Source organism: Pseudomonas sp. Pdm06 (assembly GCF_014851795.1).
In the GTDB taxonomy this organism is placed as follows: Bacteria; Pseudomonadota; Gammaproteobacteria; order Pseudomonadales; family Pseudomonadaceae; genus Aquipseudomonas; species Aquipseudomonas fluorescens_AA.
Genome location: NZ_JACVAH010000017.1, coordinates 57672 through 115148 on the forward strand (window position 1 = coordinate 57672; position 57477 = coordinate 115148).

General features: G+C 58.3%; 49 protein-coding genes and 2 pseudogenes (2 of these 51 running past the window's edge). 32 read left to right on the forward strand and 19 right to left on the reverse strand.

From position 1 onward, the window contains the following. The 5 genes in view from IB266_RS24400 to IB266_RS24420 are tightly spaced (at most 3 nt apart) and all read right to left on the reverse strand, a layout consistent with a single transcriptional unit that may run on beyond the window. Window positions 1-766: the 5' portion of an ABC transporter ATP-binding protein gene (locus IB266_RS24400; protein ID WP_192262926.1), read on the reverse strand. Its footprint begins 206 nt before the window's first position; 766 of the gene's 972 nt are visible here — the first part of the coding sequence; it begins with the start codon at window positions 764-766; its stop codon lies beyond the left edge, outside the window. Then, window positions 763-1749 carry an ABC transporter ATP-binding protein gene (locus IB266_RS24405; protein WP_192262928.1) on the reverse strand — a complete coding sequence of 329 codons (987 nt, stop codon included), beginning with the start codon at window positions 1747-1749 and terminating at the stop codon, window positions 763-765. The genes IB266_RS24400 and IB266_RS24405 overlap by 4 nt, the downstream gene beginning before the upstream one ends. After that, window positions 1746-2603, reverse strand: a complete 858-nt coding sequence (locus tag IB266_RS24410; protein ID WP_103308583.1) for an ABC transporter permease — start codon at window positions 2601-2603, stop codon at window positions 1746-1748. The genes IB266_RS24405 and IB266_RS24410 overlap by 4 nt, the downstream gene beginning before the upstream one ends. Next, window positions 2600-3547, reverse strand: coding sequence for an ABC transporter permease (locus tag IB266_RS24415; protein WP_060739260.1), 948 nt, complete (start codon window positions 3545-3547; stop codon window positions 2600-2602). The genes IB266_RS24410 and IB266_RS24415 overlap by 4 nt, the downstream gene beginning before the upstream one ends. A gap of 3 nt (window positions 3548-3550) precedes the next feature. Continuing rightward, window positions 3551-4438: a proline iminopeptidase-family hydrolase gene (locus IB266_RS24420; RefSeq protein ID WP_192262930.1), complete on the reverse strand. Its 888-nt coding sequence runs from the start codon at window positions 4436-4438 to the stop codon at window positions 3551-3553. A 165-nt stretch (window positions 4439-4603) separates the two neighbouring features. Here IB266_RS24420 and IB266_RS24425 point away from each other — a divergent pair, with 165 nt between their 5' ends. The 9 genes from IB266_RS24425 (at window position 4604) to IB266_RS24465 (ending at window position 19281) form a co-directional block, all read left to right on the forward strand. Next, on the forward strand, window positions 4604-5365 hold the full coding sequence (locus tag IB266_RS24425; protein ID WP_192262932.1) for a LuxR family transcriptional regulator: 762 nt from the start codon (window positions 4604-4606) through the stop codon (window positions 5363-5365). Window positions 5366-5455: 90 nt separating this feature from the next. Continuing rightward, entirely contained in the window at window positions 5456-6355 is a 900-nt protein-coding gene (locus IB266_RS24430; protein ID WP_103308582.1) for a proline iminopeptidase-family hydrolase, read from the forward strand. A 234-nt stretch (window positions 6356-6589) separates the two neighbouring features. After that, complete coding sequence (locus tag IB266_RS24435) at window positions 6590-8296, forward strand: ShlB/FhaC/HecB family hemolysin secretion/activation protein (RefSeq protein ID WP_192262934.1); 1707 nt, start codon at window positions 6590-6592, stop codon at window positions 8294-8296. Window positions 8297-8319: 23 nt separating this feature from the next. Next, a complete protein-coding gene (locus IB266_RS24440; protein ID WP_192262936.1) occupies window positions 8320-16059 on the forward strand; it encodes a DUF637 domain-containing protein in 7740 nt (2579 codons plus the stop codon). 8 nt (window positions 16060-16067) lie between these two features. Beyond that, the gene (locus IB266_RS24445) at window positions 16068-16706 is read left to right on the forward strand and encodes a hypothetical protein (RefSeq protein WP_192262938.1); all 639 of its coding nucleotides are present in this window, start codon (window positions 16068-16070) and stop codon (window positions 16704-16706) included. Window positions 16707-16833: 127 nt separating this feature from the next. Beyond that, window positions 16834-17304: a hypothetical protein gene (locus tag IB266_RS24450; protein WP_192262940.1), complete on the forward strand. Its 471-nt coding sequence runs from the start codon at window positions 16834-16836 to the stop codon at window positions 17302-17304. Window positions 17305-17673: 369 nt separating this feature from the next. After that, entirely contained in the window at window positions 17674-18066 is a 393-nt protein-coding gene (locus tag IB266_RS24455) for a hypothetical protein (RefSeq protein WP_025211708.1), read from the forward strand. A 321-nt stretch (window positions 18067-18387) separates the two neighbouring features. After that, window positions 18388-18711, forward strand: a complete 324-nt coding sequence (locus tag IB266_RS24460; RefSeq protein WP_225613641.1) for a hypothetical protein — start codon at window positions 18388-18390, stop codon at window positions 18709-18711. A 126-nt stretch (window positions 18712-18837) separates the two neighbouring features. Continuing rightward, window positions 18838-19281 (forward strand): hypothetical protein, encoded by a 444-nt coding sequence (locus tag IB266_RS24465; protein WP_192262942.1) that lies wholly within the window; start codon window positions 18838-18840, stop codon window positions 19279-19281. 138 nt (window positions 19282-19419) lie between these two features. On the opposite strand, the gene IB266_RS24470 is transcribed toward IB266_RS24465, so the two are convergent. After that, a complete protein-coding gene (locus IB266_RS24470; protein ID WP_192262944.1) occupies window positions 19420-19857 on the reverse strand; it encodes a hypothetical protein in 438 nt (145 codons plus the stop codon). A gap of 438 nt (window positions 19858-20295) precedes the next feature. Here IB266_RS24470 and IB266_RS24475 point away from each other — a divergent pair, with 438 nt between their 5' ends. The 3 genes from IB266_RS24475 (at window position 20296) to IB266_RS24485 (ending at window position 22832) form a co-directional block, all read left to right on the forward strand. After that, window positions 20296-20637 (forward strand): DUF6124 family protein, encoded by a 342-nt coding sequence (locus IB266_RS24475; RefSeq protein WP_192262945.1) that lies wholly within the window; start codon window positions 20296-20298, stop codon window positions 20635-20637. 413 nt (window positions 20638-21050) lie between these two features. After that, entirely contained in the window at window positions 21051-21743 is a 693-nt protein-coding gene (locus tag IB266_RS24480) for a hypothetical protein (protein WP_225613645.1), read from the forward strand. 144 nt (window positions 21744-21887) lie between these two features. Continuing rightward, window positions 21888-22832, forward strand: a complete 945-nt coding sequence (locus IB266_RS24485) for a tetratricopeptide repeat protein (protein ID WP_192262947.1) — start codon at window positions 21888-21890, stop codon at window positions 22830-22832. A gap of 372 nt (window positions 22833-23204) precedes the next feature. On the opposite strand, the gene IB266_RS24490 is transcribed toward IB266_RS24485, so the two are convergent. Beyond that, complete coding sequence (locus IB266_RS24490) at window positions 23205-23477, reverse strand: hypothetical protein (RefSeq protein ID WP_192262949.1); 273 nt, start codon at window positions 23475-23477, stop codon at window positions 23205-23207. 488 nt (window positions 23478-23965) lie between these two features. On the opposite strand from IB266_RS24490, the gene IB266_RS24495 reads away from it, so the two are divergent. Next, a complete protein-coding gene (locus IB266_RS24495) occupies window positions 23966-25447 on the forward strand; it encodes a leucine-rich repeat domain-containing protein (RefSeq protein ID WP_192262951.1) in 1482 nt (493 codons plus the stop codon). Window positions 25448-25567: 120 nt separating this feature from the next. Here the strand turns inward: IB266_RS24495 and IB266_RS24500 are convergent, their stop codons facing one another. From IB266_RS24500 to IB266_RS30910, 6 genes are all read right to left on the reverse strand, one after another. Further along, window positions 25568-25873 carry a HigA family addiction module antitoxin gene (locus IB266_RS24500; RefSeq protein ID WP_025211727.1) on the reverse strand — a complete coding sequence of 102 codons (306 nt, stop codon included), beginning with the start codon at window positions 25871-25873 and terminating at the stop codon, window positions 25568-25570. A gap of 8 nt (window positions 25874-25881) precedes the next feature. Then, a complete protein-coding gene (locus IB266_RS24505; protein WP_072340959.1) occupies window positions 25882-26160 on the reverse strand; it encodes a type II toxin-antitoxin system RelE/ParE family toxin in 279 nt (92 codons plus the stop codon). A 270-nt stretch (window positions 26161-26430) separates the two neighbouring features. Further along, window positions 26431-28803, reverse strand: a complete 2373-nt coding sequence (locus IB266_RS24510; RefSeq protein WP_192262953.1) for a TonB-dependent siderophore receptor — start codon at window positions 28801-28803, stop codon at window positions 26431-26433. A gap of 122 nt (window positions 28804-28925) precedes the next feature. Then, entirely contained in the window at window positions 28926-29909 is a 984-nt protein-coding gene (locus tag IB266_RS24515; RefSeq protein WP_192262955.1) for a DUF4880 domain-containing protein, read from the reverse strand. Next, the gene (locus IB266_RS24520; RefSeq protein ID WP_060743083.1) at window positions 29896-30411 is read right to left on the reverse strand and encodes a sigma-70 family RNA polymerase sigma factor; all 516 of its coding nucleotides are present in this window, start codon (window positions 30409-30411) and stop codon (window positions 29896-29898) included. Before IB266_RS24520 ends, IB266_RS24515 begins: the two co-directional genes overlap by 14 nt. Window positions 30412-30456: 45 nt before the next feature. Beyond that, window positions 30457-30588: a hypothetical protein gene (locus IB266_RS30910; RefSeq protein ID WP_263864938.1), complete on the reverse strand. Its 132-nt coding sequence runs from the start codon at window positions 30586-30588 to the stop codon at window positions 30457-30459. Between the two features lie 31 nt (window positions 30589-30619). Here IB266_RS30910 and IB266_RS30985 point away from each other — a divergent pair. The 13 genes and pseudogenes from IB266_RS30985 to IB266_RS24585 all read left to right on the forward strand — a co-directional run. Beyond that, window positions 30620-30760: pseudogene (locus IB266_RS30985) on the forward strand (short-chain dehydrogenase/reductase); the annotation flags it as partial. Beyond that, window positions 30740-30856 (forward strand): annotated as a pseudogene (locus IB266_RS24530) (AraC family transcriptional regulator); the annotation flags it as partial. The pseudogenes IB266_RS30985 and IB266_RS24530, both read left to right, overlap by 21 nt. Window positions 30857-31085: 229 nt before the next feature. Then, window positions 31086-31247, forward strand: coding sequence for a hypothetical protein (locus tag IB266_RS24535; protein WP_170842363.1), 162 nt, complete (start codon window positions 31086-31088; stop codon window positions 31245-31247). A gap of 89 nt (window positions 31248-31336) precedes the next feature. Then, window positions 31337-32809, forward strand: a complete 1473-nt coding sequence (locus IB266_RS24540) for an MBL fold metallo-hydrolase (RefSeq protein ID WP_192262957.1) — start codon at window positions 31337-31339, stop codon at window positions 32807-32809. Next, window positions 32806-34197: an MBL fold metallo-hydrolase gene (locus tag IB266_RS24545; RefSeq protein WP_192262959.1), complete on the forward strand. Its 1392-nt coding sequence runs from the start codon at window positions 32806-32808 to the stop codon at window positions 34195-34197. Before IB266_RS24540 ends, IB266_RS24545 begins: the two co-directional genes overlap by 4 nt. Next, on the forward strand, window positions 34194-34979 hold the full coding sequence (locus IB266_RS24550; RefSeq protein WP_192262961.1) for a hypothetical protein: 786 nt from the start codon (window positions 34194-34196) through the stop codon (window positions 34977-34979). Before IB266_RS24545 ends, IB266_RS24550 begins: the two co-directional genes overlap by 4 nt. After that, on the forward strand, window positions 34976-37792 hold the full coding sequence (locus IB266_RS24555) for a hypothetical protein (RefSeq protein ID WP_192262963.1): 2817 nt from the start codon (window positions 34976-34978) through the stop codon (window positions 37790-37792). Before IB266_RS24550 ends, IB266_RS24555 begins: the two co-directional genes overlap by 4 nt. A 23-nt stretch (window positions 37793-37815) precedes the next feature. After that, entirely contained in the window at window positions 37816-38610 is a 795-nt protein-coding gene (locus IB266_RS24560; protein ID WP_192262965.1) for a hypothetical protein, read from the forward strand. Beyond that, entirely contained in the window at window positions 38607-39167 is a 561-nt protein-coding gene (locus tag IB266_RS24565; RefSeq protein ID WP_192262967.1) for a hypothetical protein, read from the forward strand. The genes IB266_RS24560 and IB266_RS24565 overlap by 4 nt, the downstream gene beginning before the upstream one ends. A 61-nt stretch (window positions 39168-39228) precedes the next feature. After that, window positions 39229-39843: a class I SAM-dependent methyltransferase gene (locus IB266_RS24570; RefSeq protein WP_192262969.1), complete on the forward strand. Its 615-nt coding sequence runs from the start codon at window positions 39229-39231 to the stop codon at window positions 39841-39843. Window positions 39844-39937: 94 nt separating this feature from the next. Further along, on the forward strand, window positions 39938-40396 hold the full coding sequence (locus tag IB266_RS24575) for a hypothetical protein (RefSeq protein WP_192262971.1): 459 nt from the start codon (window positions 39938-39940) through the stop codon (window positions 40394-40396). Window positions 40397-40460: 64 nt separating this feature from the next. Then, entirely contained in the window at window positions 40461-41036 is a 576-nt protein-coding gene (locus IB266_RS24580) for a c-type cytochrome (protein ID WP_192262973.1), read from the forward strand. Further along, window positions 41027-42331: an FAD-dependent oxidoreductase gene (locus IB266_RS24585; RefSeq protein ID WP_192262975.1), complete on the forward strand. Its 1305-nt coding sequence runs from the start codon at window positions 41027-41029 to the stop codon at window positions 42329-42331. The genes IB266_RS24580 and IB266_RS24585 overlap by 10 nt, the downstream gene beginning before the upstream one ends. A gap of 84 nt (window positions 42332-42415) precedes the next feature. Here IB266_RS24585 and mgrA read toward each other — a convergent pair whose 3' ends face one another. From mgrA to IB266_RS24610, 5 genes are all read right to left on the reverse strand, one after another. Next, complete coding sequence (gene mgrA / locus IB266_RS24590; protein WP_192262977.1) at window positions 42416-43420, reverse strand: L-glyceraldehyde 3-phosphate reductase; 1005 nt, start codon at window positions 43418-43420, stop codon at window positions 42416-42418. Then, window positions 43417-44490 carry an ABC transporter substrate-binding protein gene (locus tag IB266_RS24595; RefSeq protein WP_192262979.1) on the reverse strand — a complete coding sequence of 358 codons (1074 nt, stop codon included), beginning with the start codon at window positions 44488-44490 and terminating at the stop codon, window positions 43417-43419. The genes mgrA and IB266_RS24595 overlap by 4 nt, the downstream gene beginning before the upstream one ends. Next, window positions 44487-45311: a TauD/TfdA family dioxygenase gene (locus tag IB266_RS24600; protein WP_192262987.1), complete on the reverse strand. Its 825-nt coding sequence runs from the start codon at window positions 45309-45311 to the stop codon at window positions 44487-44489. Before IB266_RS24600 ends, IB266_RS24595 begins: the two co-directional genes overlap by 4 nt. Before the next feature lie 25 nt (window positions 45312-45336). Beyond that, window positions 45337-47535 (reverse strand): TonB-dependent receptor, encoded by a 2199-nt coding sequence (locus tag IB266_RS24605; RefSeq protein WP_192262989.1) that lies wholly within the window; start codon window positions 47533-47535, stop codon window positions 45337-45339. 227 nt (window positions 47536-47762) lie between these two features. Next, the gene (locus IB266_RS24610) at window positions 47763-50351 is read right to left on the reverse strand and encodes a glycoside hydrolase family 3 C-terminal domain-containing protein (protein WP_192262991.1); all 2589 of its coding nucleotides are present in this window, start codon (window positions 50349-50351) and stop codon (window positions 47763-47765) included. Window positions 50352-50535: 184 nt separating this feature from the next. Here IB266_RS24610 and IB266_RS24615 point away from each other — a divergent pair, with 184 nt between their 5' ends. After that, complete coding sequence (locus IB266_RS24615; protein WP_192262993.1) at window positions 50536-51492, forward strand: LysR family transcriptional regulator; 957 nt, start codon at window positions 50536-50538, stop codon at window positions 51490-51492. 48 nt (window positions 51493-51540) lie between these two features. After that, window positions 51541-52710: an MFS transporter gene (locus IB266_RS24620; protein WP_192262995.1), complete on the forward strand. Its 1170-nt coding sequence runs from the start codon at window positions 51541-51543 to the stop codon at window positions 52708-52710. Window positions 52711-52975: 265 nt separating this feature from the next. On the opposite strand, the gene IB266_RS24625 is transcribed toward IB266_RS24620, so the two are convergent. Continuing rightward, window positions 52976-53635 (reverse strand): TetR/AcrR family transcriptional regulator, encoded by a 660-nt coding sequence (locus tag IB266_RS24625; RefSeq protein WP_192262997.1) that lies wholly within the window; start codon window positions 53633-53635, stop codon window positions 52976-52978. Between the two features lie 94 nt (window positions 53636-53729). On the opposite strand from IB266_RS24625, the gene IB266_RS24630 reads away from it, so the two are divergent. The 4 genes from IB266_RS24630 to IB266_RS24645 form a co-directional block, all read left to right on the forward strand. Then, a complete protein-coding gene (locus IB266_RS24630; protein WP_192262999.1) occupies window positions 53730-54458 on the forward strand; it encodes a nitroreductase family protein in 729 nt (242 codons plus the stop codon). Window positions 54459-54727: 269 nt separating this feature from the next. Further along, window positions 54728-56161, forward strand: a complete 1434-nt coding sequence (locus tag IB266_RS24635; RefSeq protein WP_192263001.1) for an efflux transporter outer membrane subunit — start codon at window positions 54728-54730, stop codon at window positions 56159-56161. Continuing rightward, the gene (locus IB266_RS24640) at window positions 56154-57248 is read left to right on the forward strand and encodes an efflux RND transporter periplasmic adaptor subunit (protein ID WP_192263003.1); all 1095 of its coding nucleotides are present in this window, start codon (window positions 56154-56156) and stop codon (window positions 57246-57248) included. The genes IB266_RS24635 and IB266_RS24640 overlap by 8 nt, the downstream gene beginning before the upstream one ends. A gap of 3 nt (window positions 57249-57251) precedes the next feature. Next, window positions 57252-57477, forward strand: partial view of an efflux RND transporter permease subunit gene (locus tag IB266_RS24645; protein ID WP_192263005.1) — the 5' end (the start) only. Its footprint extends 2858 nt past the window's final position; the window shows 226 of its 3084 coding nt (coding positions 1-226); the start codon lies at window positions 57252-57254; the stop codon falls past the right edge of the window.

Below are 57477 nucleotides of genomic sequence, written 5' to 3' on the forward strand. Positions count from 1 at the left end.
GGATCAGCGCGACGGTATAAGGATGCCGCGGGCTGCTGAACACGGCCTCCGTGGGGCCTTGCTCGACGATCTCGCCGAGGTACATCACGGCGACCCGATCACAGAGCCGCCGAACGATCGCCAGGTCGTGAGCGATGAACAGAATCGCCAGGTTCATGCGCTGTCGCAGCTCCAGCAGCAGGTTGATGATCTGTCCCTGGATGGAAACGTCCAGCGCGGCCACGCATTCATCGGCGATGATCAACCGTGGCTCGATGGCCAGTGCCCGAGCGATCCCCACACGTTGGCATTGACCGCCACTCAACGAACCCGGTTTGCGGTGGGCCAGCTCCGGTCGCAGGCCGACCAGGTTCAGCAGTTCATCGACCCGCTGGCGAATCAGCGATGCAGGAATCGCACAGCGCACTCGCAGCACTTCAGCCAGGGTGTCGCCAATGCTCATCCGTGGATTGAGGGCGGTATAAGGATCCTGGAAAATCATCGCGGTTTCGTGGCGCAGTCGCTCGATGTCGATCCGCTTGCCTTGAGCCATATCCACGCCATCGAACAGGATTTGTCCGGCGCTGACCTCAGTGAGGCGCAAGATGGCCCGACCCAGGGTGCTCTTGCCGCTGCCCGACTCCCCCACCAACCCAAGCACCTCTCCGGCGGCCAGACTCAGCGACACTCCGTTGACGGCTTTCACCCATTGCCTGTTGATTCCGAACGGACCACTGCCAGGGGCGGCGAAGCGCACCTGCAGATCTTTCACGTGCAACAGGGTCATGACGAAGCTCCCACAGGCAGCGGGTAATGGCAGGCGACTCGGTGTGCCTCTGTCGTGACTTGCATCTGTGGCAACAGCCGCGTGCACTGGCTGCCCTGTTGAAGGCAGCGAGGATTGAAGCGGCAACCGGTGGGCAGCGCATCCAGCAGAGGCGGCTGGCCGGCGATGGTTTTGAGCATGGCATGGCCGGCGCTGGTAGCCGGTTGGCAGTCGATCAGGGCCGCCGTATAGGGATGTCGTGGGTGAGCCAGCAGATCAAGCTTGTTGCCGTGCTCGCAGAGCCGACCGGCGTACATCACCGCGATGGAATCACAAGTCTGGGCGACGATCCCCAGGTCGTGGGTGATCATGATGATTGACAGCCCACGTTGGTCGCGCAAATCCAGGAGCAGGCGCAGGATCTGTGCCTGTACCGTGACATCCAGGGCGGTGGTCGGCTCATCGGCGATCAGCACCTGGGGGTTGCAACCCAATGCCACGGCGATCATGGCGCGTTGACGCATGCCACCGGAAAACTCATGGGGAAAACTGTCGACCCGCGTTAGCGGATCGGGAATGCCCACCTGGCGTAACACATCAATGGCTTTCGCCCGTGCTTCACGCTTGGACGCCCCCTGATGCAGGCGTATGCCCTCGCCGATCTGTTCGCCAATACGCATCAACGGGTCAAGATGACTGCCGGGATTCTGAAAAATCATCCCTAGCCGCCGACCCCGTATGCCCCGCATGTCGGCTTCATCCAGTGTCAGCAGGTCCTTGCCGGCAAGGCGCACGGCCTTGCCTTGGACCCGCAGGTTTGCAGAGGGCAGCAAGCGCATCAAGGCCCGGCAAGCCATCGTCTTGCCTGAGCCGCTTTCACCCACCAGACCGAGGATTTCGCCTTCGGCCAAGTCAAATGACACGCGATCCACCAGCGTGACCTCGTCCTCACCGTGGCCGGCGATCACGCTGAGGTCCTCGACGTGCAGCACCGGTGTGCTCATGGGCGTTCTCCGAGGTGCTCGGCGACACCGTCGGCCAGCAGACTGAAGCCCATGGCCAAGGTGACAATCGCCAGTCCCGGGAAGGTGCAGATCCACCAGGCGTTGGTGATAAAACTCTGGCCCTCGGCGACCATCGTGCCCCACTCGGCGGTGGGTGGCTGAACCCCCAGGCCGAGATAGCTGACCGCCGCCCCATTGAGCAGCACCAGCACTGCGTCGGACATGGAAAACACGATCGAACCGAACATGGCATTGGGCAACAGGTGCCGAAACAGTATGCGTCCATGGCCGAAGCCCAGGCTTTTGGCCGCCAAGGCGAAATCGCTTTGCTTGAGCACCAGGATCTGCGAACGGATCAGCCGTGCATAGGACACCCAGCCCACCAGGGCCATCGCAATATAAAAGCTGCTCAGGCCGGGGCCGAGGATGGCCATGATTGCCAACATCAGCACCAGGAAGGGGAAGGCCAGGATAATATCGATCAGGCGCATGCAGATTGTGTCGAAGCGGCCACCGATATAGCCGGCCAGGGCGCCGACGCAAGTGCCGATCAAGAACGGGAAAACCACTCCGATCACGGAAATCTGCAAGTCGATGCGCGCACCCCAGATCACTCGGGAAAGAACGTCGCGACCGAAATTGTCCGTGCCGAACGGATGGGCCAGGCTCGGCCCCAGCAGGCGAATGTCGGTGTTCTGGGCAATCGGATCGAAGGGTGCGACCCAGGGTGCCAAGAGGGCGAGCAACAACCAGCCAAACAGAATCGCCAGGCCTAGCACGGTGGCCAGGCGACCGTTGCGCAAGCCGAAACGCAGCGCAAGACGCCAGGCGGGATTGAGGGTCTGGCCGCTCATCGCATGTTCACCCGCGGATCAATCATCACGGTCAGCACATCGGCGAGGAAATTGACCGTGACGGTGGCGAGGGCCAGCACCATGGCCACGCCTTGGACCACCATGTAGTCGCGGGTAAAGATGCCGCGTACCAGCAATTGACCGATGCCGGGAATGGCAAACAGACTTTCGATGACCACCGTGCCGCTGATCAACCAGCCGATATTTACCGCCAGCAGGTTGACCGCCGGTACCAGGGAGTTGGGCAGCACATGCCGACGAAATATCGCCCGCTCGGACAAGCCCCGGGCCCGTGCGGCGGTGGCATGATCGGCTTGTAGCTCCATGAGCATGCTCGCGCGCAGGTTGCGCACCAGAACGGCGGAAAGTGCCAAGGCAATGGTCAGGCACGGCAAAACCATGTGATGCAGTTTGTCCCACCCTGTACGTCCATAGCCTGAGACCGGGAACAGTCCCAACTGCACACTGAGCAGCAGGATCAACATGATGCCGAGCCAAAACGCCGGCATGCCGAGCCCTGCCGTGGTGAACAGGCGAATCAGATGATCCTGCCAACCGCTCTTGTTGCGTGCCGCTACCGTGGCCAGTGGCACGGCAATCAGCAGCGCCAGCAGTACGCTGCCGAGCACCAGGAACAGGGTTGGCTCAATGCGGGTACTGATCAGTTGCAAGGCATCGACTTTGTAGAGCAGCGATTGGCCGAGATCGCCTTTGAGCAGGTTCTTGAGAAAGTAGAAGTACTGCATCCACAAGGGCTGGTCGAGCCCGTACTGGGCACGAATCCTGATCAGCGCCTCCGGCGTGCTGCGCGAGCCCAGCAGCGCCCTGGCGGGGTCCCCGGGGATTGAGCGCACGAGCACAAAGGTGATCATGCTGATGCCAAACAGCACCGGCAATAGCTGTAGCGGGCGCGACAGTATGAAACGGTAGCGCGCCAGGTTCATGGGCTAGTTCCGATGGCGGTGCAGAAAGTCCAGCAGGACTGGGAAGTAGGCTTGGGGCTCTTCGTAGAACGGCATGTGGCTGCTGTTGGGGAACACATTCAGTTGTACATCCTTGAGCGCCATTTTCATGCGCATCGCACAGGCTGGCGTCAGTTCATCATGTTGACCGGTGGTGATCAGCACAGGCATTTCGAAGCCGGCCATCTGCTCGATGCGGTTCCAGTCCTTGAGATTGCCGGTATAGAGAAATTCGTTGGGGCCCTGCATGGTCATGTAAGGCCCCATGTTCCAGTCGCCCAGGGAACGTGTCACCGGTGCTGGCCACTCGTCCAGACGGCAGACATGGCGATAGTTGAGCAGGGTGATGGCCGCCTGGTATTGCGGATGATCCAGGGTGCCCAAGGCTTCATGGCGCTGCATCATCGCGACGGTCTCACTGCCCAGGGCCGCCCGCAGACGCTCCAGTTCCAGGGACAGATGAGGAATATCGCCGGCGGTATTTTCCAGGATCAGGGTTTTCAGCGATTGAGGGTGATGAATGGCGTACTCGATCGCCAGCCAGCCACCCCAGGAGTGCCCCAGCAGGTGCACTTTGCCCAGGTCGAGGGCTTGGCGGACGGTCTCTACCTCCGCCACATAGCGGGTGATGTCCCACAGGGATTCGTCAGTAGGCCTGGCCGAGGCGCCAGTCCCCAACTGATCGAAAGCGATGACCCGCAAGCCCTTTTCCTTGAGCCAGCCATGGCTGTCACGCAGATAATCGCAAGGCAATCCCGGCCCACCATTGAGGCACAACAGCACGTCGTCGCCGTCGCCAAAGCCATAGGCCACCAGACGATGACCATCGACTTCCACGTCGTACCGCTGGTCTGGCTCGATCTCACGCCACATCATTGCTCTCCTGCTCAGGTGCGCCCGTTGGCTAAACCTTACCGAGGAAGCTACGCGCCCATAAGCTAGCAATTCTTATAGGTTTGATCTCTGGCATTCCCTCGCTCAGGCGTGGCATTCTACTTGCACGATTTCAGGATTGAAATTAATAAGGGAGCTGAATGGATGCAGGCCAAGCTGTCTGACTTCAATACCCGTCTTTTGTCTGGCAGGAGCCTGGACGAACAGATGGATAACACCCTGGGGATGGTCCAGGCGTTAGGCTTTGATGCCTTGGTGTACGACTACAGCCCGGTGCCGCTGGATCATGATGGGGCACTGATCACCCCGACTGTGCTGAAGTTGCGCAATACCCCCCGTGATTGGCACTCGCTCTGGTGTGAAGAAGGTTATTACCAGATCGACCCCGTCCAGCATCTGGCAATCAATGCCATATCTCCTTTTGTCTGGTCCTATCGACCGGAGGCCGACACGGTGCTGCAGCCGTTCATCGGCCAGAGTCATGCTCCGGTCGTGAGCTACCTGCAGGATTCGCGCATGACCTGTGGCGTGACGGTGCCGATGCATTTGCCCAAAGGTGGCTTTGCGACATTGACCGGGCTGCGCACCGATACGAAAGGGAGCACCCTGCAGGATGTGCGGCAAACGCTGGGCGACTTCAGCCTGATTTCCCATGCCCTGCAAGAGGCGGCTTTTCCGCTGCTCGGCAAGGAAGCCCGCGCATGCCCGGTTCGCCTGACCAAACGCGAGCGTGAGTGCTTGAGATTAGCTGCTGAAGGGTTGACGGCGGCGGACATCGCCAGGCAACTGAATCGTTCCTTGGCCACCATCACCCTCCACCTGACTTCTGCAATGCACAAGCTCGGCGCCAGGAATCGGGTCCAGGCGGTGGTCAGGGCGGTGCACTATCGGTTGCTCGATAGCTGAAATCGGGTAAAAACCTATCTGTTTCTCTAGTTATTCCGCCGTCCAGTCCCCGGTATCGTGTTCCGCAGTATTTCTAGGGAGCGGCACGAAATGGATCTTCCCGTAACGCACGAAGGCTTTGCGCCTTTTGGTCCGTATCAGACCTGGTATCGCATCACTGGCGACTTCAGCAGTGGCCGTACGCCGCTGCTGATCCTGCATGGCGGCCCGGGCTGTACACACGATTATGTCGATGCCTTCAAGGATGTTGCCAACAGTGGCTATCCGGTGATTCATTACGACCAACTGGGCAATGGGCGTTCCACCCATCTTCCGGAAAAAGACCCCTCGTTCTGGAACGTGGCGCTCTTTCTCGATGAGTTGGAGAACCTGCTGGATCATCTGGGCATTCGCGACAATTACGCACTGTTGGGGCAATCCTGGGGCGGCATGTTGGCCAGCGAACATGCGGTGCTCCAGCCCGCGGGCTTGCGCGCGTTGATTGTCGCCAACTCCCCGGCGGACATGTCCACGTGGCTCCTTGAAGTCAATCGCTTGCGCCAGCTTCTACCCATTGAGGTGCAGCAAACACTGCTCAAGCACGAGCGGGCTGGAACCTTGACGTCTACCGAGTATTTTGAGGCCGCTCGGGTTTTCTACGACCGTCATGTCTGCCGTGTCACGCCCTGGCCCGATGAAGTCGCCCGTACCTTTGCCCAGATCGATGCCGATCCTACCGTTTATCACGCCATGAATGGCCCCACCGAATTCCATGTGATCGGCAGCATGAAGGATTGGTCCATCACCGATCGCTTGCCTCGGATCAGCGTGCCGACTCTGCTGATTTCAGGCCGATACGATGAAGCGACGCCGTTGGTGGTCAAACCCTATGTGGATCATGTTCCCGACATTCGCTGGGCGTTGTTCGAACACTCCAGCCATATGCCCCATATCGAGGAGCGGATGGCTTGCATGGGAACCGTGGTGAGTTTCCTGGATGAGTGTCTGTAGGCGTCGGCGCAATCCGAGCTGTCGTTTTGTGTTGTGTTTTTCGACGCGTCCTGTGAGACGCGTCTCTTTTTTGAATGGAAAATTCCCGCTCTCTTGAACCGAAAGCGATATGCAGGGTCTGGTGTGCGCGTGGTTTTGCGCATCAGCAACGTGGGTGTTTCATGGGGGTAAGCCGGCATTCGGCTCTTCGTCCGCTCACGAGCTTGCTGTCATTTCTGTATCGAGGGATCGAACATGTTCTCACCCGCCCTGTGGGCGAGGTCGTGCCTGGCTTTGCTGTGCCTGTCTCCGCTAACACTTGCTTATGCTGCGCCAACCCCCGGTGACACGGACCTGATTCGTGAGCGCCAGGACCGTCTGCTCGAAGAGCAGCGTCGGCGCCTGGAAGAACTCAAGGACCTGCCCGGCAAGGACGCGAAGCCGGCCCAGCCCACTGCACCTGCCGATACCCGTTGCTTCCCGATCAAGACCATCGAGCTCAAGGGCGCCGATGCGTTGTCCGAGGGCGAGCGCCAACGCCTGCTCAAACCTTTCCTCAACCAGTGCCTGGGCGTGCCGCAGCTTAACCAGTTGCTCAAGGTCATTACCGACCACTACCTGGAGAAGGGCCTGGTCACCAGTCGTGCCTATTTGCCGCAACAGGACCTGTCCAGCGGTCACCTGCAAGTGCTGGTCGTCGAGGGCCGCCTGGAAGGCCTGAAAGGTGCCGAGAACAGTCAGTTGTCGGATCGTGAGTTGGCGATGGCGTTTCCCGGCAAAACCGGCGATCTGCTCAACCTGCGGGAGATGGAGCAGATGGTCGATCAACTGAACCGTTTGCCGTCCAACCGTGCGCAAATGGAGCTGACCCCCGGGCAAAACATCGGAGGCAGCGAAGTGCGGGTCAACAACGCCCCGCAGAAACCCTGGCGCGCCGGCCTGTCACGGCATAACGATGGGCAGAAAAGCACCGGCGAGCAGCAATGGGGCGCTTCCCTGGATTGGGACAGCCCCTTGGGCCTGGCTGACCAACTGGCCTTGCGCGGCGGCCACGATGCCGTCAGCGACCATCAGAAAACCTCACGCAATGGCATGCTCTATTACAACCTGCCGTTTGGCTGGTGGAACCTGAGCTACACCTACAGCGAGAGCGAGTACCGGGCGTTGGGCCAGGCCAACGGCTTCAATTTCAAGCAGAGTGGCGACAGCCAGAACCATCAGGTGCGCCTGGAGCGAGTGGTCCATCGCGATGCCGTGAGCAAGACTTCACTCAACACCGGCCTTTCGTACCTGCGCACCAACAACTTCATCGAAGACAGCAAGCTTGCCGAAAGCAGCAACCGCATCAGCGAGGCGCAGTTCGGCATCAACCATGGCCGGCGGATCGGCAATGCCTTCGTCAACCTCGACCTGGGCCTGCAACAAGGTATCGGCGCTCTCGATGCCCAGGGCGATCATGAGCCGGGGCCTGGGCTGCCGGATGCGCGTTATCGCAAGTACACCGCCACCCTCAGCTATTTGCAGCCCTTCATGCTGGGGGGCGAGTCCTTCAGCTTCAGCAGCCTGATGACCGGCCAGCGCAGCGAGGACGTGCTGTTCAGCCCTCAGCGCATGAGCCTGGGCGGCCTGTCGTCGGTTCGCGGCTACAAGGACCAGACGCTGTCCGGCGACAGCGGCGGCTACTGGCGCAACGACCTGCGCTGGAGCCGCCCGGTGACCATGGAGTGGCTGCGCCCGGTGTTTGCCGAATATGGCACCAGCCTCGGTTATGACCAGGGCGTGATTCGCGGTAATCGCTACAACGGTAGCGAGCACGGGCGCATGTCGAGCAACTCGCTGGAGCTGTTCGCCCGCGGTGAGCACCTGAACGCCAGCGTCACCTTCGCCCATTCCCTGGAACGTCCGGATGCCCTGACCGAGCGCGAAGCGCCGATCTACTTCCGCTTGGATGTATCTATTTAACGCTGCTGTAACGAGACCTGATCATGGACGACCGCCAACACGCCTTCCTGGCCCGCCAACCTTCTGCTGCCCTGAAAACCCGCGACGCCTTCTGGGGCATGCCCAAGCGTGGCCTGGCGTTCCTGCTGGCCAACGTCATGTTCTGGCAACCGATGTGGGCCCAGGCGGTCGGCATCGTGGTCAGCGCCCCGGGCACCAGCCTCGGCCAGGCCGGCAACGGCGTGCCGGTGGTCAACATCGCCAAGCCCAACGGCAGCGGGCTGTCTCACAACCAGTTCAAGGACTACAACGTCGGCAGCAACGGCGTGATCCTCAACAACGGCACCAACCCGGCCCAGGCCACGCAGCTGGGCGGGATCATCCTCGGCAACCCGAACCTCCAGGGCACGGCCGCCACCACCATCCTCAACGAAGTCAACGGCGGCAACCCCAGCCAGTTGCGCGGCTACACCGAAGTGGCAGGGCAGTCGGCCCGTGTGATCGTCGCCAACCCCTACGGCATTACCTGCAACGGCTGCGGTTTCATCAATACCCCAAAGGCGACCCTGACCACGGGCAAGCCGATCATCGAAAACGGCCAGGTGGGGCGCTATCAGGTGGACCAGGGCAGCGTCGCCATCGAAGGCGCGGGCCTGAACGCGAACAACGTCGACCGCTTCGAAATCATCACTCGCAGCGCCAAGATCAACGCTGAGATTCAGGCAAAAAACCTGACCATCGTGGCCGGGCGCAATGACGTCAACGCAGGCACCCTGAATGCCACTGCCCGGGCCGACGACGGCAGTGCCAAACCCGAATTGGCCATCGATTCCTCGGCCTTGGGTGGTATGTACGCCGGGGCGATCAAGCTGGTGGGTACCGAGGCCGGAGTCGGGGTGAAGCTGGACGGCAAGATGGTCGCCAGTGGCGGGGATATTCAGCTGGATGCCAATGGGCATTTGAGTTTGGCGCAGACCACGGCGGCAGGCGCTGTCGAGATCAAGGCTCAGAGCCTGGATGCCCAAGGGACGATCTATGCCGGCAGCCGTGTCCAGGCGACGACCCAGGGCACCCTCAGCAACCAACAAGCCATCGCCGCGCGCGAGAATGTCACGCTGACCACTGATGGCCGGCTTAACAACCTTGGCATCATCGAAGCGGGTGTCAACGTCGATAACACCCGCAACCAGATTGGCGACGTGGTGCTGACCGCGGCGAATATCGACAACCGCGGGCAGAGCGTCATCGCCAGTCGCGACCTGAAAGCCACGACCACGCAGACCCTCGACAATCGCGGCGGCACTTTTTCCGCCGGCAAGACCCTGACGCTCGACAGCAAGGCCATCGACAACCGTGCCGGCACGCTGGTTAGCCAAGGCAAAATTCAAGCGCTGGCCACTGGAACGTTGGATAACCGTGATAAAGGGATCATCGCCAGCGACGGCGAGCAGACCCTGGTCGCCGGGACGCTAAAAAACAGCGCTGGCGTCATCAGCAGTAACAACCTCCTGAAGCTCGAAGCGAAAACCTTGGATAACAGCGGCGGCAAAATTGCGTCCGACGCTGCACTAACCCTTGGGGGCGGCAATGCTGAAAATAGCGGAGGTCAAATCACCAGCCAGGGTGATCTCGTTGCGACCCTGAAAAGCTTCAATCAACAGGACGGCAAGTTGGTTAGCCAGGGGAAATTGACCCTGACCGCAGACAGCATCCGCAACAGCGACGATGGCTATATCGCCTCGGTCAAGGCCATGAGCCTGACGGCTCACCAACAGCTGTTCAATACCGGCAAGGCGATTATCAGCACCGAGCAGGGACTGACGATCGGCGGTGGTGCTGTCGATAACTCCAATGGCAGTCTGCTCAGCCAGGGAGACCTGATAGTCGATATCACTGGCGATCTCGTCAACCAGGATGGCAGTGTCATCACCCAGGCCGGGAATGTGGATGTCGAGGCGAGCAGCCTCGATAACCGTGGTGGGGTCTTGGCAAGTGTCGATGGCTGGCTGAAAACCACCCTCGACAAGGTCCTGAACAACGGCAAGTCGCTCACCTTAGGCGGCGATGCCGGATTGATCCAGGCGCAGTCCGTCAAAGTCGGTGCAGAGCAAGCAGTGCTCAACAATGGCGGGCAGGTGTCGGCCTTGTCCGGGACCGCTGAAATCACTACTGCCACACTCGAAAACCGCAGCGGCGCAGTGCTTGCCAAACAGGCTCTGACGGTACGTGCCCATGACTTGGATAACAGCGGCGGACGGGTTGCGGCGGACACTATCGATTTCGGTCTTACCGGCGCACTGACCAACCAGGACGGCTTGGTGGAGGGCGCCAATGGCCTGCTGATCGGCGCCGCGTCGATTGACAACCAGGGCGGCAAGTTGCGGTCTGTAGGCAAGTTGGGTACCGCGACCCTCACGGTTGACCAACTGCTGGACAACCAGAGCGGCGTCATTGAGGCGGCCACCCAGGACCTGTCCTTGCAGATGGCAGGCTTCAAGAATGCTGGCGGTAACGTTCGTCATGTGGGCACCGGCACTTTAGCTGTGGACCTCGCCAGGTTCAGCAACATCGGCGGCAGCCTGATGACCTCGGGCACCCTGGCTGTCGACGCGGCGCGTTGGGACAACAGCTCGGATATCCAAGCCAATGTCCTGAACCTGAAGGTGGGCCAGCTCAATCAGACCAGCACCGGCAAGTTGATCGCGGTGCAAAGCTTGCTGGCCACGGGCGGTACCTGGAACAACGCGGGTACCATCAGCAGCGACGCTGATTTGGATCTGCAACTGACCGGCGCTTATGTCGGTACCGAAAACAGCCGTGTCAGCGGTGTCAATAAATTCGATTTGAGCGCCGCCAGCCTCGACCTATCCAGCGGTTCGCGCCTGGCTGGCGGTGGCGCTACCACCGTCACCAGTCTCGGTGCATTGAACAATGCCGGACGGATCACCGGCGGCGGCAAGTTCTCCCTCGCCGCCACGAGCCTGGTCAATACAGGCACGCTGGGTGGCGCCGACACCGTCGAACTGGTTGCTAACGAGGCCCGTAACGATCGCGGCCTGATCTTCAGCGGCGCGGACATGGCCCTGCGTTTCAACCGCTTCACCAACTATCGCGCGGACGTCTACAGCCTGGGGGCACTTAATGTCGCGGCACAAGATGGCGTCGCTCGCAGCGTGCTGCTGGAGAACATCTCCGGCACCCTGGAGTCGGCGAAGGATATGTCGCTGCGCAGCGACACCCTGATCAATCGCAAGGACGTCTTTACCACCACCGATGAGCTGGTGTCAGGCTCCATCAGTGTCAAATGCTATGACTGCGGCGGCGATTATCACAACGTCGACTACATAGCCAATGAAACGTACCAGAGCGTAGTGCTTGAAGACTCGGCCAGTGCCACCCTGATGAGTGGGGCGAAGCTGACCGTTGATGGCTCTGCGGTGACCAACCAATACAGCGTGATGGCCTCGGCTGCCGACCTGCAGATCACGGCAGACAATTTTGCCAACATTGGCGCTGCTTCCGGCACCAGCGTCAGAACGCGGACCTGGAACACCGGCAGGGTCACCGACGGAACCGACGAGCGTTTCCGGGGCAGGTTCATCGTCCCCTACAACGCCCAGGGCAACCCGAAACAAGTCCCCGTCGACGCGCTCAACAGCTTCCGTCAGGTCGGTGATATCACCATCGTTACGCCAGGGGAGTCGCTGGCACCGGCGGTTGTTCAGTCGGGCGGCAACATCAGCATCCAGGCTACGCAGCAGTTGGCGAACAGCAGTGTCGTGCAGTTCCAGGCACCCCTGGCGGGCACGGCAAAATCAGCAGCGACCGAGGTTGCCAACGCCGCACAGCCAGCGGTCGTAGTGCTCAACCCGCAGCTGCCGCCTGATCTGGCCCAACAACAAGTCAACCCGACCACCATGCCTGGGTTCACCCTGCCGACGGGCGAAAATGGCTTGTTCCGTGTCGTCGACAGCGCGGCCGCAGCGCAAGACAGCCACGACCAGAGCCGGGCCACTGTGCAGGGCTCGGATGCAAGCCGGGTTATCACCGGCCCCAAGTATCTGATTGAAACCAACCCCGCGCTGACCGACCTCAAGCAGTTCATGAGCTCGGACTACCTGTTGGGCAACCTGGGTTATGACCCCGACACCAGCTGGAAGCGCCTGGGCGATGGCTTGTACGAGCAACGCCTGATTCAACAAGCGGTGCTGGCCCGCACTGGGCAGCGTTTCATTGCCGGACAGACCAGCGATGAAGGCATGTTCAAGTACCTGATGAACAACGCCATCGCCAGCAAGGATACTCTGGACCTGGCCGTTGGCGTGACCCTGACTTCGCAGCAAGTCGCCGCACTGACCCACGATATCGTCTGGATGGAAGATCAGGTCGTCAATGGTCAACATGTCTTGGTGCCGGTGCTCTACCTGGCACAGGCCAACAACCGGCTGACGGCCGATGGTGCGCTGATCCAGGGCAAGAACCTCACTCTGATTGCGGGCACCGACCTGAAGAACGCCGGGACGCTGCGTGCCAGCGAGAACCTCTCGGCGGCGGCAGGGAACAATCTGCTCAACACGCGCCTGGCCGAGGCGGGCGAGCGGCTCAAGCTGGTCGCCGGCAAAGACCTGGTCAACATGCAAGGCGGCATCCTCAAGGGCAAGGATGTCGAGCTGTCGACGTTGACCGGTGACATCCGCAATGACCGGACCATTACCACGATCGAGAACAGTGGCAACGGTTTCAGTTCGAAAACTTCGGTGGTCGACAATGCGGCGCGCATCGAGGCCGGCAACAACGTCAGCGTTCAGGCAGCCGGCGATCTACTGAACGTGGGCGGCGCCATTACGGCGGGCAATGACGTTGATTTGCGCGCAGGAAAAGACATCGTCATCTCCGCGGCCCGCGAAGAAAGCGGCTCGATGCGTAAGGACAAACGTCACTTCTGGGAACAGAGCCAGACCGTACAGCATGCCAGTGAAGTGCAGGCAGGCGGCGACCTGAATGCCACTGCTGGCAACAACCTGACCGTGGTCGCCAGCCATCTCGGGGCCAAAGGCGACATCAACCTGAGCGGCAACGATGTCGCCCTGATCTCGGCGGCTAACCAGGACTCCAGCGAATACCGCTACAAGCGCAGCGGCAAGAAGATCAACAAGGAAGAAGACCATGTCTCGCAGCAGGCGACCACGCTCACGGCTGGAGGTGATGTAAGGGTTGGTGCACGCAATGATCTGTTGATGGTTGCGAGCAAGATTGCGGCGGGTAATGAAGCCTACTTGGTGGCGGGTAAGCAGTTGAGTCTGCTGGCTGAGCAGAATCGTGATTACTCGTTGTATGACATGAAAAAGAAGGGCGGTTGGGGCAGTTTGAAGATGCGGCGCGATGAGGTGACACAAATCACCCATGTCGGCAGCCAGATCCAGACGGGAGGCAACCTGGTGCTCAAGAGTGGCGATGACCAGCGCTACCAAGTCGCCAAGCTGCAAAGTGGAAAGGATCTGATACTGGACAGTGGCGGCGCCATCGTCTTCGAAGGCGTAAAGGATCTGCACGACGAAAGCCATACCAAGACCAATAACAATGCGTTCTGGAACTCCGCCAAGGGCAAGGGTAATACCGATGAAACCTTGCGTCAGACGCAGATGGTGGCGGCGGGCAATATCACCATCAAGGCAGTCGAAGGCCTGAAGATCGATATCAAGCACGTCGATCAGCAAACGGTTAGCCAGACCATCGACGCGATGGTAAAAGCCGATCCGCAACTGGCTTGGATCAAGGAAGCCGAGCGGCGCGGTGACGTCGACTGGCGGCAAGTGAAGGAAATCCACGAGTCCTTCAAATACAACACGTCGGGCTTGGGGCCGGCTTCGCAGTTGATCATTGCCATTGCCCTCGCGGCCGTGATGGGGCCGATGATGGCTGGCATGAATACCATGCTTCAGGCTGGAGCCATCAGTGTCGCGACCAAGGCGACGGTCAGCACCATCGATAACCGGGGCAATCTCGGCGCGATTGCCAAGGACGTTACTTCCAAGGACAGCCTGAAAGGGTATGCCGTCTCGATGGCTACGGCCGGGGTTACACAAGGGCTTGGTTATGACGCCAGCACGGTTGGGTTCAACGCCGAGAGCGTGAGGACGGTGGCTACGAAAGTGGCCGCGGATGCTGCGATTAAAACAGCCGTGTACGGGGGCAGCTTCAAAGATAATTTTGCAACTTCATTGGTCGGAACGGCGGCAAGCATTGGGGGCGCATACGGCGCAGGAAAAATAGGTGACCTACCGCTAACCGAAGGTGGCCTGGAGAAAATTCTCCTTCATTCGGCCTTGGGCGGATTGATGGCTGAAGTCATGGGAGGAGACTTCCGTACAGGGGCAATAGCGGGCGGGGCAAACGAGGTTCTGATCGGCTTGCTGGGGGATACGCTACTGCCCTCGCATCTGGAACCTGGTACAGCTGAATACGTTCGGGCTCAAGAGAATCTGGTCGCACTTTCGAAGGTCGTCGGCGTACTTGGCGCCGCAGCCTCGAATGGGGATCTCGAAGTTGCGGCGCAAGTGGCTGAAAATGGCACGCGTTACAACTTCTTGGGCAATCACTCCCAAGCAGAGCGAGACAGAGCTCTCAAGGAGTATGAGGAAACCAAGAGCCTGGATGCCGCCAAAAAAATGATGGTGCTCCAAGGCGCAGACCAACGTAGCGATGGGCTGTTGGAGCGTTTTCACACCGATCCCAAGTCACTGTCGTCCTCAGAAAAAACCGAGTTGGCCGCCTACCTTCAGGTGTACGGCTATGAGCAAAGCCTCAAGTATGGGAACGAGGCAGCTCAGACCAGCATCGACAACTTGCTTAAGAACGGACCGGTTCCTTATCGGGATTACCCGTTTGCAGGTGGTACTACACAGGAGCGAATTGCTTACGCCGATGGCTTGAGAGCTCAGGATGGTGTGTCGGTTGCCAATATCTTTTGGTCCAGAGACCAGAGCTCCAGCGAAATGTTGTATCGCGATGCTCAAGGTTACCTGCGCATCAATCGCGAAATGCAGGCGATGAGTGACGTGGGGTCACCAGCTCTCTATTTTCTCACCGGTAATCTCGGCACTACGATTCGGGTCGCCGCTGCGGCCAATGGTGTACTCCAGGCAGGCCACGGCGCGGGCCAAGTCTACGACGGTGATACATGGAATGGCATCGGCAATATCGTCGTTGGAGCCATGAATGCTGCGAGCCTTGGGATTCCAAAGATCGGCTCTTCGGGAAGAAGCAGTACAAGCGTAGGTGCCAAAACTCCAAGTGACCCTGTAGTAGTGCGCAGCGACAATGATTTTTCTTTAGCTGTAGGAGGAAATGGGAAACCAAAGGCATACATCGATGAGAATGGCGATTTGGTACCTCCTAACCTTGAGGGGACGGGCAGCATTCAAACACATGTGCGTGGAGGCGGTTCTGAAAATTCTCCGTACATCTCTGTAACCGACCCGAGGGTATCATCGAACCCTAAAGACTATGGCACTCAAAAAATAGAAATTGACGTGAAGCGATTGCAGGAAGATATCGATTCTGGTGTATTGCCAGACACCAAATTTTTGAGCAATCGTGAGGTCACCGCCGAGCTGCAGGCTAGGGTAAATGCCGCGAGGGATAAATTTATGAATAATCCCTCTCCGAAAAATGAGACCTCATTGAACAGGGCAGAGGCAGACTTGGTAAACGTAAAGCGTGATGGTGAGTGCTTGATAAAGGGCTGTGTACCGGCCGGCTATATCAAATTTATCCAGAAATAGGATTTATGATGGATCGGAAAACTAACGAACTGCTCAATGGCATCCCGGAACAAGCAGATTATGCCGCTGAAGCAGGAGAGCTGGATCCTGAGGATATTCCGCAGGAGAGAATGAGTGCTGTGCTGGGTTTACTTATCAACTCAGATGATGAGGCGGTGCGCTTCCAAGCTGCGAAGTTGTTGACTAGTTGGGGGGTCGTTGAAGGCCTGCTTGCTTTAGAGGAAAGTATGGAAAGGCCTGCGTTCATCAAGGATTTTTATATTCATAGATTGCATGGGTACGATGATACTTATCGTCAGATCCTGATGGCTATAACTATGTATTTTGCCAACATGGCTGGTAGGGGGGAAAGGGACGTGGCGAGGGCTCAAGTCTTCCTACCTTTATCTAAAATTATAGAGTTTGCAGGTGATGAGCCCTTTGAAATATCCGATGCCCTTGCCTTTGTGAAGCGTGAAAGGTATCTGGAATATATTCCGCTTTTTAAGAAGTATCTCAGGTCGATAATTGATCATCCGGAAATACATCGGTGGAAAATTTACGATGCTATTGAGTTTTTAATGGAGTTTGAGCCTGACTTTGTTATGTCTCTGCTGAAAGAGAAAAATAAAACCATTGAAGATTTTTCACTAACACTGCAGCGGTGAAGTAAGAGAGGTGTCGGTATTCGAAAAGGGACCGAAAAGGGGACAGATTTATTTTATGAGGTTAGGGCTTGCTCGGTGTTCTAAAATAAATCTGTCCCCTTTTTGCTAAGTCGGACGAGATTCCATAATGAAAATCAACACAATTAATCCCTTGGGCGGCTTGGCTCGTTATGAGTCCTGGAAATCGGGGTGGGTGGAAAAAGAGAAGGTTGATGAGTTTTCTTATATAAGTAATATGTGCAATCCTGAGGACGTGTTGTTGTCGTGCAAGCTGTTTTTTCCTGACTTCGTTGTTGTTAGGGGTGGGGTGTTCTTAGGAAGCAAATTTGATGGCGATATTTTTGATTGTTGGTTTAAGCAACTTGGTGGCGATCTGCAAGCAGTTGAGAAAATGATCAATCATACTCATTTATATGATGTCTTCGATGGGTGTTCTGAAGACGTCGATGATAGGGTGTTTGCACAATTGTCAGAAGTGGTTGCGTTATCGTGGCGGTTGGTTTTGAATAATAAATTTCCCGAGAGAAAATTTAATGTGGATGTTTCAAACTCGGATCAAGATTATGGTCCGGTGGTTACTTTTTATCAGGTGGTTTAAGAAATGAAAAAAATGAAAAGTGGCGGATTTATTTGCTGTTTATAAATAAATTCGCCTACTTTATTTGTCACTGCAGAGGGGAGGGTTGGTGGAATAGCGTTTGCTGACGTTAACCAGCGAAAAGGGGAAATATATTTTCCACCCGGGACCGATCCTGCTAAAGGGAGCACATTCGAGTAATGCCCCCTGGTTCATCACCTGTGCCCGGATATGAGAATGGATACTGGCGTTGGCAAAACTCCGGCAAACAACCAATGAACCCCGCGACAGGAAAACCTGGGAAGGGTCAGGGCGACACACATGTTCCTCTTCCCCCCGACACTTTACCGCCGGTTCGGCGTTGAACTTGAGGTTTGACATAGGTGACGTATGTACGCATTGCCCGATGATTTTGATTTTTTGCTATTGTCCGAGTGTTACTTGGAAATGGTTAGTTTTGGGGTGGCAATCACCAAATTGGAATTTGCACGTCCGCAAGTGGCCCCAGGTGTGCCTCCATATAAAGTCTCTTTCTGTATAGAAGGAGGGTTGACGTATGAGGTCGGCGGCACTTTAGGGCGGCGAGAGTTTTCTGATTCGTATACGAGTGCGCCTTTACTGGACTTTTTATTACAAGATGTCGCGTCGGTTAAAGAGTTTGAAGGCGCAGGGTTGAAGATAACATTCCATTCTGGCGATACGATCGTCGTTGAGGCTGATAGTGGTAGTGGGTATGAGGCCTATTCAATTTATTTGGATTCCGGTGATGTTGTAGTGGTTTAGTTTACAAATAGATCTCCATTCTCCTGTTTTCATCGAGGTAGGATGGAATATGAATAGAGTTACCGAAAAGGGGGCAGATTTATTTTATGAGGTCAGAGGGGGTGGGTTTATTGGCTTGCTCGGTGTTCTAAAAAATCTGTCCCCCTTTTTTGCTCTTTTTTGCTGGTACCCTTTTTTGCTGGCAAGTTAAGAGGACTTACTACACGAATCACGGATATGGGGATAAAGGAAAGCCAGCGGAGTATCATTCCGATCCGCATACGCATACATACGAATATGGTCCTGGTTATGGATCCAAGGGGAAGGAGACGAGGATAAACGATGATTAAAGTGTCGGAGTTGAATGAGTTGCTTGTTGCTCACAACTGCTTGCATGCCCTTAGCATTCAGTTGAATGACGATGGGTTGGCCTATGATTTATTTCTATCGATTTCAACCTCTGAAAAGGCAGAGGCTGATGTCGTGCATATCAGATTCATTGATATTAGTCAATTTGCGTCCCGTGACTTTGGCGGTGGGTTGACTCAGCTAATGCATATGAGCGTGAGTAAGCTGGATTCTGGGTTTGACAGAATGCGTTATCAATTGAGCGATCTTGAGGATAAAAAAATATCATTTTATTTCTCGTCATTCTTGGTGGATTAGATGGCGCAATAAAAGGAGATGGATTTGTTTTAAGGTTGCAGAGAAAGTAGGCCTCTTGGTTTGTTTGGTGTTCTAAACAACGGTCCTTTTTTTTCTACCTTTTCTATGTGCCTTGGAGGGCTATTGATGCGACACGATGTTGTTTTGCGCTTTATAGCGATGATTTTTTTCTGTTTCACAATGACAGGATGTATCCATTACGAGCATAAAAGCGCAGAAGGAAAACCTTCGGAAGAAATTGCGATAATTCGGCAGTTCGACAAGAGTTTGTCTATAGCCAAAATCGATGACGATACATCGTTGTATTGGCTAGCCCGTCAAACCGAGTATCGACTCGGGGCAGGAAGGCATAAACTTTCCGTTCAGTACGCCATTGGAACCGAATACACACGCCCAATTGAAATGACCGTGGATTTGGTCGGTGGCCGTACCTATGGGCTTTATGGTGTTTCTTCGATGAAGTGGTGGTACTACGAAGTTCGCGATGTCGAGACAGGGCGTTCTGCGAAAGTTATAGAACCAGCTGTTATAACGACGCCTTCTGGCTCAGCCGGGCAGGCGGTCCAATAGTTTCATTGTGGCAAGGGAGCAAGCTCCCTCGCCACAATAGTCAGATTGCTGATCCCTCACCATGGGCAGGTTATTTTGCTGTCCCCTTCTTTTTCTTCCTGTCGCGCCTTGGGTGTCCCGGGTTCGCGTACTAAGAGTTTACAGCGGGCACCACGGGTCTTCCCCCTTCGCGCTTTCCAGGATCTTCGGAAAGTTTCGCTCAAAGGCCCAGCCTGAAGCCACAGCAGTCATGGTGGTTTTGCAGGCGGGGTTCTTTTCCGAGACGATCACGTTCATATAGAACTGGCTGCCGTAGATTGTCGGCGCCCATAGCACCATGTCGCTTCTTTCGGCATTGCTGTCGACTTTCAATTGGATGGTATTGACGAGTCTCCCACCCGTCGTGAGCTCGGCCACTTGTGGGTGAAAGCAGTGGTTCAGGTAGCCTTGTACCCGTTCTTCCACCACTGCCCGCTCTTGCGTCAGGCAGTATTCGGGGCTGGTTTTTCCAGTGTTCAGCAGTTCGTCCTTGGTATGCGGATGCAGTGAACAGCCGCTCAATAGCAGAAAAACGATCGCTGTAAATTTCTTGTACAAAACTCATGCTCCTTCAGAGATTGTGGGCTGCCAAAACTGATTGCCGTAAGGGCGGCGGGCGGGACTATACGCAATTTGTTTCGCTGTGGAATGGTCAAACGGGCTTGTCGTAGGAATCGACGGAGCGAATATTCCCCATTGACTTGCAGGACATTTCCTAGAAAATTCCAGTCCCTTGCGCCTGCTGATTTCGGTGCCTAGTCTTTGTCCACCGCTGCCAATCCAGCGGTCGGGTTTAGTCGCTCGGTATTCGTTAGGCGCAAGGTTCTCCTTGAAGTCAGGCTACAGTGTTGTCGCTGATTTTATGGTAGCTGTGCGCAGGGCACTTTCGGGTGCGCCGGTTTCCTAACGTCCCGGTCGACTAACCTGCGCACAGCCGCCACCCCACTTCGTTTAGTCGCGAACAGTGGCGGATCCGACTGACGTTAGGAGGTCCATATGGACAAACTCATCCCAGACCCACCCGTTCCACCACTGCATCTGGACATCGCCGCCGACGCCAACGCCGAACGTGTCATCGATTCCTATCTGAACCCCAAGCCCGCCCAGCCCGACAAGAAGCTGCCTCCGGACCAGTTGTTCACCGTCGTGGAGGGCGTCGATGCTGAAAGCCTGTTGGCCAATCTCAGCGAAACCTTGGCCTCCGCCAATGCCATGGCCGGTGATCTGGCGTTCGACTTGGAAGATTCTCGACGGCATGTTGCATTAGGGCTGCAACAGTTGATCGAGCTGGGTCAGTTATTGGCAAACCGGGCACTGGATGTCATCGACCCTAGATAAGCGCTGAAAACTGACAGGGAATAGGCCACGCTTTTCCAACAGGAAGTGATAGCGCTTCTTCGAGCCGTGGCCTGTTCCTGAAGGATCTGAGACGTCGTTTTTGTTGTGTTTTTCGACACGGCCTGTGAGATGCGTCTCTTTTTTTACGTGGAAAAATCCTGCTCTCTTGAACCGAAAGCGATACGCAGGGTCTGGTATGCGCGTGGTTTGCGCATCAGGAGTAAAAGAGGACGGATTTATTTTATGAGGTCAGAGGGAGTGGGTTTGTTGGCTTGCTCGGTGTTTTAAAATAAAATCCCCTTTCTCTCGGTGAATATAATGTCAAGGTGATTGTTAAAGAGCTCAAGTGAGGCCTTATAAAGATTAAACGGTTCAAGTTTGTTTTTGATGTCGAGTCGATCAGTGGCTTGCAGATGCTTGTCTTGGTTGAAGAAGTTTTAAATAAGTTTTCCTCTCCAGTGGTATTTTTTCTGCATGGGAATAAGGCTGATATAAAAACACTTGAAAAGAAAATACTGAAAAAGAAATCATGGCCTAGTGGTTTGGTGTCTGGTGGATTTGAGATCCGATTCGGGTTGCTTCCAGCCCTGGGTTATTGCTTTTTGGTGCTAGAAGAATTGGAGAGCCATGACAATACTGAACTGGATGAGAAAATAAAACCGATTCTCTGCGTGGAAGGTTTTATTCAAGCATGGGTTTCTGATGTTGAATATGATTTTTGGCAGAACGCTACAGACCCTCTAGAGTATGAAGGCTCGGGTCGCTCTCTTTCAGGTCTTCCAATGAGATCTAATGGGTTGCCTCCTCCTTTGGATCAGATGGAAGTTGATATATCAGGGAATCCTGGCCGTAACGTGCACAGGCAAGGATATATTGAGGCAATTGGAAGTACTATGTGGCTGGGTAATCTGTTTTGGGACAGAGTTGGTGTGGATAGACTTGTCAGTATTTCGTTATTGGAATGTCAGGGGGTTAAAGTTTATGAGTGTGGTAGGTTTTTTAAAGTGGTAACCTCTGATGAGGTTTTTTTTGATGATTCAACGTTGGAAAAGCAACGCGCTCTCAGGCAGATTTTATTTCGAGAAAGGGACGGGTTTATTTTGTGATATGCAGAGGGCGCATACTTATTGGTTGTGCTCGGTTTATAAATAAATCTGTCACCTTTTTTCTTGTCACCTTTTTTCTTTATTGGAGCACACGCGGATCATCGCAACGAGCAACCGCGTTTCATGTATGGACACAGATACCGCATGACTAAAAATATCGTATTGATCGGTCTGATGATTGCCCTTGGCGGTTGCCAGAGCATGAAAGACCTTGGGAAGAGCACCGTCGAGTACCTTGAGGAGTCCCGCACCACATCGACGAATTTCTTTGTGCCGCTGGGCACCTTTGACGACACCTTGGATGGCAGCCAAGGCAAGGCATGTCGTGAAACCATCCACTATCGACCGGTTCGACCGGCCGACTTGCAGCTCGTCATGGCCGCCAGCGAAGGTGGAATTCCGACTTGCCAGCATGTGCTCGGTACCTTCTACGAGAGCGGTACAGGCGTGAGCCAGAACACTGCCCGGGCCAGGGCTCTCTACCTGCAAGCGGCGCCATCCGATCCATATGCCTATTTGGAGCTCGCGCGCATGGCGCGGGACGGGATTGACGAGCCGATTGACCCGGTGAAGGCCCGCGATTATTACACCCGCGCCGGCATAGGTGGTGTGGTGGGGTTGGGTGGGCTGATGGAGCAGGGCAAGGGCGGTGCGCAGGATGTGTCGGGTGCTTTGAAGCTGTATGTCGATGCTACCCAAAAATATGGCGACCCCGCCTGGGAGGCAATGCGGCCACTGTTGGCTCGAGGGCTGGAGCTCGATGCTGAGCAGGTGCAGAAATATAATCGAGTATGGCATGAGGGGTTTTTACGCCAGATGCGTTCCAGGTTGCGGTACTCGCGTGAGTTCAGGCAGCTCAATTTCGGCGATCAGACATGGACGGTCAATGTGCTTTTTCGGTTCTCGGCCGGGAGCCCCAAGCCAAAGGTTTATTTGGGCAAGAGTTCCGGCAATCCAGAGGTGGACATCGCCGTGGTGTCTGCGTTGTACCACTTGACCATGAAGGATCCCTACATGGTTCCAGCGGGTCAGGAAACGTTCGACATTACGGCGCCGTTCGTCCTGTCTCCGAGTGCCAAACGTGGCTGACGGTTCGTATGATTTGAGTGGCGCGGATAAAAAGAAGCCCTTTGTGAAGCACAAATGAATCTGTCCCCTTTTTTCCCTGATTCCGGTCGTGGCGAAGGCATGGTTGTGTTGGCGCTGTTTGAGGAGATTTTGGCGCAATTGTGGCGCAGTTCTTGACGAACTGCGCCACAGCTCATCGCAGCAGATGGACTACGTTATGGCCACAAATAAAACCAATGCTACCCCGCTTAAATGGGTGGCATTGGGTTACCGAGCAACCTAGCAGATTGACTCCCCAGCGCTTCCAGTCCTTCACCACATCATCGATGACAGCAGTGGCAGTGTCTCTAACGGATCGTGAAACGGGCGACCCCAAAGGTCGCCCGTTTTCATTTACTCAGCCGCCTGCGCCCGCAACCGCCTCCCAATCACATCCATCACATCACACCCATCACGCAGCGATATCGTCAGCATTTTGCAAAAGTCGGAGAGCACCAGCGTGTCGGAGCTGATTTCCGAGCGGAATGCGATGTTTTCCAGCAGTTGAGTCACGGTACGGATGCGGTAGTCGGCGGTTTCGAAGAGGACGTCGAGCGGGGCTTCGGTGTCGATGAGCAGGGTGGCGGGGATGCAATCGATGCCGGTGATGGGCATGTATCGTTTCATCGGTAGTACCTCATTCAATTGAAAGGAGCTACCTCGTTAATCGAGTCGCCAAACCCGAGTCGCCATTAGGACGACGACGGAATATAGGCCGCCTTGTCCGGGTGCTACAAGACGCCGCTTTCCGAGCTTGATGTAGGACGTTTAGCCTGTCTGTGGTGGTATTCGTTACGTGGGGTTGGGCTGTCGGCGGCGGCGAGGTGTTTGCTTCCGTTTGGGTGCGGAGCGTTCATAGAGGGGGGCTGCTGCGCAGCCCAGCGGGAGCAAGCTCCCTCGCCACAGGGGATTTGTACAGCCTTTAGGTGGGTGAGTTGTCCTGAGGGGCGCCGTCGTTGATCTTCTGCTAGAAATCTGTAATTCGGAACAAGGCCGGGGTACCTCGTTTTCCGTCTCAACATCCTCTTCAGCAAGGCTCTTTTTTGTGCTTCCCTTATGGCCACTTTTCTCTTTCGCAGCCTGCCCAGCGCTCGCCCACTTCGGACTCACAAACCGTGCACAACCCCACCCGCAACGCGCTGACCACCCAACTCACCACCCACCCCGATGACATCACCACACGTGCCGCGCTTTACCGCGATCTGCTCGACACCGCCGAGGTTTCATTGGACGGCGTACGCCTCGCCGCAGGCCTGTGCGATCCGGCCGCTAACGTCGTGATTGCTCAGTTGAACACCACGGCACATGCCAACCGCCCCGGACCATTGCTGGCGCAGCTTCGCAACTTGCCGGTCGATCATCTGGAGTTGGATAACGCCGAGCCGGCGTGGTGCGATGCCCTGGCGGGGCTGCCCTTACGCACGTTGGTGCTCAACAGCCCACGCTTCAGCTGCGATCAAAGTGTATGGCAACGCTTGCCAGGCCTCGCTCTCGAGAACCTGGAAATCAGCGGATTCTCCCGCGACGATAACGCCACCAGCCTGCCTTCCCTCGAACGGCTGCGCCGGCTGACGTTAAGCACCTACGGCGAAGACTTCGACGACAAATTCTTCAAGCAACTCGCCGATAGCCCGCTGCAGGAGTTGTCGTTGAACCGTTGCGATGACGTCACCGACGATGGCCTTCTCGGGCTGTCAAACCTCAGGTTGCGATCACTCACGTTGGAACGCGTCGGCGAGCTGACGTCCCGTGGGATGGCGCACTTAGGCAGTCACCCCCTCGAACAATTGTCCCTCGGCTGGAGCAGCGCAATCCTGAAGGACCCTGCATGGCTCTCCGGCCTGAGCGCATTGCGCTCCCTGAGCCTGGATCAATGTTACGCAACGGATGCCATGCTCCACGCTATCCGGGACCTGCCCATCGAACGGCTTTCGCTCCAGTCTTCGTATGTTGGCGAGGACGACCTTGAAACCTTGGAAGGCATGCCGCTCGCCGACCTGGATCTCAAATCTTCACGGCAAGTGATCGAGCGGCTCGATGTGCTGCATTGTTTTCCACTGAAGCGCCTGGGGCTTTCCGATGTGCAAGGCATCAATGCAGATACGTTGAGTGATCTGCGTGGTTTGGAGTTGGAGTCTCTGGACCTGTCATTGAACGACATCACTTGGAAGGCGTTGAAACAACTCGCTGGCCTGCCACTGAAGCGGCTGAGTCTCAGCTTCTGTTGCGGCGTGGATGGCAAGGTTCTGCGCAAGCTCGTCGAGTTGGGCTTGCCGTTGGAGCAACTTGAAATAAGCGGCCTGGATCTGCGCGATGCTGACTTGGCCTGCTTGCGCGATCTGCCGTTGCAGCGTCTGGGTTTGTATGACAGCCCTTGGCTCACCGACGCCGGAGTGGCCCACCTTGCTCGGCTGCCGTTGAGTGATCTGACGATCTCGGCAGATCCCGGGGAATCGCGGATTACCTCAGCCGCAGTGCCGGTGTTGGAGCAACTGCCGCTGCACACATTGGCGTTGCTGAACTGTTCCGGGATCAGTGCCGAGGGTTGGGATCGGCTGGCCAGGTTGCCGGCTCGCGTGACGGGGCCAGGCATATAGGCTGACTCTAGTCACTCGTCGTCCTGGCGCAAAAAACGCTTGCGGCAAACGCGTGATGTCTTTTATGCCCAACAAAAAGCCCAGCTATTTTGCTGGGCTCAAATTTCTGTTTTGTGCTGGTTATGCGCAGTGAGGAACCTTCTCCACTTCCCTGTGAATCTGTTCCCCTTTAGCAATCTCAGCTGTACGTAAATCATACGCAGTCTGCAGATTCAGCCAAAACTGCGCTGACGTTTCCAATGCGGCGGCCAGGCGCAAAGCAACATCCGCGCTGATGCTACGGCGCATCAAGACAATGTCATTTACGGTGGGGGCAGAAACGTGCAACGCCCTTGCAAGCGCAGCTGCGGTAAGGCCAAGCGGTTCCAGATACTCTTCTTTGAGAATTTCTCCAGGGTGTACGGGCCTCATGCCATTCTTAAACATGACTCACCTCAGTGATAATCTACGATTTCTACATTTTCGGGGCCGTTGGCGCCCCAGACAAAACAGATCCGGTACTGACCGTTAACCCGGATGCTGTGCTGGCCTTCCCTGTCGCCATACAGCTGCTCCAACCTGTTTCCAGGAGGGGAGCGCAGGTCGTTGAGATCGACCGCAGCATCGAGCATGCCCAGCTTTCGTTCTGCCACTGAAAGGATGGCTGCCCAGCGCCGGGTTTTGCCGGTTTCAAAAAGAGCTTGGGTGTCGGCGCATCTGAAGCTTCTGATCATCTCTTAATGCTTAACGTTATGCGTTAAGGCGAGTCTACATTGTTTGCTGGGATACTCAACTGGTTGTTGGGACCTTCTGTCAGCAGGCTCAGCCCCTTGCGCTTCAGAACCAACTATTCAGATACAAAGTGGCAGTTGAATATTCTCTAAGTGCATGATTTTAGATGATTAATTTTTTTGAAGTCGGAGGGTTTGAGCCCCTCCGACGGTTTTCGCCGTTCGATGACTGACCCGCATCAAGCCGAGCCCCAATCATGAACGACCAGCTCTTTACCAGTTGTAACTCAACTTCGCGGTCACTTCGCGGCCCGGGTTGTAGTAGTTCGCGGTCCCCGAGCCCACCACGTGCTGCTCATCCAGCAGGTTACTGACGTTAATCGCCAGGTCAGTGCCTTTGAAGAGTTTGTAGTTGAAGGCCGCATCGAAGAGCGTCGTGCCATCGCTGGTGCCGGTGTTGGCCGCGTCGAAGTAATAGGAGCCCACATAACGTGCACCCAGGCCAACGCTGACATCGGTGTCGGGGATGTTGTAATAGCTCCACAGTGACGCGGAGTGTTTGGGGGCAGTGGCGAACTCATTACCTTTGAGTGAGCTGCCGTCGTACAAAGTACCGCGTAACACTTCGGACTCCATGTAGGAGTAGCCACCCACCAGGCTCAGGTTGGGGGTCAGCTCAGCCTTGGCTTCCAGGTCCAGCCCGCGTACCCGTGATTCGCCAACGGTTTGCTGCTCGATGACACCGCTGGGCAGTACGACGGCGATGCTGACGTTTTCCTGGGTCAGGTCGTAGACGGCCGCCGAGAACAGCGCGTCCATGCCGATGGGCGCATATTTCACGCCCACTTCATATTGCCTGCCGGTCTTGGGGACAACGCCGACGGTGGGTGGCGAGACCGACTCGACCATGCTGATGTAGGTGGACACTTCGTCGTTGACGATATAGGTCAGTGCGCCGCGATAGGAGGTTTCGGAGAAGTTATCCGACGCTTTTACGTTGTTGATGTCGGTACTGGACAGATCCAGCGAGTCGTTGCGCACACCGGCGGTGACGATAAAGCGCTCATAGAAGGACAGGTTCTGTTGCAGGAACACGGCCTTGGTTTTCGTGTCGAGCTTATCGTTGCTATAGGGTGCTACGCCGCTGGGTACACCCGTGAACACGGGGTTGGCCAGGTCGATGGAGCTTGTCGTGGCATAGACGGAGCGTTCCTCGGTCGAAGAATCGCCGTACTCCACGCCCACCAGCGTACTGCTGTCGATGTTTTCGAAGCGGGCATCGTATTGCAGCATCAAGTTGCCGTTCAGTTGCTCGGCTTCGCTGTCAGTGCCAAAGATGTAACGCGGGACCGTGGTGCCGGTGCGAGTCGGGGAGTCGCTGAGGAACACGTAGCCGAAATCATCGGTCAGTTCGCTGTAGCGCAGGTTGCTGCGCAATACGAAGCCATTGTCGAAATCATGGCTGAAGGTGCCGCTGATGTTGGTGCGTTCGACATCGTGGAAATTGTAGCTGGGCTCGCCGTAGAACTTGTCACGGTCGTATTCCTTGTCCAGCGGGTAACCGCCGCTGTTGGGCGAGCTCTGGGTTTTCAGATAGTCCACGATCACCGAGGCCGAGGTGAAATCCGTGGGTGACCAGGTCAGGCCGCCCATCAAGAACTTGTTGTCGTCCCGTGAGTGGTCGTACTCGCGATCGCTGTCTTGCATCTTTGCCGTGAAGCGACCGGCCAAGGTTTTTTCTTCGTTCAGCGAGTCCCCGACATCGATGCCGGTTTCGACATGGTCGAAAGAACCGTAGGTGACGTAGCCCTGGCCGAACTTGTCGAAGCGTGGCTTCTTGCTGACAAAGTTCACCGAGCCGCCCGGGTCGGCCGGGCCGAACAATGTGGAGTTGGCCCCGCGGATCACCTCAACGCGCTCATAGGCGAAAGGTTCTTCGCGCACGCCGCGCATCGAGCCCAGGGTCAGGCCGTCCCGATAGGTCGTGGCCTGGAAGCCGCGGATCTGGAAGTAATCGTTGCGGTCGTCAGTGCCGTAATAGTCGGTAATGACCCCCGGCGTGTATTGCAGCAGCTCTTCGGTCGTGCTCACGCTGCGTTGCTTCATTTCCTTGTCGGTCACCACGGAAACCGAGGCGGGCGTATTGAGGATGCTGGTGGCCACCTTACCGCCGACCCAGAGTTCCTGGGCCACCACCGAGTTGCTGTCCTCGGTGCCGTCGATCCTGGCCTTGGCGTTGACGAGAATAGGCGCAAGGCGATACTCCTCGAGGTCGGCATCCGCCTTGGGTTGCGGCGTCAGCAAGTAAGCGTTCGGGCCTTGCTGCTGTATGGCGATGTCGCTCCCCTGCAACAGCGACGACAGCGCTTCGGACGTATCGAGTGTGCCGCTCACGCCCCGGGTATTGCGGTTCGCTACGCTTGAAGCGTCGAAGGAAAGACTGATTCCCGCCTCGCGGGCAAAGCGGTCAAGCGCCGGTGCCAGGGGCCCGGCGGGAATGTTCCACTGGTGCAGCTGGTGGGTCTGCTCAACGGTCGAGGGCTGCGCCAGGGTGGGTAGCGCATAGCTGCTGACGATGACGCCGAAGACCGCACCGTGTATGGCACGATTCAGTAGATGACGCTGGGGAACCGGGGACGCACTCATTGACTCGCTCCGTGAAAGGGGATCGGCAGATCGGCCTGTAGGTCGGCCTTTTCTTACATGTCGAACGAGAATGAGAAATCACCTCATTTTTATTTGAGGTTGATGTATGGCGAGGAAAACTGTTAGCTGGCGGCGTTCAACGTCACCCAGTATTGGGTTCGATAATCGATCCGCAGGTGCAGTGACTGTGCAACCAATGCCAGCACCTGATCGGTGTCGGCGAGCTGAAAGGTGCCGGAAACCCGCAGGCCCGAGACCTCTTCGGCGCAGCGCAACAGGCCCGGGCGATAGCGCGACAAGGCCCCGATGAAATCACCGAGGCGCATATTGCGTGCGCTGATCACCCCGTCACTCCAGCTCCAGACATCCAGGCCGTTATCCTTGAACTCACGAATGCCATCTGAGGTGAACAGCCGCTGGTTGCCGGCCTGGACGGTGTCGTTGACCGCAAGGGTTTGACTGGACCCAGGAAACACCGTGACGGTGCCGCCCTGCACCGCGATGAGCGTCCCGTCGTCCCGCTCGTATGCCAGGAACCGGGCATTCAGGGTGCGTATGAGGCCGTCGCGGGTTTGTACCCAGAACGGACGCGGTTGAGCCGAGCCCGCGTCCGGGCCGGTATTGACGATGATTTCGCCGCGTCGCAGAACGATCAGGCGTCGCTGTGGGTTGAAATAGCTGTCGACTGCACTGTCGCTGTTGAGCTGGATAAGGCTGCCGTCATCGAGTTGGAAGCGCTTTTGTTCGCCGGTCTTGCTGTGCTGTTGGGCAAGCATGGCCGGCAGCGGCGTGTAGTCGCGGCCCAGCCAGGCCGCGCCACCCAAGGTGGCCAATGCACCCAGTAGCTTGAGGCTTTGGCGCCGATGCAGGCCTGAGCGGGCGCCCTTGAGGGTGTGCCGGGCCAAATCAGGTGGCACGCCCGCGAAGTCATCGCCAAGCGTTTCGACACGCTGCCACGCTAACCGATGCTCCGCCCGCTGCTGCAGCCAGTGCTCGAAACTGCGCTGGGTTTGCTCATCGGCAGGATTGAAGCGCAGACGCACCAGCCACTGGATCGCCTGGTCGACCACCGCCGGATCCAGCGCTTGCGCTTCACTGTTCGGCATAACGCAAGCGATAGCAGTGTTGCAGGGCCTTGGCCAGGTCGCGTTCCACCGTAGAGCGGGAAACGCACAGTTTTTCGGCTATTTGCAGGCAGGTCAGACCGTCGAGCTGGGCGAGTAGAAAAGCCTCGCGAACCCTCGGTTTGAGCAGGTCCAGCAGGCGGTCGATCCGCTCGAGGCTATCAAGAATCAGCAACCGTTCTTCTTCAGAGGGGGCCGCTTGTGGAGGGAGCAGCGCGAGGCTCTCGAAGTAGGCGCGTTCGAGTTCGCGACGGCGATACCGATCGATCATCAGCCCACGGGCGATGCTGCTCAGATACGCCCGGGGTTCGCGCAAGGGGCTCAATTGACGCGACTTGAGCAGACGTACAAACGTGTCCTGCGCCAGGTCCGCCGCGCTTTCGTGACAGCCGATGCGCCGGCTCAGCCAACTGTGCAACCAGGAATGGTGGCTGCGATAGAGCAGGGTGAGGTCGGCATTGCCCAGTGTGTCGTTGCTGCGCATCAGCATCCCGGAAAAATACATAATTGATAATGAATCGCATTATATTCAGGCGACTGACGTCAGTGCAATGTGCGGGAGCCGACGCTCGAGACCGGCCCTGGCATCCGAGTCCTGATAGGAATAGGCAATGCTGCAAGGCAAACCGGCATAGGTGCCGAGGTTCTGCGTCGATAGCATGGCCTCGTTCCCACCTGATTCGAGGCTCGCCATAAGCAGCAGAAAAACCCTATTCATCACCGGCGTCAGCAGCGGCCTGGGCAATGCCCTGGCGTGGGAAGCGCTTGCTGCGGGCCATCGGGTGATCGGCACCGCGCTCGTTTCGCACCGACTGGGCGAGTTCAAGCGCCTGTTTGGTCGCACGCCACAGGCGGAGATTGAAAGGATGAAGGCGACTTATGCGTTGCCGGCGCCGGTGGGGCCGTCGGTTTATGTGTCGTCGCATTAGGCATCAACAGGGCAACCTCTCTTCGGGGAACCCTCCCGCAGGTCGGACAAGGGCTGGTGGTTTTCAGAAGATTTGTATCAAAAGTTTACTCCGGGCCTGAGACCGCGGTTGCGTCACTTTTCCGGGAACTTTTCTTTCTTGAAAAGTCGGAGTCCTCGGTTATATTGGCTCGCGACAGGACGCCATTACGCCTTGGCGTACCTGGAAACAGCTAGACAAGGAGCAAGTCATGAGCCAGAAGATCCAGCAGGGTGCGACCGCGCCCAACCATCAAGACAGCGAAAAAGTACTTTTCAGCAAGGAAGAGTTACAGGTCTTGAGCGACGCCATTCAGAAGTCCAAGACCCGTGTATCCGAAACCAAGGCTGCAAGCTGCGCATACCACCGTTGAGCTGACCCCGAAAAAGCAAGAAAGTCCTTTCTTGCTTTTTCGCTTTTCGGGTAGTGAGTATCCAGTTGTCATCCAGGGAGGAGGTGGACATGCGGGCGATCTTTATCGGCCATCAAACGTGGCTTGTGGAGCATGGAAGCACCAGGATCCTGATTGACCCGCTATTGTGTGAAGACTTCGGTTTGGTCGACGAGCACCGGATCGAGATCTATCCTCCGCGTACTGTCGATGCCACGGCACTGTCCGATGTAGACCTGATTTTCCTCAGTCACGAACATTCCGATCATTTCGATATCCAGTCGCTGAACCTGTTGCCACGTTCCGCCCGGTTTGTGGTGGGGGCGACCATTGTCGAACCGGTCAAGCAATGCATCCGCGACCTCGGGTTCACCCTTACGCAAGTCAACGACACCGAGCCGATGCGGGTTGGCGACCTGAACCTGCGCTTCTACCCGGCGGATCCGAAGACCGCCTTCTGGGAAAGCCGGGTCACCCAGGTGCATATCGAGGAGGCCGAACAGCCGAGCACTGGCATCTTCATTGCCGTGGACGCGTTGGTGTCCGAAGTGTTCAAGACCGATATCGTCGAAGGACGATTGACACCGCCTAAGCTGGTGATCGTCTCGAACAACTCCAGGGTATCGCCTCCGGGAGCTTTTCAGTCCCTGGAAAACTGGGGTAAGAACGCGAGTGACTGCAACCGTAAGGTCGGTCCGCTGGGGATCGGTGTGCTGAGCGCCGTGCTGACCAGCTACATGGATGATTTTCCGGTGCAGCCCGAGAACATCGCCCTTTGCGGCGGCGGGTTCATCAAACGCCTGGGCGGGTTCGCCGCTTTCCCGTTTTCCGACCAGCCGACATTGAGCCGGTTGGCCAATCGACTCAGCCTGGACACCAATATTGTCGGCCTGCTGCCAGGCGAAGCTTTTGCCCTGGATCCTTGTTCCGGGTCGCAGGCGGTTATCGACTGGGTCCAGGTGGACAAGGTGCAGCACAACTTGCTGATCGAGGAGCTGGACCAGTTCATCGAGGCGCGCAAGACCGTCGAGGTGGTCGCTTCGGTGCGCCCGGACGTGCAGGACGGCGAGTCGTATGACGAGCTGCTGCGGCGCGCGGAAGCCGAGCTGCAGCGCCTGGCGAAAAGCCTGATGCTGTTCATCACCGGGCGCAAGGTATTGGCGATGTCTCATTACAAGGGGCGCAAGCTCGGGCCGAAAAGAATCGTTTTCAGTTTTGCCTCGCATGCTCTGGGGCGTCAGGACAGCTATGCGCTGAACCTCATCAGCGGCCAGTTCGAGGCTGAGGCGCACAACCAGCTTGAATCGCTGGTGGCGCAGTATCCCTTCGGCGTATGCCTGCCCCTGGTGGACTTCATCGGCATGATCGAGGGGGATCTGCAGATCTGGGACATCGTGGGCGTTTCGGTCCAGTCATGGTTCGAGAACGGTATCTTCGACGGCCTGATCCCGTTCTTCTACAGCTATTACGGCGAGAACGGCAGCCCTGAGCTATTGGCGAAAATCATCGGGCGCAGCATGCGTAACCTGGAGGTTTGCCCATGAAGCTGACGATGATCGGCCACGAAAGCTGGTCGCTGCGGGCTGGCGATAGCCATGTATTGATCGACCCGGTGCTGGGTGGTGGCTTCGGTTCCGATGCCGACCGGCAGTTCACGATAGTCCCGGCGCGCAACGTCGATCTGCAGCGCATGCCGGCGGTGGACGGCATTGTCTTGACCACCGAGCACCTGCAGCACTTTCACCCAGCCTCCTTGCGCCGCTTATCATCGGACTACGGACACTTGCTCAAACACAAAGTGGTCTATGTCCCGGAACTGTTTCCCGGCGCGGCCGAGGCTATTGTCCGCGCCTGCGGTTACGAGGTGCGGCGGGTTGATACTCAGGCCGAGTTCTTCATCGGCTCGCTGAGCCTGCGCTTCTACATGCCCTGCACAGAGGTACTGTTTTGGGACAGCCGGGTAGCATCGCTGCATGTCGAGCATCGGGGGCGCGAGGCGGTGTTCATCCAGTCCGATACCCGCATTGCCGACGCTTACTTTGCCGATGTCAATAGTGGAGCCGTTGCCTGGCCTCAGGTCATGGTGATGACCAATAATTTCCAGGGCAGTGGAGCGCAAGGGCCGATCGGCCTGGACAACCTGTTGCCGGTGCCCGACCAACGCTACACCCGGGTGTCCGGCTTGCGTCTGCTGGACGAAATCGTACACAAGCCGATGCGCCGACTGAATCAGGTGCCGACCCTGATCCTCGCGGGCAATGGTTATCGCGATCCCTTTGGCAAAATGCATCACCCCTGGTCGAACCTCGAACTGGCGCAGATCTGCAGTGAACTGTCGTTGTTACGGGCGGTGCACTCACTGATGCCCGGCGAAAGCTTCGACGTGGCGCCGGCACGGCCGGGTGAACCGGCGGACTGGATCTGCGCATCCGAGGAACAGGCAGGGTTCCGTCCGGCGAAAGGGCGACGCCGGACGGTCTCGCTCGACACACAGCGGATCAAGGCCCATCTCGATGAAATGGCCAGGACCTGGCTGATTACCCGCTACGGTCAGGTGCTGATGACCCAGAGCAACTACCTGGGGCGCCCCGTTGGCCCGTGCCGTGTGGTGCTGCAATTGACCCGGGACGACGGCATCGGCCAACAATGGCTGCTGGACGTGTCCAGGGTCGAGTTCGTCGAGGTGCCGGACGAAGGCGCGGGGGCGATCAAGCGTTATCCCTACGGCATCCGTGTCGACCATGACGATTTCTGCCAGTTGCTTCTCGGCGAGTTGCAGATATGGGAGCTGCTCAACCTGTCGGCATCGCAGTGGTATGTCTGTGATCGCTATGACAGCCCGCTTGCGTTCTGGCTCGAGTATTACAACGAGCAAGTGGACTATGGACGTGCCTTGCGCAGTTATGAAATGTCCCTGGCGACTGCGCCATGAGCGGGCAAATAGCCTTTGACCATGTGCATCTGGAGCTCCTCGGCGCCGCCCAGCTGCAGTTGCAGCAACAGGCGCTCGCTGAGTTGTTGGCCGAGCGTTATCAGGTTCTGCGGGTACTCGGCCAGTCGGTGAAGTCGCTGGTCTGCTCGGGCCTGTGCATGGCCTCGGGCGAGCAGGTGGTGATAAAGCGTTACTTCGACGCGGAGGCCTATGCCGCCGAAGCCAGCGGTTATTTGCTCTTCCGCTCGGGGCCGATCGCAGGCATGCGATATCAGGATGCGCGGCATCAGGTACTGGTGCTGGAGTTTCTCCAGGGCCGTTTGCCCGGTCCGGCCGATCTACCTGAAGTGATTGCGGCCTACGCGGCGATGCATGCCACGGCCCTGGCGAATATCCAGCGCGTCATGGGGCACCGCAGTACCCCTGAGTTTATCGATCCCTGCCTGGCGTCCCGCTGCCGTTTCCCCTCGTTCGACCTGCAGGGCATCAGCGTCGGTGACTGCAAGCCGGAGCATCTGCTTGTTACCGTGGATGGCGTGCGTGTCCTCGACCTGGAGACTCATTCCCTGCAGCGCAGCGTTTGGTTCGACATCTTGTCCTTGAGCCGCTTCCTGGGGGCGGGCTCGGCATTTTCATGGACTCTGGAGGAATGGGTGGCCCATTACTGCGAATGCCGGGAGATTCCCGCCCATTATTACGATCTGCAGAAAATCCGAGACTGCCTGCAGCGCGTACAGGCCCTGGAGCCGGGTCGGGTGTACTGCGAGGAGGCGCGGCCGTGAACTGGATGTATTGTTTTACCCCGGCATTGCGCTATCGGACGGTCGCTCGCTCCGAAGGGCGAGCCTTCGTCGATGGTTTTTTCGGTCTGGCCTTCAGCCTTGCGCCCTGGGCGGTCAGCGCTTATATACTTGTGTCGTTGTTGCAATACAGCGTGCCGCTGTTGTTCATCTACAAGCTGAGCACCCTGGTGGCGGCCCAAGGCGCTGCCGATATCGTGCTGGCTGATACAGCGCTCCTGGCGTTCCTGGCCATCAGCGGGTTCTTGCTGGTGGTGAGTGAACTCAATCTGGAACGCTACATCTCCCTGAGGTTATGCCGCGAGTTCGAGCGCCTTCTGGTGCGCAAGATGCAGCCCGGGGTAGAGGTGTCGGTGCTGGAACGGGTGGTGTCGCGGGATTTCAGCGTCATTCTCGATGGTATAGGTGCTAGCGTTAACCTGTTGGCTATTCCGGTTTTCCTGCTGCTTTCAATCCTGCTGGCGTTGCTGGTCTTTGGCACGGCAGGGTTCTGGGCGGTTGCGGTGATCGGTATGTTCCTGCCGCTTTCCTATCTGCTGTCCAGGCTCTCGGACCGCAACTACGAGCGAATCATGGATATGACGGCGCAGCGTATCGAACAATGTTCGGCATGGTTGCGCCAAGGACCGTGGCTCAAACAGTTCGCTGACCATACGGCCTTGCAGAGCATCGAGCGAACACTGGTGGACGAACGCTCCCTGCGCAACCTGGATACGCTGCTGCGCGGCGCCGACAGCTACATCATCGGTTTTGGCCGCTTGATTCCTTTTGTCTTGCTGGGGCTGTTGGGTACCTCGGAATCGGCCATGGTCTGGGACGGGGCGATTTTCTGGCTAAGCATTCCGTTGCTGGCGGCGGTGCTCGCGTTGCCCCGCTCCTATGTGAGTTACAGGGCCGTCGGTCGCTCCCTGGAAGCACTCAATGGCCTGTATCAGAATTCCTCCAGGCATCCGGTATTGCGACCCGCTGTCGCCGATCAGGCGCGCGGCGTGATCGAGTTCGACGCCGACTGGCCGATCTGGCCCGCGACGCTGGTCGAACTGATTCCTGGTCCACTGGAGAGCCAGCGCGAGGACCTGCATGCGTTGCTGGGCGCTTTCCGGCTGGTACCCGAGCTGGGGCAGGACCCACAGCAGGTCCTGCAACTGCCTATCGAGCTGGACGCGAGCAACCTATCTGCCGGACAGCGCCTGCGCCTGCAGCTGCTGCGCGGCGTGTTTCTGGCCCGTATCCAGGACGGGACCCTCAGTGTCGACCACGACTTCTCGGCGTTGGACGCCGCAGCCGCGCTGGCGGTGAAAGAGGCCTTGGAACGCCTGTCCTGGGTCAGCTTCAGCCCCTCGGCCGCAAGAGCGATAGCGCAGCGTGAGGGCCCGCCGGCGGAGATCGCTGAGCGGACGGCTCCGACGGTGCCGGCCGGCCCCCCGGCGCTGGACCGCTTCAGTCTCGGCGATCTGTTCAAGTATTGTTGCTTGGGGGGACTGATGTTGTTGGTGCCGGCACTGATGATGAGCTATGCGGCCAACCTGACGCTGCCAGAGGCAGGTTTCTTACCCTGGCAGGTTTTGTTGTATGCCGTGGCCGGGGTAGGGGCAGGAATAGCTGCCGGGCTGTTTATCGAGAATCTGTTGCGCAGCCGCTTTTCCCGCTTGTTCATCGATGGTCTGCGGGACATCCGGGTCACCGGCCTGGCCGATGCGCTGCAGGTGGTTTCTCGCGATGTCACCACGACATTCGAACGCATCGCCTGGTATGCCCACGACATTGCCTGGATTTTCGCGCTGTTGCTGTGCAATGGCGTGGCCTTGTGGATGGGGTTCGGTCTGTTCGGGATCGCAGTGGCGCTGCTGTTCAGCGGCCTGCTGGCGGTGTTGTACCGGCTTTCGATCAACGAGCTGTATCGGACCCGGGTGGAGAGCGTCAAGGGATTCGACTCCCTACTACGCTCCGCCCATGTGGCATTTTCCATTTCCCGGGCCGGTGGCATGGGTTTCGAACGCCTGGGTGAATGGCTGGCGCTCACCCAGCGGGGTGCGATAGCCGAGGGGCTGAAGAGTTTCTACACCACCCGCATGCGCAGTGTGATCACTCGCACAGTCACAGCCGCCAGTTGCACGTTGCTCAGTGACCTGGTGATTGTCCTGGTGGTCTTGATGGGCAGTCTCTACCGCACTAGCGATTCGGCCTTTGTGCTCGCGGTCACGGCTTTGCTGCTAGTTCGTTCCGACCTGGCCAATGTATTTCTGGCCATCACGGGTTTCAAATCTCAGTCGGTGTCGGTGGAGCGCCTGCAATATTTTGCCCGGCCCAAAAGTTCGGTGGTAGTGGCTATCGCCGGGCAGAGCCTGAGCATCGCGCCCTTTGTCGCTCAACGTGCCTATCGTGCCTTGATCCTGGAACGGGGCCGGTTGTATTCGCTATCGGGGCACTCCGGCTCGGGCAAGAGCGAGTACCTCAAGGGCGTGGCCGGTATCACCGACGTGACCATTGAAGACGCGGGCGTGACGCAGGCCATGACATCACCCCGTTACTACCTGGACAGCAATGCCCTGGCGCTGCTCGGCGGTGAGCTCGGAGCAAGTGGTTGGCTGGATACCTGGCTGAGCACCTTGCCAGAGGACCGCCACCATCTGGTGTTGCTGGATGAGCCGTTCAGGGCTTTGCGCGCCGAGCAACTGGCCGAGCGTGTGCAAGCGTTGCGCCGTTACGTCGAGCGTAGCGGCAACACTCTGGTACTGGTGGATCATCGTTGCCGGCTGGAGCATGACATTGAACTCGGCGAGCTGGCTCGTTGATTATCCGGCGCAAGGAAATACTCATGCGTGAGCCAGTGCTGTACCTGGGCGACCGGGGGTTTCTCAAGCGTTACGGCAGTCCCTACTCGACGCAACAGGTCGAGGGGATCGCGCGCTGGGTCCTGGCCAGTTCCGGCCTGGGCATGGCCAGCGGCGACTGGCCCACGGCTAAGGCCGTCAGCAGTGCCTTGGCGGGTGGCCTACGAACGCGGCATATCTATCATTCACGGTTTCTGCTGCGGGTGACCGAGCAGACCTCGGGGCAGAGCGTCAGTGTCCGTCAGGTCCAGGCCAACCCGATGTATTACTACACCGCCCCTGGCTATACCTTCGCCGCCGATGCGCAACAGATAGCCGAAGACCTCGATATCGTCCGCTGCTGCCAGCCTGGCTTGGTGACTCTGGGGGGCGACTGGCTGGACATTTTGCTCGCGCAACAGCAATACGCGTTGCTCGACGCGATCCTGCGGCAGATGGAGGCGGCCATTCCGGCGGCTTCCCGGATTCTCCTGGGGTTCCATCCTAGCGCCGGCTTCTTGCAGGTGTTGAGAGAGCGATCGTTCGCCGGCGCTGCGGTGCCGGTCAACCTGCTGAACATGCAATGCGCGACTTACGCCGATTACTTGCGCCAGATCAAGGCCCGATCGCGCCTTTACGCCGTGCATTGCCTGGCGGGCGGCGATATTCCCCTGGAGCCTGCGCTGGACTACGCCTTCCATCATCGGCAGGTCGACGCTTGTATCGTCGGCGCTACCCGTACTCGGCATATCGAGGCATTGGCGGCCTGCGAGGCTGGCTTCAGGAGTTCGACGAGATGAACGTGATTCTTATGCGTCGTGCGCGGCAGTCTGACGAGGTGTTGTTGCAACAGCATCTGCAGACGCTGCAGCGTGCGCACGGCGACCTGTTAATGCTATCCGGCCGCTCGGCCTGCTATGCCCCGGTCCTGGCCCTGGCTGACAGCCTTGGGATCCAGACCCTCGTCCTCGAGCAGGAGTACTACGATCCGCAGCAGGTCCATGGGGCCCACAAGACGGAATGGTTGTTCGATCCCTATGCGGGTCGCTACGGCAGCCCGAGTCTCAACACGCTCTATCATGCATTTGCCATCGAACTGGAAGCGATTCTCCGTCGGCACAGCCAAAGAACACTGGTGATCTATCTCGACCAGTTGCTGCTGGAAATCGCTTACGCCGTGCTTGCCGGTCTGCCCCTGCAGGCGTTGCAGGGTTTTTCGCTGTACCTCGAAGAACTGAGTATCGCGATCCTCGCCAGGGTTCCGTTCAAGGGCGGGTTCCAGACCCTGCTGCTGAAATCAAATGTAACGCCGGCGCAAGCGTTCATCGGCAGGCCCGAATTGAAACTGGTGAGGTGACGCCACAAGACTGTTGGCGTGATCGCCGAATCTACGCTGAGTGAAGAGAAAAGGAGTGCTTATGGACCCGCAACGCAAGGACTATCTGGCGGCAGAGGCGGTTTACACCGGCGATTCGCTGCGCATCGGCGACGAGTACGTCATGCATGAATGGGAGAGGCCACTGATTCGTAGAATGGTCGAGGACCTCAAGCTCACGCCTGACGACCGGCTGCTGGAAATCGGCTTCGGCATGGGCATCTCGGCCAGCATCCTGCAGGAGTTCGGCCCGGCGTCCCATACCATTGTCGAGCCCCATCCACAGGTGCTGGACCGGGCCGAGCGCTGGAAGGGCGCGCGCACGAACATTCACTTGCTCCCCGGCTACTGGCAGCAGCTTGATACCGGCCCCCAGCGTTATTCGGCGATATTCTTCGATCCGTTCGCCGATGACATGGCGGCGGTTGACGATGAGAACCTCAGGTTCCTCAAGTTCGCCGCGCAGTCACTGCTCGGCGATGGCGGGCGCCTGTCGCTGTTCTGCATCCGGCCCTTGCTGCCGCCGGAGTACCAGCGTGTGATGTTCGAACACTATCGCCGGGTGGAAATCAGCTCAGTGCGGGTTGATCCCAGGGATACCGCCAACCCGACGGCGGACCTGGAAGGACGAATGATTTCAGTTGTGTTGCACAAATAAGAAAAGCCTCGAGTCTGCCATCCGGGCCTGCTCGCCGGACGTGTTTGGCTAGACATAAAAAATTAAGCCATCAGTAACAATAAAGGTGATAGCGATGAACAACCTTACGGCGCGTCTTGGCCTGGTCGGCCTCCTGTGGTTTTTTGGCAACCAGGCATGGGCTCAGACTCAGGCCCCGACAGCCCCGGCTCCGGCTGCAACCCCCACCAGCAAGGCCATGACCATCATTTTCGAGCCGCCCAAGGGCCAGGAAGAGGCGTTCCTGAATACCTTCGTCACCTCCCAGGCCAAGTACATGCAGACCTATGCTGGCAAGTCGAAGGAGGGGGTCAAGGTGATCAACCTGATCCCAACCGAGCTGGGCGAGCCGCTGATCCACCTGATGATCTACCGTGACTCGGCGACCTTCGAGCGGGCCAAGCAGATATTTGCTTCGCGCGAGGCCATGAGCGGCTATATCGACGGCCATGTGAAAGCCTATGGCGGTTACCAGATTCCCAAGGAATACCTGCGTCACACCAAGGTGTACATGAGCAACGTACTCACTGAGTAATCGATGGGATGACTCGGCCGACGCGGTGCGGCGGCCGATACAAGGCACAGGGAGAGTCCAGGCTATGCGCGTGGTTATCGGGTCGTTGTTGATCGGCCTCGTTTTTGCGGTTCCCAGTCTGCAAGCCGGCAGTCGTGGCGACTCCTTCATGTTGAGCAACGGTTGCATCAATTGCCACGGTTTCGAGGGGCAGCGCACGCCGGGGGCGATTCCTTCGCTGGCCGGCCAGTCCGAGGCCTACCTGTACAAGACCCTGGCGGCTTATCGCGACGGTACCCTCAAAGGCACCATCATGAACCGGGCGATGAAAGGGTACGACGACCAGACGCTCAGACAGTTCGCCGAGTATTACAGCCGCCTGCCGAAAGACTCGCTGGGGGCGGCCGTGCCCCAGGCACACGAGCAGGGTGAGCGGCTGTATGCGCAACACTGTTCCAGTTGCCATGAAAAGCAGGCGGATACGCCGTATGTGAAAGGACAGAGTGTGCAGTATATGCAAGGAGTGCTGAAGGATATGGCCACAGGCCAACGAACGATGCCAGAGGAAATGGCCAGTGCGATGTCCGCCCTCAAAAGCGAGGAATTGCAACAGCTTCTGGGGTTCCTGCAAGGTTGCGCGCAGGAGGCTCCATGTCGATGAACCCACAACGCAGGCTGTTGCTCAAGTGGCTGGCCACCGGTATCGGAGCTTCCTCGATCCAGGCCCTGGCCAGACCGGCGGTGCCTGTGGCAATCCGCTCTTATGCCGTGGTGGTGATCGGCGGTGGTTTTGCCGGCGCAACTTTCGCTCGTACTCTCAGGCGTCTGGATGCGAACGTCGGTATCACTCTGGTCGAGCCCAGCCGGCAGTATCACTGCTGTCCGCTGGGGGTCGAGTACCTGGTGGGCAAGCGGGACGAAGCAACCCTGATTTTTGGTTACGAACAGCTACGTGCCGAGGGCATCGAGGTGGTGCATCAGAAGGCGAGCTTGATCGACGCCAAACGCAAGCAGGTCAGGCTCGCCGACGGTTCGGTGCTCGGCTACGACCGCTGCGTAGTGGCGACGGGCATTGGCTACAAGTACGACAGTATCGCTGGTTACAGCGAGGCGGTGGCCAGTCGTGTACCTCATGCCTGGGGCGGCGGCGAGCAACTGCGCTTGCTTCGTCAGCAACTGGAGGCCATGCCCAACGGCGGCAATGTGCTGATTTCGGTACCGGTGGACGATTACCGCTGCCCGCCTGGGCCATATGAACGGGCCAGCCTGATTGCCGATTATCTCAAGACCCACAAACCCGATTCGCGGGTGATAGTCCTGGATGCCAAGCCGCGATTCGCCAAGCAGGCGCAATTCGAGCAGGCCTGGAAACGTTTATATGGCTATGGTAGCGAGCAGGCCAACATCCAGTGGATTGGTGCCTTGCAGGGGGGGACCGTGCACGGTTTCGACGAAGCTAAGGGGCAGTTGCTGACCGAGGGTGGTCCGGTCAGCGGCCAGGTGATCAACATCATCGCGCCCCAGCAGGCTGATGATTTTTCACGGCACAACGGCTTGGCCGCGGAACATGGCTGGTGTCCGGTCAACACCCAGACCCTGGAATCCCTGCTAGTACCGGATGTGCATGTGATTGGCGACGCGGCCTACGCCGAGAAACTGCCCAAGTCGGCCTTCGCCGCGACCTGCCAGGCCAGGGTCTGTGCCTTGGCCATCCATAGCCAGATGCACGGCCTGGCGCTGCTCAAACCGCAGTACATGAATGTCTGCTATAGCCTGTGTGGCGACAATTACGGTATCTCGGTGCTGCTCCACTACCAGCATGACGCGACCAGCAATGTCATCGAGATCCAGACCTTGCAAGTCACGCCTCTGGACGCCAGCGACGAGGATTACCGTCGTGAGGCGCTGTCGGCCTACAGCATGTTCGACAGCCTCGTCAAAGAAGCATTTGGCTAGGCCAATACGGCTGCACCTGGGGCGACACCCAGCGGCTTGCTTGACTCTTTTCGAAGGCATTGCGCGCAGATCTGGTGGGCCGAATCAGGTATCGGCCAATTGTGCTAACTCCTCTGCTGTGAATTCCAGATTGGTTAGGGCTTGCAGGTTTTCGATCAATTGCTCAGGTGTGCTGACACCCACCAGCACCGAGGTGATCCGCGGGTCGCGCAGGGTCCAGGAAAGCGCCAGTTGCGAGAGGGTCTGCCCGCGGCGAGTCGCCACATTTTCAAAGGACTGAATACGCGTGTGCAGACTGTCGTTTAACGCTTGCTCCGGCAAATAGCGGCTGCCCTTGCCAATGCGCGAGTCCGCAGGGATCCCATGGGCGTACTTGCCCGAGAGCAGCCCCTGAGCCAGCGGCGAAAAGCTGATCACCCCAGCCCCGCGATCCTGCGCCCCTTGCAGCACGCCGTTGGTTTCGATGCTGCGGTCCAGCAAGTTGTACAGCGGTTGCTGCAGCACCAGCGGCACTTGGCGCTCGTTCAACAGTACGGCGATCTCATCGGCTTGCTGTGCTGAGTAAGAAGAAATCCCCACGTACAGAGCCTTGCCCTGGCGGACCACGCTGGCCAGCGCGTCAGCGGTTTCTTCCAGCGGTGTATCGGGGTCGAAACGGTGGGAGTAGAAGACATCCACGTAGTCCAGGCCCAGCCGGGCCAGGCTCTGATCGAGGCTGGCGAGCAGGTATTTGCGTGAGCTGCCGCCCTGACCGTAAGGGCCCGGCCACATGTCCCAGCCGGCCTTGGTTGAGATGATCAATTCATCACGATGGGCGCCGAAGTCCTGTCGCAACAACCGGCCCAGATTACTTTCGGCGCTGCCATAGGGCACGCCGTAGTTGTTGGCGAGGTCGAAGTGAGTGATGCCGTGATCGAACGCGGTACGCAGAATGTTGCGCTGGCGCGTCAGCGGTGTGTCGTCGCCGAAATTGTGCCAGAGCCCGAGCGACAGTGCTGGCAACAACAAGCCATTGCGCCCGGCGCGCCGGTAATCACGGCCCTGATAGCGTTGCGGGTCGGCGGTGTAAGGGGTCAGCGGTTGACTCATTGTGCAGTGTCCTTGGTGGTCGTCCAACGGTATTCGCTCGCCGGTTTCCAGGCATCAGTGAGCTGGGTTTGCTGCAGGGCCTGCTTGAGAATGGAAGGCTCGACCCACTGGTCGACATCGAACGGTTTGCGGATCAGCCGGGCGTCCGTGGCCAGTTGCACGTCTTTGCGCAGCACGCTCAGGTAGTGCTCGTCCAGCAGGGGCGAATAGATAAAACCCAGATCGCCGCCCGCCAGTGCCTCGGTCAGTACCGCGGGAGGGTAAGCCGACTGTTCGACGCTGAGGTCGATCTGCGCCTGGCGATTTTTTTCCTGCGAGAGCCAGTCCAGTGCCTGGGCCACCACCTCGACCAGTCTTTGTGTAGCTTGTGGATGGGCGTCGATAAAAGCCTGAGTCACGATCAGTCCGCCTTGTCCCGCGCCCCGGCCATTGAGTTGCTGACTGCCCAACGGAATTTCGATCAAGCCCTTCTGCTTCAGCGCAAACAGCCGCGCCGGCGCCCAGCTGGCGTCGATCTGCCGCGCCGCCAGGGCGCCGTTGACCGCGTTAAAATCAAGGTTGATCAACTTAACGTCACGCTCCTGCAAACCTGCGCTGGCGAGGACGTCGATCAAGGCGAGATGGTCGGCGGTGCCGCGCAGAATTCCCACACGCTTGCCTTTCAGGTCTTCGATGCGCTGAATCCCGGAGCCGGGAACCACGCCGAGGTAACCGTTGGTGGCGCGGCCCGTGGCCATGAGCAAACGGGTCTGCAAGCCACTGGCACGGCCGATGATCGAGGCCAGGTCACCAAGAAACGCCACGTCCAGTTGATCGTTGGACATGGCTTCATTGATCATCGGGCCGGCGCCCTTGAAGAAGTGCCATTGCACTTTGATGCCTTCGGCGGCAAAGGCGTCTTCAAGCATGTGCCGGGTGTACAGCACATCGGCCACCGGACCACCGCTGACTTTCGCCCCCGCGCTCAAATCCGGGCCGGCGATGCGAATGGTCAACCCCTCCGCGTGCGCCAGCGCCATCAATGCTGTCAGTGGCAACACCAGCCAATATTTCAATCCGCGCAACTTCATACAGGTCTTGCCTCTTCCAATACCGCCGCGCGCCGCACCCGACGGCGTGCCGGAAAGTAGTCGGCCACTGCAAGGTGCTGCGTGCTGCGGTTGTCCCAAATCGCCACGGTATTTTTCTTCCAGCGCCAGCGCATCTGAAATTCCGGGATCTGCAGATGCTGCAGCAGTAACGCCAACAGGTGCTCGGACTCCAGGCGCGACACACCGGCGATGTGCGTGGTGAAGGCGCGGTTGACGTAAATCGACTTGTTGCCCGACACCGGATGTGTGCGAATCACCGGGTGCTGGGTCGGTCGCGGCATCACACGCCGCAGACGCTCCAGCCCCTCAATGTCCAACGCCGTATCCGGGCTTCTCGCGTTGCAGAAGTCGTGAATCGCGCTGAGCTTGTCGAACACATCCTGCAGCGGTGCCGATAACGCGCGGTAGGCGGCCTCGGTGTCGATCCACAGGGTATCGCCCCCGACCTCGGGGATTTCCTCGGCATAAAGAATGCCCAATTTCAGCGGTCGTTCGGCGAAGGTCACGTCGGCGTGCCAAGTGTCGTTGGCACCCTTGTTTTTGTCGTCGTAGGCGAAGACCACCAGTTCACGCACCGCCGGGTCGGCTTCGAACACGGGGTGGACGTGCAGTTCACCGAGGCGTTCGGCAAAGGCTTTTTGTTGCGCGGCGCTCCAGTGCTGGTCTTCGAAGAACAGTACTTTATGCGCCACCAGCGCCGCTTCGATCTGCGCCAGGGTCGCGTCGTTGACAGAGGCCAGGTCGATGCCACTGACACGGGCGCCGAGCAGCGGGTTCACACGTTCCACGTTCAAGCTCATGGTTGTTGCTCCAGCCTTGGAAGGATCAGAAATCTTTGCGCAGTTGCACGCCGAAGTAGCGCTCATCGTCACGGGGAACCACGCGGGTCGTGCTGGCTCCCGACGACAGCACGGGTGAGTAGGACTTGTCGGCGAGGTTCTTGCCGATGAACGCTACGCGCCAACCGGCGTTGTAATCCGCAAGGGCGATGCTGGCGCCCCACAGGCCGAAAGCGCCCTGCACGCTGTTGGGGTTCTGGTCGAGGCTGTATTTCACCTCGCCCTGCCAGCTGTAATCGGTGCCCAGTTCCACGTCCCAGCCGTTTTCCAGCGGGATGGTGTAGTCCGCCCGTACATAACTTTTCCAGTCGGGGGTAAAGGGCAACGGTTTGCCGTTGATGTTGCAACTGGCGGCGGCGCCTGCCGGGCATTCGAAGGCGTCGATACGCGCCCGGGTGTAGGCCAGCGCACCGGAAATTTTCAGTTGCTGGGTCGCCTGCAGCGCATAGTCGAGTTCGACGCCTTCACTGGTCACGGAGCCGGCATTGATCAGGCGAGTCACCACCGAGGTGCCGACCACGTCGAAAAAGTTCGCCTGGTAGTTGTCGTATTTGGAATGGAACACCGCCAGGTTGGCGGTCAGGCGATTGTTCCAGGCGCTGCTCTTGAGGCCCAGTTCATAGGTGTCGGAGGTTTCCGGATCGAGGGGTTCGAGGTCCACTGCCTGCATGTTGAAGTAGACGTTGTAGGCCGGTCCCTTGTAGCCCCGCGAGTACGTCACGTAGGACGTGAGGTTGTCGTTGATGTCGTATTGCAAGCCAACGCGCCCGGACACGCCGGAGTCGTCATGTGAACCCTTGCTGGCGAAAGATGGGCGCACGGAGTTGACTTCAACGGCTGAGGTGGAGACACGTCGATGGGCGTATTCGATCTCGTCCAGCGTCCAGCGCAGACCGAAGATCCCGCGCAGGTCGTCACGAAAGTTCAGGGTCGTTTCGCCAAACACTGCATAGCTGTTGTTGGTGGCGCTGTAGTCGGCGCGTCCGCTGTTGGCTACGGATCTGTTGACCGAAAGTCGCCGGTAGGTTTCTTCAGACTTGCCATGGAAGAGGTAGGTCCCAAGCACATATTCGGCGAACTGCCCCTTGGGCGATGTCAGGCGCAACTCCTGGCTGAACTGATCGTAGTCCACCTCGCCTTTGTCGTGCACAGCGGAGACGGGCAAGGCCGCCAGAAAGTCGTTATCCTGATATTGGGTGTTGTCCCAGCCTCGCCATGCACTGATCGACGTCAAGGTGTAATCGGCCAACGACCAGTCCGCTTGCAGCGACAAGCCGCGATTGGTGTCTTCGACGTAGGTCTTGTAGTCGCTCTTGATCTTGCGGTTATCGTTGCCCGGCACCACCGGCGATATTGCCGCGGCCACTGCGGCGCTGGGTTTGACCAGCACCGATGGCGTATCGTTTTCGCCGTCGCTGTAATCGCCGATCAAGGTGAACTTGAGGTCATCCTGGGGCTGGAATTGCAATTTACCGCGCACGCCTTTGCGCTCGTAACCGTTGGTATCGTGACCATTGACGACGTTTTCGACATTGCCGTCGTACTCGCCAAACGAGGTGGTGAGCGAGCCCTTGAGCGTTTCGTTCAAGCGCCCGCCGAGGCCAAAGCGCATGCGGTTTTCGTTGCCGCCGCCGAAGTGCGAGTAATCGACATAGCCGTGTGGCTCGTCCTGGATGTCGCGGGTGACGATGTTGAGCACACCGGCTGAAGCGTTCTTGCCGAACAGCGTGCCCTGAGGGCCGCGCAGCACTTCAATGCGATCCACGTCCAACAGGTCCAGGGTCGACTGGCCCGGACGGGCGTAGACCACGCCGTCGATCACCGTCGCAACACTCGGCTCGACGCCGGGGGAAGTGGAGATGGTGCCGATGCCCCGCACGAACAGCGAGCTGTCCTTGTTGGATGCGCTGGTGCGGTAATTCAACGTCGGAATCTGCTGAACGATCGAGCCGACACTGTTGCGGTTGTCGCGCTCCAGTTGTTCGCCATCCACCACCGTGACCGCGACGGGGACCTTTTGCAGCGACTCTTCACGGCGAGTGGCGGTGACCGTGACGGACTTGAGCGTCGGTGCCGCCTGGCTGTCTTTTTCGGCAGTCGGCTCGGCGCTCTGGGCGTAGGCACTGGGCAGGCACAACAGCCCGAGCAGGGCGCCTCGGTGGAGGGTGCTGGTGATTGGCTTCATCGATCTGATCCCCTGGTGTTTTCTAATGGCAGCCGCTGAGGCACTCGCCGACGCTCGAGGCGTACGGTCGGTGTTGTGGCTTCCCGTGATCGGGTCAGGTCGTCAAGTGGCAAGGCAAGGTGGTGGGCGGGAGCACGGTTGCTCCCGTCGGACGCTGTTTTAGCAGCGGAGCACGCCGGCTGTACAAGCCGAAAATCGCATGCCCCTCATGCATGGCGCGTCTGACGCTACTCGAGGCGTGCGCTGACCGTGGCCGTGAGCAGGATTTCGCGGGAAGAATCACCCACCTGCACGGCGTAGCGACCGGGCAGAACCTGCCAGCGCTGCTGGTCGGGATCGAAGGTCGAGAACGCTCGCTGATCCAGCTCGAATGCCACTTCGCGGCGTTCACCGGGTTGCAGGTAGAGACTGTCGAAAGCCTTGAGCAATGGCGTCGGCAGGTGCGCCGATAATGGATGACGCAGGTACAGTTGCGGCACCACGGTCCCGGCGCGTGGGCCGGTGTTGGTCACGGTGAAGCGCACTTGCAGCGCTTTCAAGCCCTTGAAGGTGCCATCGGCAGCGGGCTTCGCGATCTCGAACCGGGGGGCGGAGAGGGTCAGGTCGGCATACGCGAAGCGGGTGTAGGACAACCCGAAGCCAAACGGGTAGGCCGCTGCCGGTGCGGTGTCGCGATTGTGGTGGCGATAACCGGTGGCCAGGCCTTCCGGATATCGCGCCACGGCGTTGATTCCAGGGAAACTGCTGAGCGCCGAAGTGGCCAGGTCCGCATCGCGCACCGGGAACGACACCGGCAGTCGTCCGGACGGGTTGATCTCCCCGAGCAGTACCCGAGCAATGGCCGCGCCCGCGCGAGTGCCGCCGTACCAGGCTTCGAGCACCGCCGGCACCTGCGCTTGCCAAGGCAGGGTGACGGCACTGCCCGTGGTCAGCACCACCACTGTGCGCGGGTTGGCGGATGCGACGGCTTTGATCAGGCGGTTCTGGTCATTCGGCAGGTCGAGGCTCGGTCGATCGTTGGCTTCGCTGGCCAGATCCCGCGCCAGCACAATCACCACATCCGCTTGCCGTGCAGCCTCGACCGCCGCCTGCATGCTTGAGTCCAGCACGCTATCGGGCGCCAACAGGCCGACTTTCAAGTGGCTGCCCGTGGCCAACGGCTGGTGTTCCAGGGCGATCCGATGCAGGCCGGCGCTGAGCGCAATAGAACGCTGGACCCGACCGTCCGAACGTGTTGAATCGAGCTTCAGCACCGTTTCGCCGTCAATCTGCAAACGGGCCTGCCCCGCCCCGACCAGGTCCACGCCATAGTCGCCATCGGCGCTGATCCGCAGCCATCCTTGCCACTGAACTGAGCGGACATTGGCGGGCGGCAGTTGATAACGGGACACGCTGGATAAAGCGAAATCCTCAAACCCCCGTGATGGGGTGAAACACAGGCAAGCGTCAATCCGTTTCAACGTCTGCTTGTCCGTCGTGCGGTAGATCGTCTGAATCCCCGGCGTGCCCTGCGTGTCGGCCTGAAGCATGGCCGTTGGCAGCGGCGGATAACCCGGCGCCACCGACACAGCAGATACCGCATCGGTGCCCGGCTCGAACACAATGCGCGTCGATGGCAGCCTGTCGCGCAGCGCTTGCAACAGCGTGTCCTTGCCCTCCACCGCCGGATTGGCCGGGCCACCGGCTGTGCGGGTGTCGGCGGCGCTGGCTCCGATCACGGCCAAAGTGCCGATGTCCGATGCCAGTGGCAGCAGATCGTGACTGTTCTTCAGCAGCACAATGCTGCGCTCGGCGACCTGTTGCGCCTGGACGGCGTGGGCTCGCAAATCGGTGGCGGTGCGTTGCGGCGGGTGGTCGAAAATACCGTAGCGCATCATGGTTTCGAGGATGCGCAACACCGCCCGGTCCACCGCTGATTCAGGGAATTGTCCAGAGCGAACCGCCGCGATCAGGCGCTGGCCGAATTGGCTCTCGACGCGAAACTCCTGATCCACGCCGATCCTTAGCGAGTCCATGCTGTGGCTGGCGCCGGCGTCTGTGCGCACAATGCCGTTGAAGCCCCACTGCGTGCGCAACAGTTTCTCGATCAGGTCCCGGTCATCGCAGGCGTGTACGCCGTTGATCTTGTTGTACGCACACATCACCATCGCGACCTTGCCGTCCTGCACCACGTCCTGAAACGGTGCCAGGTACAACTCGTTGAGGGTGCGCCGATCAATTCTTGCGTCGACCGTCAGCCGGTCCTTTTCCACCGTATTGACCGCGAAGTGCTTGGCATCGGCCAGTACCTGATGGCGCTGCACGCCCTGGACATACGCGGTAGCCATCGCCGAGACCAGCACCGGGTCTTCGCCGAAGGATTCGTGGGCCCGTCCATGACGTGGATCGCGCAGCACATCGACGTTAGGGCCGTGGATCACGCCGTAACCGAGGTCGCGGGTTTCGCCACCGATCACCTCGCCATAAGCCAGCGCCAAAGGTCGGGAAAACGTTGCCGCCAGGGCGACCGAGGCCGGCATCTGGGTCACCGCTGTGCTGCCAATCATGATCCCGCTGGGCGTGTCGCCCTGGGTCATGGCTGGAATACCTAGACGCGGATTGCCTTCGACGTAGACCTGCCACTGCTGATTGCCCTCGACTTTGCTGCCATAGCCGTAGAGCAACGCCGACTTTTCTTCCAGGGTCATGGCGCCGAGCAGTTGCCGGGCTCGGGTGGCCGGGGAGTGGGATGGGTCGAGCCAAGGTGATTGCGCGGCAGCCACGGGTAACGCGCAGGCGCTCAGCAGAAACGCCAGTGCACGGAATGGGGAAGGCATGTCGATAAGGTCCTTAAGCGGCGGAATCGGCAAGGAGAGATATGGTTATAAAAAAATGATATTTAAAGTCAAAAAGTTATTAATGTACTTTCTACTCGCCTGCTGTAGTCAGGGATATAGCCCGCACCCCTACGCCTTGTGAAACGCATTCTATGCATCACCGTCATTCCCTATGAGACTGGCCATGGACCTGCATCAACTTCGACACTTCCTTGCGCTTGCCGAGCATGGCAATTTCACCCGGGCGGCAGAGGCCACGTTCATTACCCAGTCGGCCTTCAGTCGCAGCATTCAGGCGCTGGAGCAAAACCTCGGCTGTCAGTTGGTGGAGCGCGGCACCGGCGGTCGTGGTTTTGCACTGACGGCCCAGGGCCGAGCGTTGCGCGTCCGTGCCCGCGAGATCATCGACGAGGTCAGCAGCTTGCGCGCCGACATCCTCGGCCTGGAGCAAGAGCCGGCGCCGCTACTGAGCCTGGGCTGCGGTCCGTTACCTGCTGCTCGCCTGGTCCCTGCCGCACTGGCTGAATTCGTTGATCTCAACCGCGATACCCGCATAGACCTGCGCGTCGATGCGCCGGACGTGCTCAAGGAGTGCCTGGACAACGGTGAGATCGAATTTTTGATCGCCGACCTGCGGCATATCGAAACCAGCAAAGGCTACGTCACTCAGGCCTTGCGCCCGAGGCGCTTCCAGTTGTTCTGCCGCCGGCATCACCCCTTGCAGACGGCGAATGACCTGTCTTTTCGCGCACTGGCCGACTACCCGCTGGCCTGTTCGTCACTGCCCGCCGAGCTACGGGTGCTGCTGTCTGAACGCGCCGGCAGAGATTTATTGCCGATCAATATGGAATGCAAACACACCGATATCCTCATCCAGATGGTGACCAGTTCCGACTTGGTGGGCATTGCGGCGGAAGACGTGGTGGCCCACCTGGTGTCGCACGGCATCGTCGAACGCTTGAGCTTCGTCGATGCGCCGCAAGGGCTTCTGATCGGCGGTACGTGTTTCGGAGTGGTTTACCGGGCTGACCGGCGACTGTCCAGGCGGGCTATGGACGTTATCGAAACCATCGGCCGTATCGACGCCACCTACATTGCAACCGATCTAGCCACGGCACAAACATTTGATCTGGCCATCTAGCTGGCTGCTCGGCACAGAGAGTCCCGGCGGGATCGCGGGTGGGCACGAATGGAAAATACCAGTATTGAGTGCACCGACAAACAACGCTGGTTTGCGCTCACCAAGATAAACACGCTCTCGGCCCTGTCGCAGATCGTGCAGATTGGTACCGTCACTCCGTTGCTGTCGCTTTCGCTGGAGCAGCAAGGGGTTGAGCCGGCAAAGATCGGGGTGATTGTCAGTGCCTCGTGGTTGGCGATCCTGCTGCTCTACAAATGGGTTCCGCGCTTTCTGGCCCACCTGGGGCTCGTCAAGGCGAATATCCTCAGCGCAGCGCTGACGATTGCTGCGCTGATCGGTATGACCTTGACGACCCATTTGGTACTGATTTTTTCGCTGAACTTCGTGCTCGGTATTGGCTTGATCCTGCGCTGGATTGCCTGCGATACGTGGATCGTCGCGGTCGCCTCGAAAGACGAGCGCGGGCGTGCGATCGGCGTACATGAGACCTTGATGGGCCTGGGTATTGCTGTCGGCCCGCTGCTTTTGGTTGTATTTGGCGTGGGGAGCGCTGCGCCCTACTACGCCAGTGCGGCGATCGTGTTGGTGTCGGGCGCGCTGGCATTAACCCTCAAGGCGTACGATACGCAACCGCAAACCCCGGCGGAAAAACGCCATGGCAAGTTGTTCAGCGTCATTCCGACGGCACTGTGTGGCGCGTTTATCGCAGGTTTTTCGGAGACCTCATCTGTGTCGTTTCTTGCAGGCTACAGCCTATCGGCCGGCTATCTGTTGACCGCCGCTACCTTGCTGATATCGGTGTTCGGCATTGGAGGCACCGTTCTGCAACTACCTATCGGCTGGATGGCCGACCGCAGTTCCTACAAAGTCGGTCAATTAGTCTGCGGCTCGATACTTTTGCTGGGCACGCTGGCCATTCCGCTCAGCCAGCCGCTTCCTTGGTTGGCGACGATTATCGTGTTCCTCTGGGGGGGCGCCATTGGCGGCATGAACACCCTGGCCGTGATCGAGGCGGGAGACCGGGTTGGCGAACATCAAGTGTCCACCGCAATGACGGCGATTGCGATGTTCTACACCTTGGGGAGCGTATTGGGGCCCATCGCCACAGGTGCGACAGTGTCATACATCAGCGAGCATGGACTGATGATCTCGGTGGGGATCGTGGGTGCGGTTTTCATTGCGATGTTGATTTTGCGTAGAGTCCCTGCACGGGAGTGAGTTGCGTTGGTACCCTTGTCTATCCCTGAAAGCTTACTGAATCTCAGGCACAAAAAAGACGTCCGTGGACGTGGCTGGAGAACATTTTTACACACTCTGGACCAGAAGCAGCCGGTCGGAGTAGCAAGCTTCTATCGCCCTTGCTCGTCAGGTATATATCTAATGAATATTCATAAGGCTCATCGGTCTTGTTGAATATCGTGTCTTGAACCATCTCCTTAGGACCTCGAATCATTTCATTGCCACTGACGTCACAACAAACTCTTCAATGATGTCCGCAAGAAGCTTTTAGATTTTGTCCTTGATTTTCCGTTTGCCTGTAAAGATAGTTTTCAAGCAGGGCGACAACCTCAGTAATAAAGCTCTGATGGCCCAGCAATTGTGGTCGATCAGCGGTAACAGTGTGGATGATCGCATGCGCAGCGATGCCCATCAGGTAAATCGAAAGATCCGGATCGGGAACATTCTTCATGAAAGGCCTCAGTACGTCTGAGAACTGTCGCTGCAGATGGTCTTTCTCATCATCTGCCTGCCGAACGGTACGTGGTAGCTCTTCATGAATAGCCTTATGAAGAGCAGGCGCGATGCGATGCTCAGCGACGATCATTTCTACGATCATTGTCAGCGCCTCTCGAAGAGACGGCTGCCCTGGCAAAATTTCCAAAGCGTTAAGCAGATCAGTTCGCGTTGCAGCGACATGACGTCGCTGTAACTCTGCGATAACGGCTTCCTTATTCGGGAAGAACTGGTATAGCGAACCAATGTTGACGCCCGCGCGCTCTGCAATCGCATTGGTCGTCAGGCCTTCCCAACCGACCTTGGTCAAAATGTAAGTCGCCGCTTGAATAATCGCTTCGACAGTTGCGCGGGAGCGTGCCTGGGCCGGGAGTTTACGCGGGTTTACGGTCGTTCGGCTTTTGCTCATGGGCTGCTCCAGAACGCGAGTTTTTAAAATATAAGCTTTAACTTACGATTTGAAACAAGGAAACACAACACTCTTCACGAATCGAGAACATCTAATGAATACACAAGACCCGGTACTCCCTTGGGACGGCTTTCAGGCAGCGAACCGCTTTCGCAGGGCAATCCGTAAATTCAACTCGACGACGATTCCCGAAGATGAAGTTTATGCGTTGCTCGCTGAAGCGGCTTTTGCACCTTCCAGCGGGAACATGCAACCGTACGAGCTGCACTGGGTTCGAGAGCCGGCCTTGAAAGCCAGAGTCGCTGCGGCCTGCAATGGACAGAAAGCGGCTGCGTCAGCGGCAGACTTTATTGTCGTAGTGGCGAGCCCCGCGCTAGGCCTGCGTACCGCTAAGGCTCAGCTTGCGCATGTTGAAAGCTCGGCGGCGCTGGGCCCCGACTCGAAGGTTTATTACCGCAAGCAAATAGGTATGTTTCAGAAAATTCTGGGGCTGGGTTCTTCGACACTCTGGTCACCGCTGGTTTTGCTCGCTGCGCTAATTCGTCCGACGTTATCGCTGATTCCCATAGGGCACATCGGCGGTCGTCAGTGGGCTGCGCGCAATGCGATTTTCGCTGCTCAAACAATCATGCTCGGCGCGGCTGCGAAAGGGATCGACTCCTGTCCGATGGAGGGTTTTTCCGCGTCGCAGGTAGCCAAACTTCTCAGCCTTCCTCGGGGCGCTGTGATTCCGCTGGTGATTGCACTTGGATATCGCGCGGATGACGCAAGGATTGAGGAGCGGTGGCGCTACCCCATCAACGATATCGTGGTTTCGCACTAGAGCTTACTTAGAGGGGCGCAGGCGCCTTTCCCTGCCTGACTGACGTAGACCTGAATATTCCGTGGTTGCTTTGAAAGCAAAGGATAAATCGCGATTGTCCTCTACCAGTCGACTTCATGATCGACGTGGCCGGCTACGGCCGTTGCGACTGTCATTAGCGTCTTAACGTGCTTTATTTTCGGTTATCTGAGATGACTTCCAGAATCATAAGTAATGCCAGTCATGCTGAGAATGGTTCGTCCGAGTGGGTGTGGTACTGGCGTTTGATGATGTATGCATTCGCCGCGTCCATGTTGGTATCCGGTGGTTGTTCGTTGCAGCCGGCCTACACCAAACCGACCCTGTCGACACCCTCCGTGTGGTCTGAAAAGTCAGGCGCCGCGAACAGTCAGCATTCGCCGGCATCGAAGCCCTGGTGGCACGACCTGGGAGACGATGCTGTCGACAAACTGATCGATGCGGCGTTCGCTGACAACCCAACTTTGCTCCAGGCGCTTATGCGTATCGACGAAGCACGGGCGACGCTGGGAGTGAGTACCGCCGCTACGCTGCCAACCATTAATGCAAGCGCCAGCTTGACGCGAGATCAAAGCCAGAACACGTCTCCTTTTTCTTCTAGCACGACCGCGCTTAGCACCTCGGCTTCGGCGGGGCCGAGCTTCAGCTGGGAGGTTGATCTCTTCGGGCGGGTTCGAGAGTCGGTTGAGGCCTCCCAAAACCGCCTTGATGCCCGCACGGCTGATGCTGCCTCAACGCGACTGACTCTGGCAGCCGATGTGGCGAATGATGTGTTGACCCTGCGTGCCTGCGAGAACAGTCGGCGTGTGCTGGTTGAGGACATCGCTTCCCGGGAAAAGACCCTGGCGCTGACGCGACGTCGTCTTCAAAGTGGCTTTGCTGCTGCGGTTGACGAGGCTCGTATACTCACCGGGCTTGCGACGTCCCGTACCAATCTGGCGACTCAGCAAGAACAGTGCACCCGCCAGGTGAACGCTTTGGTCGCCCTCAGTGGCCAGCGTTCGAGCAGGGTTCAGGCGCTGGTAGGCGTTGCACCGTCGATGCCGGATGCGGTGCCTGTGTTCATGCCTAGAGCACCGGCAGCTGTACCTGAAGTGCCTGCGACCGTACTGGCGCAACACCCCGATGTCATCTCGGCCGAGCGAGAGGTCGCCGCAGCCTGGGCGGATATTGCTGTCGCCCGCGCCGATCGCCTGCCGCGCATTGATCTGACGGCAGCCTTGACCGGTCAATGGGTCCGAGCCGCAGGCTCCAGCCTTGATTTCAACACGTGGTCCATAGGTCCCAGCCTTACCGGCACGCTGTTCGACGGCGGTGCGGGCGCTGCGAATGTAAAGGTCGCCGACGCTCGGTACCGGCGTGCCGTAGCCAGCTTGCAAAGTACATTGCGCACGACCGTTCAGGACGTGGAAAACGCCATCGCTGCTCAGGCATCGGCCGAATCCCGAGTCTTGTCGACCCGTGAAGGGGAGATCGCCGCTCGCACCACACTGCAGGCCAGCGATGCTCAGTGGAAGGTCGGCGCCGTCAGCTTGTTCGAGCTCGAAGACAGCCGTCGCCAGTTCGCCTCTGCACAGGATGCGCAGATTTCTGCGCGTCGCGATCAGGCTCAGGCCTGGATATCTCTAGTCAAAGCTACCGGCGCAGCTATCGCCCTCATTCCGGATAACACATCCCATGAATAACTTGTCTTTTGCATTTGCTGGCGTCGGCCGCAAGTCAATGAGCATCGTTGCCCTTTGCGCCAGCGTGATGGTGGGCGGCGTCTTTTTTTTCGTCTCTGATGCCGCCGTTACTCCGGCGCCAATCCAGCCTGCCAGAGCCCTGACGATCACTACCGCTACTGCGAACCGGGTCCAATGGCCAACAACCTTCCAAGCCAGTGGTGCTATTGCGCCTTGGGAAGAGGCTGTCATCGGCGCTCAGGTATCGGGTTTGAGACTGGCTGAAATCCTCGTGAACGTGGGTGATCGCGTGAGGCGTGGGCAACTGCTGGCGACTTTCGATGCAGACCTGTTGGGGGCCGACGAGTCGCGTCTCAAGACTTCCTGGCAACAGGCCGAAGTCAACCGCCAGCGTGCTTTGCAACTCAAGGGCACGGGCGGCATGAGCGAACAGGACGTGCTTGAGTACGTGACTCAGGCTGGCGTTGCGAAGGCATTGCTACAGAGCACCCTGTTGCAACTGCGTTACGCCAAAGTGATAGCGCCTGACGATGGCGTTATCAGCGGCCGCAGTGCCACGGTGGGCTCGGTATACAGCAATGGGCAAGAGTTATTCCGCATGATTCGCCAAAATCGATTGGAGTGGCGTGGCGAGCTGACTGCCGTACAACTGTCCCAAGTAAAACCCGGTCAGCACATCAACCTGATATTACCAGACGGTACCTCAGCCGAAGCTGTGGTACGCCAGCTGGCGCCAAGCCTGGACGGCCAGACGAGGCTCGGCATGGTCTATGCCGACATTGAGCCCGGCAGCATGGCTCGGGCGGGCATGTACCCGCAGGGCACGGTTGAATTGGCTGAACGCTCCGCTGTCGTCGTACCTGCTGCGAGCGTGGTGATCCGTGATGGTCGTAGCTATGTTCCCAAGTTGCTCGAGGGGGAGCGGATCGTCATGCAGGCAGTGACGGTGGGGCGTCGGCAAAATACCGAAGTGGAGATCGTTTCCGGCATTCATGTCGGCGACAAGGTGGCCGTGCAGGGCGCCGGCTTCTTGAACGAAGGTGATTGGGTGCATGTCGCCGCAACACCTGCTGCAGCGCAGGAGTAGACAATGAACTTTGCCACTTGGTCGATCCGTAATCCGATTCCCTCCATCCTGCTCTTCATCCTGCTTTCCCTGGCCGGAATCCTTGGCTTTCGTGCCTTGCCAATCGCCAACATGCCGGACATTGACCTGCCAACGGTCGTCATCTCTCTGACACAGCCAGGTGCAGCGCCCGCCCAAATGGAGACTGAGGTCGCACGTAAGGTCGAGGATTCCCTGGCGACGTTGTCAG

What these genes read in the sequence shown, in the direction of transcription:
- IB266_RS24405 (WP_192262928.1), bottom strand. Translation starts at nt 1,749, where the DNA reads ATGAGCACACCGGTGCTGCACGTCGAGGACCTCAGCGTGATCGCCGGC.
- IB266_RS24410 (WP_103308583.1), bottom strand. Translation starts at nt 2,603, where the DNA reads ATGAGCGGCCAGACCCTCAATCCCGCCTGGCGTCTTGCGCTGCGTTTC.
- IB266_RS24415 (WP_060739260.1), bottom strand. Translation starts at nt 3,547, where the DNA reads ATGAACCTGGCGCGCTACCGTTTCATACTGTCGCGCCCGCTACAGCTA.
- IB266_RS24420 (WP_192262930.1), bottom strand. Translation starts at nt 4,438, where the DNA reads ATGTGGCGTGAGATCGAGCCAGACCAGCGGTACGACGTGGAAGTCGAT.
- IB266_RS24425 (WP_192262932.1), top strand. Translation starts at nt 4,604, where the DNA reads ATGCAGGCCAAGCTGTCTGACTTCAATACCCGTCTTTTGTCTGGCAGG.
- IB266_RS24430 (WP_103308582.1), top strand. Translation starts at nt 5,456, where the DNA reads ATGGATCTTCCCGTAACGCACGAAGGCTTTGCGCCTTTTGGTCCGTAT.
- IB266_RS24435 (WP_192262934.1), top strand. Translation starts at nt 6,590, where the DNA reads ATGTTCTCACCCGCCCTGTGGGCGAGGTCGTGCCTGGCTTTGCTGTGC.
- IB266_RS24440 (WP_192262936.1), top strand. Translation starts at nt 8,320, where the DNA reads ATGGACGACCGCCAACACGCCTTCCTGGCCCGCCAACCTTCTGCTGCC.
- IB266_RS24445 (WP_192262938.1), top strand. Translation starts at nt 16,068, where the DNA reads ATGGATCGGAAAACTAACGAACTGCTCAATGGCATCCCGGAACAAGCA.
- IB266_RS24450 (WP_192262940.1), top strand. Translation starts at nt 16,834, where the DNA reads ATGAAAATCAACACAATTAATCCCTTGGGCGGCTTGGCTCGTTATGAG.
- IB266_RS24455 (WP_025211708.1), top strand. Translation starts at nt 17,674, where the DNA reads ATGTACGCATTGCCCGATGATTTTGATTTTTTGCTATTGTCCGAGTGT.
- IB266_RS24460 (WP_225613641.1), top strand. Translation starts at nt 18,388, where the DNA reads ATGATTAAAGTGTCGGAGTTGAATGAGTTGCTTGTTGCTCACAACTGC.
- IB266_RS24465 (WP_192262942.1), top strand. Translation starts at nt 18,838, where the DNA reads ATGCGACACGATGTTGTTTTGCGCTTTATAGCGATGATTTTTTTCTGT.
- IB266_RS24475 (WP_192262945.1), top strand. Translation starts at nt 20,296, where the DNA reads ATGGACAAACTCATCCCAGACCCACCCGTTCCACCACTGCATCTGGAC.
- IB266_RS24480 (WP_225613645.1), top strand. Translation starts at nt 21,051, where the DNA reads ATGCTTGTCTTGGTTGAAGAAGTTTTAAATAAGTTTTCCTCTCCAGTG.
- IB266_RS24485 (WP_192262947.1), top strand. Translation starts at nt 21,888, where the DNA reads ATGACTAAAAATATCGTATTGATCGGTCTGATGATTGCCCTTGGCGGT.
- IB266_RS24490 (WP_192262949.1), bottom strand. Translation starts at nt 23,477, where the DNA reads ATGAAACGATACATGCCCATCACCGGCATCGATTGCATCCCCGCCACC.
- IB266_RS24500 (WP_025211727.1), bottom strand. Translation starts at nt 25,873, where the DNA reads ATGTTTAAGAATGGCATGAGGCCCGTACACCCTGGAGAAATTCTCAAA.
- IB266_RS24505 (WP_072340959.1), bottom strand. Translation starts at nt 26,160, where the DNA reads ATGATCAGAAGCTTCAGATGCGCCGACACCCAAGCTCTTTTTGAAACC.
- IB266_RS24510 (WP_192262953.1), bottom strand. Translation starts at nt 28,803, where the DNA reads ATGAGTGCGTCCCCGGTTCCCCAGCGTCATCTACTGAATCGTGCCATA.
- IB266_RS24515 (WP_192262955.1), bottom strand. Translation starts at nt 29,909, where the DNA reads ATGCCGAACAGTGAAGCGCAAGCGCTGGATCCGGCGGTGGTCGACCAG.
- IB266_RS24520 (WP_060743083.1), bottom strand. Translation starts at nt 30,411, where the DNA reads ATGCGCAGCAACGACACACTGGGCAATGCCGACCTCACCCTGCTCTAT.
- IB266_RS30910 (WP_263864938.1), bottom strand. Translation starts at nt 30,588, where the DNA reads ATGCTATCGACGCAGAACCTCGGCACCTATGCCGGTTTGCCTTGCAGC.
- IB266_RS24535 (WP_170842363.1), top strand. Translation starts at nt 31,086, where the DNA reads ATGAGCCAGAAGATCCAGCAGGGTGCGACCGCGCCCAACCATCAAGAC.
- IB266_RS24540 (WP_192262957.1), top strand. Translation starts at nt 31,337, where the DNA reads ATGCGGGCGATCTTTATCGGCCATCAAACGTGGCTTGTGGAGCATGGA.
- IB266_RS24545 (WP_192262959.1), top strand. Translation starts at nt 32,806, where the DNA reads ATGAAGCTGACGATGATCGGCCACGAAAGCTGGTCGCTGCGGGCTGGC.
- IB266_RS24550 (WP_192262961.1), top strand. Translation starts at nt 34,194, where the DNA reads ATGAGCGGGCAAATAGCCTTTGACCATGTGCATCTGGAGCTCCTCGGC.
- IB266_RS24560 (WP_192262965.1), top strand. Translation starts at nt 37,816, where the DNA reads ATGCGTGAGCCAGTGCTGTACCTGGGCGACCGGGGGTTTCTCAAGCGT.
- IB266_RS24565 (WP_192262967.1), top strand. Translation starts at nt 38,607, where the DNA reads ATGAACGTGATTCTTATGCGTCGTGCGCGGCAGTCTGACGAGGTGTTG.
- IB266_RS24570 (WP_192262969.1), top strand. Translation starts at nt 39,229, where the DNA reads ATGGACCCGCAACGCAAGGACTATCTGGCGGCAGAGGCGGTTTACACC.
- IB266_RS24575 (WP_192262971.1), top strand. Translation starts at nt 39,938, where the DNA reads ATGAACAACCTTACGGCGCGTCTTGGCCTGGTCGGCCTCCTGTGGTTT.
- IB266_RS24580 (WP_192262973.1), top strand. Translation starts at nt 40,461, where the DNA reads ATGCGCGTGGTTATCGGGTCGTTGTTGATCGGCCTCGTTTTTGCGGTT.
- IB266_RS24585 (WP_192262975.1), top strand. Translation starts at nt 41,027, where the DNA reads ATGTCGATGAACCCACAACGCAGGCTGTTGCTCAAGTGGCTGGCCACC.
- mgrA (WP_192262977.1), bottom strand. Translation starts at nt 43,420, where the DNA reads ATGAGTCAACCGCTGACCCCTTACACCGCCGACCCGCAACGCTATCAG.
- IB266_RS24595 (WP_192262979.1), bottom strand. Translation starts at nt 44,490, where the DNA reads ATGAAGTTGCGCGGATTGAAATATTGGCTGGTGTTGCCACTGACAGCA.
- IB266_RS24600 (WP_192262987.1), bottom strand. Translation starts at nt 45,311, where the DNA reads ATGAGCTTGAACGTGGAACGTGTGAACCCGCTGCTCGGCGCCCGTGTC.
- IB266_RS24605 (WP_192262989.1), bottom strand. Translation starts at nt 47,535, where the DNA reads ATGAAGCCAATCACCAGCACCCTCCACCGAGGCGCCCTGCTCGGGCTG.
- IB266_RS24610 (WP_192262991.1), bottom strand. Translation starts at nt 50,351, where the DNA reads ATGCCTTCCCCATTCCGTGCACTGGCGTTTCTGCTGAGCGCCTGCGCG.
- IB266_RS24615 (WP_192262993.1), top strand. Translation starts at nt 50,536, where the DNA reads ATGGACCTGCATCAACTTCGACACTTCCTTGCGCTTGCCGAGCATGGC.
- IB266_RS24620 (WP_192262995.1), top strand. Translation starts at nt 51,541, where the DNA reads ATGGAAAATACCAGTATTGAGTGCACCGACAAACAACGCTGGTTTGCG.
- IB266_RS24625 (WP_192262997.1), bottom strand. Translation starts at nt 53,635, where the DNA reads ATGAGCAAAAGCCGAACGACCGTAAACCCGCGTAAACTCCCGGCCCAG.
- IB266_RS24630 (WP_192262999.1), top strand. Translation starts at nt 53,730, where the DNA reads ATGAATACACAAGACCCGGTACTCCCTTGGGACGGCTTTCAGGCAGCG.
- IB266_RS24635 (WP_192263001.1), top strand. Translation starts at nt 54,728, where the DNA reads ATGTATGCATTCGCCGCGTCCATGTTGGTATCCGGTGGTTGTTCGTTG.
- IB266_RS24640 (WP_192263003.1), top strand. Translation starts at nt 56,154, where the DNA reads ATGAATAACTTGTCTTTTGCATTTGCTGGCGTCGGCCGCAAGTCAATG.